Below are 57,671 nucleotides of genomic sequence, written 5' to 3'. Positions count from 1 at the left end.
AGGCCGTCATGGCTATGGTCGCGGTCGTCAAAGGCCTGTTTGGCGCGCAGGGTCTTGATCTCGGCGAGGGTAAAATCGCAGGTGAAGAAATCGGTTACCGTGATGCCGTCGAGCGTGCGGGTGCGTTTGCGGTCGGCGAATTCGGGGTGGTTGACGACGTCGGTGGTGACGGAGAGCAACGGTTCGTGGCGGACGATCAGGTGGCCGTCGGAGGTGGAGACGACGTCGGGTTCGATGAAATCGGCGCCCATCTTGATGGCCAGTTCGTAGCCGGGCTGGGTGTGTTCGGGCAGATAGCCGGGGGCACCGCGGTGGCCGGTGACGAGCGGCCGTTTGGTTTGGGCTGTGGCGGAGTTTGTCATGACGCAGGCGGCCGTTGCAAGGCCGGCTCCCAGGATGTGGCGGCGGTTCAGGGTCATGCTAGCTCCGGGAAGAAAGAAAGGCCAGCCGCCGTGGTGAGGGCGGCTGGTCAAGTTTTACGCACGGGGAAAGAGAAGTAAGACAGGCAAGGTAAGGAAGAGACCCCTCACCCGGCAGGCTGAAGCCTGCCACGGCACCGGCCGCCCGGCCTCTCCCCTTGAAAAGGGAGAGGGGATTTTGGATCGAAGCACGTCGTCCTTAGAAGGTCTTGCGGACCGCCAGGAAGAACTGACGCGGGGCGCCGGTCAGGATGGTTTGGTTGTTGTTCGAAGCGTCGCTGTTGACGAAGCCGTTGGAGCCGATGGTCGAGATATAACGCTCGTCCGTCAGGTTGGTGACGTTGAGCTGGACCGTCGTGCCGACCGAGGCGAAACGATAGCCGACGCTGAGGTCGCTGATCGTGCTGGACGGCACTTCACCACCGATATTGGTGTAGGTGTAGAAGCGCTTGTCGGTGTAGCTGGCACCGAGCGTCGCGAACAGGGCGCCGTTGTCGTAGCTCAGTTCCGTCTTGAGCAGGTTCTTCGGCGAGTTGACGACCGTCTTGTCGTGGGTCGGCGTGGTTTGCGGGTTGCCGGCGGCATCGACATAGTGGACGTCGTCTTCATACTTCGAGTCGTTGTAGCTATAGGCGGCATAGAGCTTCCAGGCCGACGAGAAGCGGTAGCTGCCGGCCAGTTCCAACCCTTGCGTCTTCACGCCGCCGACGTTCGATAGCACCGGGGCATTACCCTGGATGCCCGGGCCTTGCGTGACCGCCAAGATACGGTTGTCGAATTTGACGTTATAGACAGCCGCGACGCCCTGGAAGTTCGGGAAGTTGAAGCGCAGGCCGCCTTCGAGGGTCTGGGAGGTTTCCGGCTTCAGGTGATCGCGGACAAAGTCGATATTGGTTTGCGATTGCGAGCTGAAGGGGCCGCTGGTGGCGGCGGACACGTAGGCGTCCATGTTTTCGGCGTAGGAGCCGAACAGTTCGTAGTTGGAATTGATCTTATAGACGGCGCCGAGCTGGGGCAGGAAGGTGTCCTTTGAGGTCAATTTGGCGTCGATGGTGCCGCCGACCGTTTGATGGACCGTGTTCCTGGTTTCCAGCGACTTGAAGCCGAAGTTCAGCTTCAGGGCGTCGGTGACGGTCCAGACGTCCTGGACATAGGCCTGGGTCGTCCTGGTGTTGAAGGCGTATTCCCACTGGGTATAGAAGGGGTTCTTCTGGAAGCCCAGGCTGTCGCGATGCGGGGCGGCCAGGGTTTCGCCGTAGAAGCGGCGGGCCTGGTTGAAGTCGTTGTCTTCCAACCAGAAGCCGGCCGAGACCTGATGGGCGCCGAGATCGAAGGTCACGCCGCCGATGACGCCGGTACGGTTGATATCGTATTCGGTGGTGCGGATCGAGGTGTAGGCATTGTCCGACGACGGCGAGGCGGCGTTATAGAAGGGCGAATAGGAGACGCCCGGCGACGGCAGGTAGGGCGTCACCCACAGGCCCTGGCCTTCGTTCGTGTGGTGATAGACCTGGCCGCTGAAGCGGATCGTGTCCGAGACCGGCATGTCGAGCTTGATGCCGGACAGGGTGTCGTTACGGACGCCGGCGCCATAATAATAGGCGTCGTCGACTGAGGTGATGTTGCCGGGGAAAGGCAGGCCTTGCTGGTAATCCTTGGCGACGGCCTGGGCAGTCGCCCAATCCGGCTGGAAATTGTCCCAGTTATAGCCGAGGCGGTTGATCATCTCGAACGACATGTCCTGATAATCCTGCTCGCGGCGTTCGGAATGGTTGACGAAGGCCGACAGCGAACCCTCACCGATCGGCAACACGGCCTTGGCGTCGAGCTGCTGGGCGCGTTGTTCGCCGCCGCCCTTCCACTTGTCGGTCTTCATGTCGACGGCCGAGACATAGGCGCGCAGGCCGCCCAGGGCGTCGATCGAGCCGGTCTCAAAACGACCGTAGACGCGGTGCATGGCGTCGCTGCCCAGCGTGCCGTCCAGCTCGCCGCCCATGGTGGTCGACGGATCGCGCGAGATGAACTTCAAGGTGCCGCCCATGTTCGACGAAGTCGCCGAATCGAGCGAGCCGGCGCCTTGGGACAGGTCGGCGCGGGCAATGTCTTCGTTGATGATGGCGCGCGAGATGTGCAGGCCGTTATAGTTGCCATAGCTCATGTCGCCGAGCGTGACGCCGTCGAGCGTGAAGCCCATCTGGCTTTGGTTGAAACCACGGACCGAGATGCGGGTCGACCATTCATAGGCGCCGAACGGATCGGCCGATTGGAAGGAAACGCCCGGCAGTTTGTTGAGGACTTTCAGCGGGCTGGTGCCCGGTGCGGCGCGGGTGATGTCGTCGGCCTTGACGGCCTGAGTTTGGCGGCTCTGGCCGCGACCGAAGACGACGACTTCGGTAGGTTCGGCGGTATCGGCGGACACGTCGGTGGCCGGGGCCGCGGCGGGGGCCACGTCCTCTGCGTGGACGAGGCCGGCGGTCAGGAAGGCGGCCAGTGCGACGCCCGATAACAGTGCGAGTTTCATTTCATATCCCCAAGACGAAGCTCCAGTGCTTCATGGGTTGGGGCTGGTAACCGGCATTGATGACAGTTTGAGCAAGGTTTTCAGACGGGACTGTGTCGAAGCGAAAAAGCTTTTGCGACAAGGCGGAAAAGGTTGTGGGATAAGGGGTTGCGATGAGCGAACCTGTGGTTTTGTGATCACAGGTGAGGTGAAAGACGGAGGGTGGCGACGTTGGCACACCGATAGCGAGGATACCCACCACCGCATCTAGGGCGAGTTACTTTCAGATTGAATTCGGTGGCCTAAAGAAAAAACCCCTCACCCGGGCCTGCGGCCCACCCTCTCCCCTTAAAAGGGGCGAGGGGAAGTAAGTTGTGACCCAATAATATTATGCCGGGTCGGCGGCGGCGAAGTGGGCCATTTGGTCGGCGTGGGCCTTGACGAAGGCCGGGCGGGCCGTGGCGCGGGCGACATAGGCGCTGCAAGCGGGATAGGTTTTCAGGCCGCCGAAGCGATCGACGAGACGCAGCACGTCCGCCATGAGGATGTCGGCAATGGAGAAGGTCCCGACCAGCCATTCGCGGGCGGCGAGGACGGTCTCCATGTGCTTCAAGCGGGTTTCGAGGAAGCCGTCGAAAAACTTGCGCATCGGGTTTTCTGCCGTATCGCCGGAGAACATGAAGAAGGACCAGGGTTGGCTGGCGGCCTCGACGGAGGCGAGCGCTGCGAACAGCCACTCCTTGACGTCGCTGCGGCCGCGCGGATCGGCGGGCATCAGTTTGTCGCTCAGTTCGCCGAGGTGGAGCAGGATGGCGCCGCTCTCGAAGATCGACAGGTCGCCGTCGGTCAGCCACGGTATCTGGCCGAAGGGTTGGTGGGCGAGGTGCTCGGGGCCGCGATCGTGAAACGGTGTGCTTTGGACGCGATAGGGCAAGCCGGCCTCTTCCAGGGCCCAACGGACGCGCAGGTCGCGGACAAAGCCGCGCGGCATGTCGGGAACCCAGTCGTAGGTGGTGAGGACGATGTCGGTCATGCGGGATCTCCGAGGAAAGTATCGAGTTTGTCGAACCAGCCGCTCCAGCCCAGGTGGTGGCTTTCACGGGCGGCTTCGTCGGGAAGCTGTTCGTGGATCAGGGTCAGTTCGGTGCCGCCATCGAGCGGTCTGAGCAGGAAGGTGACGAGGGATTCGCGTTCCGCCGAGCCGGGCCATTCCCAGGTGAAGACGAGCTTCTTGTCCGGGGTCACTTCCCGATAGACACCGGTCGGGTTGTGCTAATCGCCGTTGAGCAGGCGGAACACGATGCTGAAGCGGCCACCCGGGCGGACATCGGCCTCGGCCTTGAGGGTCGGGCCGGCGTCGGGGCCCCACCATTGCAGCATAAGTTTGGGCTCGGTGATGGCGGCCCACACTCTGGCGGGGGCGGCCTTGATGCGGCGTACGATGGTGACGCTGGGCAGGGTCATGGTTGGTCGTCCTTTTCAACGAGGGCAACGAGGCGGTCGAGGCTGACCGTCCACAGGTTTTCATAGCGGCTGAGCCAGGCCATCGCTTCCTGCATGGGGCCGGTGGCGATATTGACCGAGACGGTGCGACCGGTCTTGGCGCGGGTGATCAGGCCGGCGTCGGACAGGACGTCGAGGTGTTTCATCAGGCCTGGGAGTTTGAGCGATAACGGCTGGGCGATGTCGGTGACGGACAGGCCGGGTTCATCCTTGAGGCGCAGGAGGATGGCCCGGCGCGTGGGATCGGCCAGGGCTGAGAATGTACGGTCGATGTCGGATAATTGATACTTCACCATGTAGTGAAGTATTGCGGAAAGCGTGGGCAGAGTCAAGAGGTTGGCTTCCCAGTGACTGAAGGAGCCATCGCAGCATGTTTTCAACCTGAATCGGTGGCCTTAATAAAGGACCCCTCACCCGGCAGGCTGAAGCCTGCCACCCTCTCCCCTTGAAAGGGGCGAGGGGAAGATAGAAGGGCTTTCGATAGCTTTAGTTTTGAGATTTCAGGCCGACGACGCGGCCGGGCATGCCGGCGGCGTCGAAATAAGTCTTGCCGGCGAAGGCTTGGGCTTCGAGGATGGTGACGAAGCCGTTGGCGGCCGGCTGCGAGCGTTTGGTGACGGGTTCGCTCTGGCCGGCGTCGCCGCCATCCTTCAGGGCTTCGGTGGCGATGCGGCCGGTGAGCGATCCTTGCGCCGGGAGGTCGAGGCCGAGGATGTGGGCCAAGGTTGGGGCCAGGTCGGCATTGGAGATCGGCGCGCTATCGACGAAGCCCGTCTTGAAGTCGGGACCGATGGCGGCCATGAAGTTGTGGCTTTCGGCGCGGCTCAAGGAACCGTGGGTCCCCTGCCCTTGCTGCTGGGCGCCGTCGGCGACGACCACGGCGCACAGTTCCGGATCGGCGCAGCCGGTCGAGAAGGTCTTGAAGCTGATATAGATGGCCGGGCGCGGCGTCTTGCTGGAGCCGGTCAGGCCGATGTCGGAGAATTTCAAAGCGCCCGGGATATCGCCTAGGCTGTCGTCGGCGAACAGGCCGCCGGTATAATCCTGTTGCGACAGAGCGGCGATGATCTTGGGCGCCAGGGTCGTGGCCTTCGCCTGGTCAAGATAGATGATGTCGGAGCCGCCGCCGCTGACGATCATCACGTCGGGATGTTTCGGGTCATTGCCGAGCAAGGCGCCGCCGTGTGGGTGATCGACCTTCAGATCGATTTCCAGGCCGTTGGCGTCCCAGATCTTCATGCCGAGCGTCTTGGCGATGTCGATGGCGACATAGCCCAACGGCAGATAGCCCGGGAGGGTATCGGCGGAGAAGTTCATCTTTGTCGCCGCGGCGGTCTTGGATTGCTTGGAGATGGTGGCGAAGCCGTGGTCGGCGGTGACGATAATGTCGGTCGTGTCGTAGAGGCCGAGCGATTTCAGCGTGTCGATCAAGGCCTGAAGATTGTCAGACGCATTGCGAATAGCAGACATACTGGTCGGTCCGTTAATGCCGGGCGTCAGTTCATTCAGGCTGTCGCCTTCATTATGCTGGGTGCCGTCAGGGTCGCGCGACCAGTAGACCAGGGCGAAGGGTTTGCCGTCGGCGGCGAATTTCGGCAACACGGCCTTGGTGGCGACGCCGACGAACCAATCCTGCTGCTGCTTGTTAGGCACCTGGACGCCCGGCATGTTGTAGGCGCCGCCCCAGCCGTTGAGGCCGCGGTCGGGGGTGCGGGCATCGAGGCCGGCCGCCGCGATGGCGGCCTTGACGTCGTCGCTGATCGGCACGTGGTTGGGCGATTTGGAGCCGGTTTCGTCGTCGATAATGATGGTCGATTTGCCGTCGCCGGCGGCCAGGTCCTGGATCAGGATGGGGCCTTCCTTGCCGATGGCGGCGGTGTTGTAGCCCTTGGCGCGCGCCGCGGCCAGCAGGCTTATTTCGTTGAGATAGTTGCCGCCCATCAGGCTGTTGTATTCGAGCAGGACGCCGTCGTCCTCCATGTCGCCGATCAGGCTGTTATAAGCGGACTTCAGCGGCGGCAGGCCGAGATACATGTTGTTGGAGAATTCACCGGTGTCGCCGATGCCGTGGCCGGTGGCGATCGCCGAGGCGTTGACCGTGGTGACAGTCGGATAGACCGAATGCGAATTGTGGAAGTCGACGCCGTCGCGGCGGATGGCGGCGAAGGTCGGGGCATTGTCGTCATTGACGATGCCGGAGCGCAGGCCGTCGGCGACGAAGATAATGACATTGTGCGGTTTGGCTTCCTGCGCCAGGACGGGTTGGGCAAGAAGGGCCGACAGGGCCAGCGCGGCAGGAGCGAATTTCATGGCAGTCTCCGGACAAGGATGGCGCCCTTCTAGGACCGCTCCATGACAGTGCTGTGACGAAGACGCACACAAACCGTGAAGGGAGATGGGGAATTAACACTTGATCCCGAGGTTCCTTATCCGTATGTGTCCGGCCGTTTGCGCGCAGGGTCGCGCCGAGTCTTTATTTCAGATTTTAGGAGCCGAACCATGACATCCGAATTGCTGCCAGGTTGCACGGGGGTACTGGTCCTGGCTGACGGGACCGTGTTTCAAGGCATAGGCTGCGGCGCCACCGGCGAGGCTCTGGGCGAGGTCTGTTTCAATACGGCCATGACCGGTTACCAGGAAATCCTCACCGATCCGTCCTATATGGAACAGATCGTCGCCTTCACATTTCCCCATATCGGCAATGTCGGAGTCAATGTTGACGACGTCGAGCAACTGGGCAATGACCCCAAGCGCGCCGCCAAGGGCGCCATCTTTCGCGACGTGCCAACACCGCCGGCCAATTGGCGTTCCGAGATGAGTTTCGAGGACTGGTTGAAGGCGCGCGGCATTGTCGCCCTGGCCGGGATCGATACGCGCGCCCTGACCAAGCGCATCCGCGACCACGGCATGCCGCACGGCGTTATCGCCCATTCGCCGACCGGTACATTCGATTTGGAAGCCTTGACGGCGCGGGCGAAGGCGTGGGCAGGATTGAACGGTCTGGATCTGGCTTTAGATGCGACCAGCGCGCAATCGGCCGATTATCGCACCGACCTGTGGCAATGGCCGCAAGGCTATGAAGACGGAAAGAAGCATGACTTCAAGGTCGTGGTCATCGATTACGGCGTCAAGCAGAACATCCTGCGCGCCATTGTCGATATTGGCGCCGATGTGAAAATCGTGCCGGCCAAGACTTCGGCCGCGGAGATTCTGGCCATGCGTCCGGACGGTGTCGTTTTGTCCAATGGTCCGGGCGATCCGGCGGCGACGGGCGAGTATGCCGTGCCGGAGATTCAACAGTTGATTAAAGCCGGCGTACCGATCTTCGGCATTTGCCTGGGGCACCAGATGCTGGCCCTGGCGGTCGGCGCCAAGACGATCAAGATGGCGCAAGGCCACCATGGCGCCAACCACCCGGTTCAGGACATCACCACCGACAAGGTCGAGATCGTGTCGATGAACCACGGCTTCGCTGTCGATCGTGACAGCCTGCCCGAGGGTGTCGTCGAGACCCACGTGTCGTTGTTCGATGGGTCTAACTGCGGGATCGCTTTGACAGGCAAGCCGGTGTTCAGCGTCCAGCACCACCCGGAAGCCTCGCCCGGTCCCGTCGATTCGCTGTACCTGTTCGAGCGCTTTGCCCAAAATATGCGCGAGGCCAAGGTGCCGGCATAGGATTCAGGCGGCGCTGTCCGCGGCTGTGCCGGGTTTCCGGCAAGTCCATGAAAAGACAGCGCCGATTCGTTAAAATTGAGGGTTGCGTCACGGGGCCATAGGCTCTAAAGCACCCGCTTAGCCATAAAACATGCAGAGCCGGAACGGCTCGTTTCCTAGCAGGACTGTGATTCACAGCCCGCATTTTGCTTGCGCCTGTCTCAGGCGCTTTTGTGTACGAAAGACGACGATGCCCAAACGCACAGATATCAAGTCCATCCTCATTATCGGCGCCGGGCCCATCGTGATTGGCCAAGCCTGTGAGTTCGACTATTCCGGCGTCCAGGCGTGCAAGGCGCTGCGTCAGGAAGGTTACCGGATCATCCTGGTCAATTCGAACCCGGCGACGATCATGACCGATCCCGATGTCGCCGACGCCACCTATATCGAGCCGATCACACCGGAATTCGTCGAGAAGATCATCGCCAAGGAACGCCCGGACGCGCTTTTGCCGACCATGGGCGGCCAGACGGCGCTCAATACGGCCCTGGCGCTGGACGCGTCGGGCGTGCTGAAGAAGTACAATGTCGAGATGATCGGCGCCAAGGCCGAGGTCATCGACAAGGCCGAGGACCGGCAGAAGTTCCGTGACGCCATGGATAAGCTGGGCCTGGAATCGCCGAAGTCGCGCGCCGTCCACACCATGGATGAAGCCCTGGAAGCCCAGCCGTTTATCGGCTTGCCGGCAGTTATCCGCCCGTCCTTTACCCTGGCCGGCACCGGCGGCGGTATCGCCTTCAACATGGAAGAGTTCCGCGAGATCGTAGAACGCGGTCTCGACCTGTCGCCGACCACCGAAGTGCTGATCGAAGAATCGGTGCTGGGGTGGAAGGAATACGAGATGGAGGTGGTGCGCGACACCGCCGACAATTGCATCATCGTCTGTTCGATCGAAAACATCGACCCGATGGGCGTCCACACGGGGGATTCGATCACCGTGGCGCCGGCTCTGACCCTGACCGACAAGGAATACCAGATCATGCGGACGGCCTCGATCGCCGTGCTGCGTGAAATCGGCGTCGAAACCGGCGGTTCCAATGTCCAGTTCGCCTTGAATCCCGCCGATGGCCGCATGGTCGTCATCGAAATGAACCCGCGCGTGTCGCGGTCGTCGGCTTTGGCGTCGAAGGCCACCGGCTTCCCGATCGCCAAGATCGCCGCCAAGCTGGCGGTTGGTTACACGCTGGATGAGTTGAGCAATGACATCACCCAGGTGACGCCGGCTTCGTTCGAACCGTCGATCGACTATATCGTCACCAAGATTCCGCGTTTCGCCTTTGAGAAATATCCCGGCAGCGAAGCCGTCCTGTCGACCTCGATGAAGAGCGTCGGCGAGGTCATGGCCATCGGACGGACCTTTGCCGAGTCGGTACAGAAGGCCCTGCGCGGGCTGGAAACCGGCCTGTCGGGCTTTGACGAGATCGATATTCCGGGCGTCAAGGACGTCGAGCCGTGGGCCGTGCGCGAAGCAGTGATCCGCCAGTTGGGCATTGCCACGCCCGACCGTTTGCGGGTCATCGCCCAGGCCTTCCGCCACGGTTTGACAGTCGAGGATATCCAGGCGGCGTCGAGCTATGAGCCGTGGTTCCTGCGCCAGATCGAAACCATCGTCTCGGAAGAAGCCAAGCTGAAGACCCTGGGCTTGCCGGCCTCGGCGCAAGCCTTGCGCGCGCTCAAAGCCATGGGTTTTTCGGACAAGCGTCTGAGCGTTCTCACCGGCACGCCGGAAAAAGAGGTGCGCAAAACGCGTCAGGAGGCCGGCGTCCGTCCGGTTTACAAGCGCATCGATACCTGCGCCGCGGAGTTCGCTTCGAACACCGCTTATATGTATTCGACCTATGAATCGGGCGCCTTGGGCCAGATCCCGGAATGCGAGGCCGAGCCGACGGGGCGGAAGAAGGCGATCATCCTGGGCGGCGGTCCCAACCGCATCGGCCAGGGCATCGAGTTCGACTATTGCTGCTGTCACGCTGCCTTTGCCTTCAAGGACATCGGCGTCGAGGCCATCATGGTCAACTGCAATCCCGAAACCGTGTCGACCGATTACGACACCTCTGACCGCCTGTATTTTGAGCCGTTGACGGCCGAAGACGTGCTGGAACTGATCCATGTCGAGATGTCGAAGGGCGAGTTGATTGGCGTGGTCGTGCAGTTCGGTGGCCAGACGCCATTGAAGCTGGCGCAAGCCCTGGAGGACGAAGGTATTCCGATTTTGGGCACCTCGCCTGATGCTATCGACCTGGCCGAGGACCGCGAGCGCTTCCAGCATCTGCTGCGCGACATCAACCTGACACAGCCGATCAATGCCATTGCGCGGACGCCGGAAGAGGCCTTCAAGGCGGCGCACGAGGTCGGCTATCCCATCGTTATCCGGCCGTCCTATGTCCTGGGCGGCCGGGCGATGGAAATCATCCGCGATGACGAGCAACTGACGCGTTATGTGCGCGAAGCCGTGCAGGTATCGGGCGACTCGCCGGTGCTGATCGACCAGTACCTGTCGGCGGCCATCGAGGTCGACGCCGACGCCCTGGCCGACGGCACGGACGTATTCGTGGCCGGCATCATGGAACATATCGAAGAGGCCGGCGTGCACTCGGGCGACTCGGCCTGTTCGCTGCCGCCGTTTTCGCTGAAGCCGGAGACGGTTAAGGAACTGGAACGCCAGACGGTCGAGCTGGCGCGGGCCTTGAAGGTGCGCGGGCTGATGAACGTGCAGTTCGCCATCCTCGAGCCGTATTCGGCAACGCCGGAAATCTTCGTATTGGAAGTCAATCCGCGGGCGTCGCGGACCGTGCCCTTCGTCGCCAAGACCCTGGGCCAGCCTCTGGCCGGGATCGCCGCCAAGGTGATGGCCGGCGTGCCGCTGGCCAGTTTCGGACTGAAGCCGCGCGATTATCGCCATGTCGCCGTCAAGGAAGCCGTCTTCCCGTTCGCGCGCTTTGCTAATGTCGACACGGTGCTGGGGCCTGAAATGCGGTCGACCGGCGAGGTCATGGGGCTGGATTGGGTGCGCGACGGCGAAGAGATGATCGATGCGTTTTCGCGTGCCTTCGCCAAGTCGCAACTGGGCGCCGGTGTGACCTTGCCGCAGTCGGGCACGGTGTTCGTCTCGGTCAAGGATGCCGACAAGCCGGTGATCGTCGAGCCGATCCGCACGCTGCTGGGCCTCGGTTTCCGCGTCGTGGCGACCGGCGGTACGTGCGACTATCTGGCGTCGCAGGGGCTCGGGGTAGAACGGATCAAGAAGGTGCTGGAAGGCCGTCCCAATATATTGGACGCCATCAAGAACGGTGAGATCGCGTTGGTGTTCAACACCACCGAAGGCAAGCAGTCGCTGGCCGACTCGTTCTCGATCCGCCGCACGACCCTGATGATGAAAATCCCTTATTACACGACGGCTTCGGGCGCCGTGGCGGCGGCACGCGCCATCGCCAGCGGTTCGAAGGAAGAGCTCGATGTGCGGGCCTTGCAGGCGTACGCGTAAGCCTTTATCCTTCCGCAAAACCGTGGGGGCATAAGGATGCGGGCATTAGCGCTTTTCCTGGCATTGGGAGGCATGGGCTGCGCCGCGACGGCGTCAGCTCTGCCGCTTTGTGACGACAAGGTAACGGATGGGCTGGCCAGCCCTTCCATGGAACGTAATGCGCACCGGCTGACGCCGCCGCCCGAATCCATCGTCTATGCTTTCGACACCCGGAAAGCCTTCGGCTTTAGCTATCGCTACGTAGTCGACGAACAGGGCCTGGTTTCCTGCGTGACGCCGGGCTCGAAATACGATGACACGGCCTTCGACATGACGCCGCAACGGCAGTCCTATTTCGACAGCATGGTGGACTGGCGCTTTACACCCTTTGTGGTCGATGGCTCGGCCAAACCGGTATTTTTCGAGGGATATAAAAACGAGGAAGAACGCCCGCCTTATCATGTCATGCCGCCCGAGGGAGATGTTTCACAGGCCGTCATTACGGTCGGTTGGCAACCTCACCTTATTCAGCCACCTGGATTCGATATGACTATCAAGGGCGACGGCACCGTCGTTTATGATGGTGGCTTTGGCTCTTTCTGGGGTCGACAGACCTATCATATCGACCGGCCAAGGTTGATGCCATGATACAAGCGGCCAAAGGTGCCGATTTCTGGTCGTTGCGGGATACCTATCCCTTGTCCGCTTACGTGGTTGATGGCCCTTCTTTCTCGACAGTCGGAATAACTTTAGGCGGGCGATCTAAATCACTGAATGACGACGGTGGAGAAGGTGTGCCACTCGCGGGTGCGCGTTTGTTTTGGAAGATTTACGACCTCTCCAACGCAAAAATATGGGCCGACACCAGTGAGGACACGGTCGCAGAGCTGGCAATGAGCGGTTTCGATTTCAGATCGCCCAAGGCCGCCGAGCTTTTGATGAATGTAATCGCCGATCCCAAGGCACCGGACAGCCTGGCGGCCGACCTGATGGCACGCGGCGCGCCGCAGGACCGTGTCGTCCGCGGTTATCCGTTCGACGCTTCGCTGCTGAACGCCGCCATCAGCGGACGACGCTTTGCCATGGCAAACGAGCTGATCGATGATGGTGCATTTCTTGACAACGGCAAGGTAGACCGTTCGCGCGTTACCCGAGCCCTGGCCCACGCCGTGCAGTCCGGATCGCCGGCCATGGTGGACCGCATTTTGGCTTTTAAACCGGCCTTGATCATTCGCCGCAACGATGCGACGCAGCAGGTAGACCCCATTATTACCTTCGTTCGCCCTTCAAGCCGGGCGGACGATCAGCAAGCCTTAATTGCAATTACACAAAGCCTGCTGAATGCCGGCGCCGATATCAACAGCCGCGATACTTTCGGTGACAGCGTTCTGAACCACGCCGCCAATTCGGCAGCTGACGACTGGCTACGCTGGCTGATCGCACACGGCGCCGAGGTAAATGGCAAGACAGACAATGCCTCGCCCGCGGTTGGTGTCTTCGGAGCCTATGATGAAGACACGATTGTCATTCTTCTGGAGGCCGGCGCCGATATCAGCGACCCGGAAACTCTGGCCTCTCTTGTCAATGCTGCGAAATTCGATCATCAGACAAAGGTGCGGGCCTGGCTCCAAGCCCATGGCAAGTGGCCGGCCGGCGAACCGTAGGCCTGCAGGAATATAAGGGCCTGGCTTACGCGTAATCCGTATTGAGACCGACCGCTTTCTCTGATAATTCCGTGGAACACAGTTCTGCGAGGTAAGATTATGCATCGGTCTTCGTTTGTTCATCGCCGCGCATTTCTGGCCGGCTCCGGTGCGGTTGTGGCAGGCGCCATGGTCGCTCCGGTCGTGGCCAGCCCAGCATTGGCCGTGCCGCAGGTCGACAGTGTCGCCATTCAAGTGGTTGTCGACGCGGCAACCTTCGGGCCGTTTCTCGACGATATAATCCGTCCGGGTCTGCACGTCGAGCGCCACACCGGCACGGCGCCGGTCACCGCGGACGGTCATATGTCGCGCAAGGCACTGTGGGGCGAGTTCGGCCTCTCGCTGCTGGCGGAATCGTCCATGGGCGGTCAGACGCGCCGGGTCTTGGTCGACTTCGGTTATACGCCGGAGGCCCTGGCCAATAACCTGGCTTTGCTGGGCATCGATCCGCATCAGATCGACGCGACGGTCCTTAGCCATGGCCACCTGGATCACTACGGCGGCTTTCCCGGGCTGTTTGCCAATGCCGTCAAGAAAGACCGCCACGTGCCGTTTATTGCCGGCGGCGAAGAAACCTTTTGCGAACGCCTGGCCATGATCGACAAGTCGCCACGCATCATGGGCGCACTCGACCGGTCGGAGTTGGCCAAGGCGGGATTCGATGTCGAAATTCGTCCAGAACCGTCCATTCTTGTCGATCAGGCTTTCACCACCGGTATCATCCCGCTTGAAACCACCGAGCGGACGGCCATTCCGACGCAGATGCGGCCAGGCATCGGTTGCGAAGCGCGATTGCTGTCGGCGGCCAAGCGGGATGTCGAACAATTGCCCGACGATGGCGAGCACGAACTGGCGACCTGTTACGCCGTAAAGGGCCTGGGCCTCGTGGTGATTGTGTCGTGCGGGCATCGTGGCGTACTGAATTCGATCAGACGCGCCCAGGCGATATCGGGGATCGACAAGGTGCACGCGGTCGTCGGCGGCTTCCATCTGGTCAAACCCAGGACCGAGGACGAAGCGCGGCAGACGGCCCAGGCCATGGTCGCAATCGACCCGACCTATATCATCCCGATGCATTGTACGGGCGAGGTGTTTATCGCTGAGGCTCAGCGCCTCATGCCCGACAAGGTGATCCGGCCCTATGTCGGTAACAGGATCACCTTCGCCGTTAGCTAACGCGGGACGCAGCACCCACCGTCGCGTCAGGGTGAACCGGCCCCGTCAAGCGTCAGTAACGGGACAAGGGAGCTCGCCCCCTTGTCGTAACAAAATGTCACTGGATCACGCTCTTGTGAAGTTGTGCAAATCAGCTATGATTGCGCCGCAATAAAGTGAGCCCTGCAGCTTGCCATAAAAGCGCCGTTACCTCCGGGCAAAAGGTCCGAAAATAAGCGGCGACCGGCGTAGTGGTACGAGCCATGCAGGTGCCTTGCGACAACAAGCCTCCGTCCGAGTTCGAAACACCATGCGTTTGCCCAACTGGCGCTCTCTGAGCCAGCCTCTTGCCATCCTGAAATCGCTGCCGGCGCCGGTGCAGAACGGCCTGTTCGCGGCGCTGTGCGTGCTGACGCCGGTGCTGCTGTTCACGGCCTTTTTCGACTGGAACGTCGTCAATCCGACGCGAATCGGCTGGTTGATGCAGGCCGATTGGGGGCAACATGTCCTGGGTTGGAACGCTTTCCGCCATGTGTCGTGGTCGTCGTTCAATCACGAAAGCCTCTTGGGCGCACCGGTCGGCAATACGATCGTGTCGACCGATTCCAATCCTTTATTCGCCTTTATTTTCAAGCCGTTCCGCGACTTTTTGCCGGCGGATTTCCAGTATATCGGGCCGTGGTTCCTGTTCTGCGTCTGCATGCACGTCATCTTTGCCTATAAGCTGATCCGGCCGCACGCGCCGGGCAAGTGGACGGCCCTGGGCGGCGCGGTTGCCCTGTCGGCCCTGCCGATGCTGTATTATCGCATGCGCCACGACACCCTGGTGGCGCAGTGGCTGATCCTGTGGGCGTTGCACCTGTTCATCAATGTCCGCGACGACGAACTGGCCGATCCCGAAGCTAAGGGCGTGTGGCGCCGGCTGGGCAGCTGGTTCGCCAGGGCGCCGAAGATGCGCGGCTATGCGGCGCTGCTGGGCATTACCGGCATGATCCACCCCTATATCCTGTTCATGGTGGCGGCGATCTGGGGCGGCGACGTGCTGAAGCGTTTCGTGCCGGCCGCCAAGGCGATGGACCGCAAGGTCATTTTCGACACGATCCTGCGCGCGCTGTTTGTGTTCATCTGGGCCGTCCTGGCGCTCTATATCGCCGGCAGTTTCACCAAGGGCATGAGTCCCGGCGCCGGCGGTTACGGCTTCTATTCCTTCCCGCTCGACGGCTGGTTCAATCCGGTCGAATCCAACTTCTCGTCGATCCTGCGCGCCTGGCCGCTGGATGCCGGTCAGTCGTTCGAGGGTTATCAATATCTCGGTTTCGGCCTGATCGTACTGATCGTGGCGGCGGTCGTGCTGTATGTCATGACGCCGGAAGCCAAACAGGCGAAGGGTTTTCTGATCGGCCTCAAGCCGCTAACCCTGCCCTTCGTCGCCTTGTTCATCATCGCCATGTCGAACCATCCGCAATTCTACGGCATGGACATCTTCAAGATCGGCGTGCCGGACTTCCTGGGCGGGCCGCTGGCCGTGTTGCGGGCGTCGGGGCGGCTTGTGTGGCCGATCACCTATTGCATGGTGTTGACGGCGCTCGTGGTGCTGTTCAAGAGCCGTCCGCGGACCATCGCCATCATGCTGCCGCTGGTTCTGGTGGTACAGGCCTACGATCTGCAGGGCTTTTCGGCCGCCATGCGCAAGGCGACCAGCCAGGCCGCCAGTTCGCAGGTGTTTTACAAGACGCCTTCGCCGGTGTGGGACGAGCTGGTCACGAAGGCGTCGGGGATCGACTTCTATCCGGCCAATGTCCATTTCGACGACAAGCTGTTCTACGAGCTGACCTGGCGCGCGACGTCGCAGACCAAGCCGGTCAACACCATGTATGCGGCGCGCGAAAACATTATTCAGATCGCCAATCAGGAAGCCGGCATGGACGCCTTCAAGCGCGGCGTCGTCAATGGCGACCACCTGTTCGTCTTCCTCAAGCAGTGCGACGCGCCGGCCAGCCTGCAGCCACGTCTGCGCATGCTGGACGGTGTCTGGATCATTCCGCCCGACGCCGCCAAGGATATCGACCTGCCGAAGCCCGTGTGGGCGCCGATCAAGTCGCAGGTCCGCTTCGGCTGGCTGGACCAGGGCACCTGCATGCTGGACAATAACTGGTCGCGTCCGGACACCAACGGCGTGTGGAGCGAAGGCCCGCAGGCCGACGTGGTCATTCCCATCAAGCATGTCACCTTCGACACGCCGCGGCCCAAAGCGCTGGATCTCAAGCTGCGCGCCATGAGCCACAAGCCGGTGACGGTCAATGTCCTGGTCAACGGTATCAAACTGTCGACGATCGATCTCAGCCACGCCGTGAGCGACAATGTCATCCACCTGCCGACGTCTGTCCTGCGCGGTGAAACCCTCAAGGTGCGCTTCGAAGTCGAGACGCCGAAGGGTGACGAGCCCGCCGTCAAGCCGGTCGCGAAGACCGGCCGTGGCGGGGCTTCGTCGTCAAGCGCGGCGCCCGAAATCGACAACGCGGCGTCTTACGGCATCAAGCTGATGAACATGACTTTGGTCGATCCGACGGCCATACCTGTGCCGGCCACAACAGTGGCCCTGAAAGGGTAAGTTGCCGGGCGGAAGGCGCCCAGCAACAAACTTCTTCCAAAATTGCAAAAATCAAATTATAAGGGCGCGGACCTTAATCTTGTGCACTGCGAAGCGCGCAGGGTTTCGAGTCTTTCATCGCTAAATCATTAGCCCGACCGGTTGTAGTCACCCTCAACCGCCGTTGGGTTTTTTTGTCATTCCTCAGGGTGGATAAAGATACTAATCGCACATGGAAAAAGTGCCGATGACCGTCGCGGGCTACCAGGTTCTCGACGATGAATTGAAGCGTTTGAAGTCGATTGAGCGGCCCAGCGTTATCGCTGCGATCAGCGAAGCGCGCCAGCATGGCGACCTCTCCGAAAACGCCGAATATCACGCTGCCAAAGAGCGTCAAGGTTGGGTCGAAGGCCAGATTGCCGACATCGAAGACCGGATCAGCCGTGCTCAGGTGATCGATGTCACCAAGCTGTCGGGCCGTAATGTCAAGTTCGGCGCCACGGTTACCGTGGTTGACGAGGACACCGACGAGGAAGGCCGTTATCAGGTCGTGGGCGACCACGAGGCCGACGTCAAGCTGGGCAAGATCTCGCTGTCGTCGCCGCTGTCGCGCGCCATGATCGGCAAGGAAGTCGGCGATGTCGTCGAGGTCCAGACCCCCGGCGGCGTCAAGGCCTACGAAATCCTCAAGGTCGAGTGGATCTGACGCAAACATGACGGCGCGCCCCATAACCATCTGGGCCGTGTCGGACGGGCGCGCGGGCATCCAAAATCAGGTATTGGGACTGGCGGAAGCCGTGGCGAGGATCGTTCCCGCCACGGTTTTGACGCGTCATATCCGCTACGCGCCTGCCTTTGCCTGGCTGCCGTCGGGGCTGAAGCTGTGGCCAGACGCCATGTTGGCCAAGGGCAGCGAACCCTTATGCGCGCCCTGGCCCGATATCTGGATCGCCGCGGGGCGGGCGACCATTCCGCACAGCGTACAGATGCGCGGGCGATCCGGCGGGCGGACAATGGTCGTTCAGCTGCAGGATCCGAAATGGGATGTCCACGCTTTTGATCTGGTCATCGCGCCGGAGCACGACCATGTCGAGGGCGGCAATGTCCTGTCCCTGATCGGATCGACCAACCGGATTTCAGCCGAGCGTTTGGCGCAGGATTATGCAACGTGGCGGGCGCGGATCGAAGCCCTGCCGCAGCCGCGCGTGGCCGCTTTGATCGGCGGCAAGTCGAAAGCCTTCGATCTCGACGCCGGGCGGGCCGGAATTATCGCTCATGAGATTCACGGCGCCATCAGCCAGAGTGGTGGCAGCCTGCTGCTGACCCTGTCGCGGCGGACGCCCGAGGAGGCGCGCGCCGTCTTTGCCGAGGTCTTGCGGGACGTGCCGGGGATCATCTGGGACGGCGACGGCGGCAACCCTTATTTCGCTTTCCTGCACGTCGCCGACCGTTTCCTGGTCACCGAGGATTCGGTCAATATGGCGACCGAGGCCGCGGCGACAGGCAAGCCGGTGCAGATCATCAGCCTGGAGCGGCGGTCGCTGTCGTCGGGCGAGAAATTCGAGGATTTTCATGAAGTGCTGCGGGCGCGCGGGGTATCGCATCCGTTCGATGGGACCTTGCGCGGGGAGGCCTATCCGCCGCTGCGCGAGACCGAACGGGCGGCGGAGCATGTCGTCGGTTTATGGCGCAAAAAAAGCGGCGAAGGCTGAGCCCTCGCCGCTTTCTAACAAGATTGTCTTCGCTTAGACGCGTCGACCGCTGAGCATACGTCCGACCGCGATCAGGATACAGGCGCCGACGATACCGGCGATGAGGTAACCCAGAATACCGCCGAAACCGATACCGATCATGGCGAAAAGAGCGTTGGCGACGATGGCGCCGACAATACCCATAATGATGTTCATCAGAAGCCCTTGATTGGACTTCATGATCTGTTCGGCGGCCCAACCGGCGACGGCGCCGACGATGATGGCCAGCAGCCATCCAACCTGTTGTTCGTGCATATTCGTACCCTTTATATTGACAGCCCGCAAAGTGCGGATCGAGAGCAAGATTACCGCAGGCAAAAAACTTTTGAGATACGGGGAGCCCGTCGAGGATGTAAGGTTTTCGAAAAGCAGCGTGCCCGCCGGGATTCATCGTGACAATCGCGGTGACAGTTCCTATCTAGAGGGCTGTTAACCTTTAGCGATTCCGAGAGTCCCATGTCAGCACCCCGCTCCGTTCGTTGCGCCATTATCGGCACCGGCCCTGCCGGCTGGACCGCCGCCATCTATGCGGCACGTGGCCTGTTGGCGCCGATCATCTTCACGGGCCCCCAGGACGGCGGACAGCTGACCATCACCACCGATGTCGAAAACTATCCGGGTTTCGCCGAGGTCGTGCAGGGCCCATGGCTGATGGACCAGATGCGCGACCAGGCCGTCCATATGGGCACGGAAGTCATCGGCGAGATCGTTACCAAGGCGGATCTGTCCAAGCGGCCGTTCCTGCTGGAAACCGAAAGCGGCGCGCAATTCCTGGCCGAGACCGTCATCATCGCCACCGGGGCCCAGGCCAAATGGCTGGGGATCGAGTCGGAAAAGACCTATCAGGGCTTCGGCGTCTCGGCGTGCGCGACCTGCGACGGCTTCTTCTATCGCAACAAGGTCGTGGCCGTGGTCGGCGGCGGTAATACAGCCGTCGAAGAGGCGCTGTTCCTGACCAAGTTCGCTTCCAAGGTTTATCTCTTCCATCGCCGCGATCAGCTGCGCGCGGAGAAAATCCTGATCGAGCGCATGATGCACGATCCGAAGATCGAGCCGATCTGGAACGTAGCGATCGATGAAATCCTTGGCGAAAGCAATGAATTCGGCGGTATGGGTGTCACCGGCGTCCGGTTGGAGAACGTCCAGACCGGCGAACATCGCGTCATCGATCTCGACGGCGTCTTCATCGCCATCGGCCACGCGCCGGCGTCCAGCCTGTTCGAAGGCCAGTTGGAAACCAAGACCGGCGGTTATCTGGTCGTCGAGCCCGGCACGCCGAAGACTTCGATCCCCGGCGTCTACGCCGCCGGCGACGTTACCGACGACGTCTATCGCCAGGCCGTCACAGCCGCCGGTATGGGCTGTCAAGCGGCCCTGGAGGCTGTGCGACTGCTGGCGGAGGAAGATCATCACCACGCGCTACTGACCGCGGCCGAGGTTGAGGAAGAATTTTCGCACCTGCCTCTTGAACGGCAAAAAGTCGCTACCAAATCATAAAGCGAAGGCGCCGACACCGGGTCTTCTGGTTGGCAGCGTTGCCCATATGGGGACGTGGATGTTCAACCAAATCAAACCTTTACGGGTTGCGATGACGCGCCTGTATTGCCTCGCTTCTTGAAGGAGAGCCCTATGCGTACTGCTATCGATTTTTCCCCCCTTTACCGTTCCGCCGTCGGCTTCGACCGCCTGGTCAACCTGCTCGACAGCGCCGCCCGCACGGAAGCCGCGCCGGGCTGGCCGCCGTACAATATCGAGCGCCTGGCTGCCGAAGGTGAAGGCGCCAACGACTCCTACCGCATCGAAGTGGCTGTCGCCGGCTTCAAGCCCGAACAGCTCAATATCGAAGTGAAGGAAAACGTCCTGACCGTCACCGGCAAGAAGGACGGCGATGAAGCCAATCGCACCTTCCTGCATCGTGGCCTAGCCGAACGTTCGTTCGAGCGTCGCTTCCAGTTGGCCGATCATATCCGCGTCACCGGCGCCGACCTGGCCAACGGCCTTCTGTCGATCGAACTGACGATCGAGATTCCGGAAGCCAAGAAGCCGAAGACGATCGCGATCAAGACTTCGGCGAACGACTCCGCGCCTGTGTTGCAGGCCGCCGAGTAATCTCTACCCCTTTCCCGGGATAGGCGTCCCGGGGAAGTTTCTACTTTCGTTTTTTCCCTGATCCCCCTGACCTCCGGCCCCTTCGATCGTCCCGCCCCTCCCCCGGCGACGTATCGGACGACAAGCCGGGGGTCTTTTTATTTGGGCGGCAGGGATGAAACGTAATCGCACGCCATGGCCATCAGCGAGGTGAAGGCCTCCGCCGGACAATCGTCTTCCAGGACGAAAAGAAAGCCCGGCATCCGGCGGTCGCCGTGGACCATGGGGCGGGTGCCGGTTATGGCCAGGGCCTTATCCTCATTGTCCTTGCCGACGCGGAACATGAACTGCTCCTGGCCGGTTTTGAGTGTCTTCAGTCCCATCAGCATATGGCCGGCGATCATGAAGATCACGCCGCCCATCATGCGCTTTTCGCTGGTCGTAACGCCGCCGGCCTGAAGGGCGTCGCGTATGCGCATGGCAGTAAGTTCGCTATAGGCCATGACCGTCTCCCATCGCTTCCCCAATCGTCGTGAAATCGGCGGCGCTGAGTTCCAGCACACCGAAGCGCAGACTGTAGCCCCAATTTTTGTCGCGTGTCAGGTCGAGTTTAGCGAGCAAGGGCTTGATCGGCTGTTCGTGGCCATCCAGCCAGGCGACGTCGCGGCGGAAGGGTTGGAAACCTTCCGACATGAAGCCCTGGTAAGGCTCCCCGTCCTTGATCGTACCGATGGCGGTAAAGCTCTGGAAACCGTCCTTGGCGCCCATCTTCTGCGACGGGGAATAATAGACGATGCCGTCGCCCGGCTTCATGCGTTTCAGTGGGCCTTGCTTGCCGTGATTGACCTGCATGAAGCCTTCGCTGCGCCCACGCCGGACGTGTTCGGCGCAGGCCACGGCCAGCCAGAATTTTACCACAGGTTCTTTCCGTCGAGGACGGTAACCGGAACCTGGCTGTAGTCGAAATCGTCGAACAGCCGGGCATTGACCGAAATATTGATATTGGCGAAGTCGGGCGAGCCGGTCGACCAGTCCGGCGAGCGGTTATAGGTCGTGCAGCCGCAGGTCGGGCAAAAATTATGTTCGACGATCATGCTTTGCCAGCGATAGGTCGCCGTCGATTTCGACGGCTCGAACGTGATCTGATCAGGCTTGTAATAGGCCCACAGACCGCCGCTTTTCGAGCAGATGCTGCAGGTGCATTGGGTCAGCGAAGTGGGCTCGGCCTCGACGGTAAATTTGGTGGCGCCGCAATGGCAACTGCCATGAATGGTCATGTTCATCTCCCATGGTTGTCAGGAGACAAGAATTACACGTCACTACTGCCAAAAAATGTCAGTATACTTTTTAATGCTCAAACGCCGCGAGGCTCGCCGCATAGGCGGCGGCGGGCAGTCGCCCTTGCCAAATGCTTCGCATTTGGAATGTCATTAGCTTGCTAATCGGCCGCGCAGACCGACGCAGGTGGCGTGTTCCAGCGCTTCAAGCTTCATCGAGGCGCCTTCGAGATTGGCGCGCGACAGATCGGCGCCTTCGAGCCGCGCCAGTTTCAGGTCGGCATCGGCCAGGTTGACACCGCGCATGCGGGCATCGCGCAGGTCCGCCGGCAATAAACGTGTTTCGTCGATCTTCAGCGCGCCAAGCTTGACGCCTTCGAGATTGGCGCCATCGAGCCGGGCCCGGGCCATGCGGACGCCGCGCAGGTCGGCGCCGGTCAGATTGCAGTTGCGCAGGTCGGCCTCTTCCAAGTGCGCGCCCTGGAGCTGGACATTGCGCATGTCGAGGCCGTAGAAGATGGCGCCCTTGGCCGACAGGGCGGTCAGGTTGAGGCCGCGGATCTGCCCCAGTGCGCGCAGATCGGCGCGATCGAAGGTCGAGGGCTTGCCCGATTTCCCGAGTGTGTCGACCCACAGGGCGTGGTCCTGCAGCATCTCACCATAGGGCAGGGATTTGACGTCGGTTCCGACGATCTTGTCGGTCAGGACGCCAGACATATCGGCCTGTTCGGTGCGCATCATGTCGGTCTTGGCGCCGATCATGACGGCGTCCTTCAGCGAGGCGCCGGTAAAGTCGGCGCCGGACAGGTCAGCGCCGGCCAAGTCGACATTGTCCATGATCGCCTGTTTCAGATTGGCACGGACCAGTTTGCACGACTTCATGGTGGCGTCGGTGAAGTCGGCCTTCATCGCCTGGATGCCGGACAGTTTCGAGCGTTCGAGATTGGCGCCGCGCAGATTGGCATAGGTCGCTTCGCTGGAGCGCATCGAGATTTCGACATAGGCCAGGCCGGCCTGTTTATCGGGCAGGGCCAGGGCGCCTTCGCGCAGGTCGGCTTCGTAGAGATCGCAGTTCGACAGGTTGGCGCCGCGCAGGCAGGCGCCGCGCAGGTCGACACGGCGCAGGCTGGCCCCGGTCAGGTTGGCCAGCTGCAAATCGGCGCAAAACAGGTTGGAGGTGTCGAGCACGCAGCCGCTCATATCGCAGTCGGACAGGATGGCGGCGGTGAAGTCGGCGTCCTTGATGACGCGGCCTTTCAGGCTGAGGCCCGACAGGTCGCACCAGGCGAAAACGGCGCGGCCGCCGCCCGGTTTCATGGTGACAAACCGCTCGTGCTTCAGGCAGATCTGATCGACCTGAGCCTGTGACAGCTTGGTATATCGGCCCTGGCCTGCCGTGGCGTTCATTACGGTTTGGCTTCCCACTCGTACTTCAAGAAGTTCCGTTTTGACACAAAAGTCTTAAAAAATTGGGCCTATTCAGTCAGGTAGCCCAGCTGGCGCAGGCGGGCGGCCAGCTCGGAGCCCGGTTCGACACGGAGGTGACGGTAACCTTTGGCGGCCCAGGCGGCCAGTTCGGCGGGGAGATCGTCGCTCATTGGGATGAAGTCGGCGTCGAAGCCGTCGGGTGTGGGGCTGGCTTCGACCAGGGGCCGGCCTGTGGTGTGGAAATAGGCGGTCGGTGCAATCAGATGCTTGGCCTGGTCAGCGAGAAGTCCGGATTCGATCGGGATGCCGGCCGATTTCAGGCGTTCGGGGCCGGCATGGGAGGCGAAAGGCGACGGGTCTTCGCATGCATAGACCACGCGGGCTATGCCGGCTTCAACGAGGCGTTGGGAGCAGGACGGAGCGCCGGTCGAGCGGCAGCCGCAGGGTTCGAGGGTGACATGGGCCGTTGCGCCTGTGGCATCGCCCGCTACGGTCAGGGCGATCTCCTCGGCATGGGGGCGCCCGCCGTCACCGGTCGTGCCTTCGGCGATGATAGCCCCGTCCCTGACGATGACGCAGCCGACGCTGGGGTTGGGCCAGGTTTTGCCGGGACGGGTCAGGGCTATGGCGCGACGCATGAAGGCGGTGTCGGAGTCGCTGAAAAGCCCCCTCGCTCCGTTTACCGAAGAAATGGAGTCGCCCGAGTCTGTCATGAGCTTTCCCTTATAGAATTGAAAATCACGTGAGTTAATATTTGTGGCCACGCGTCCATCTATAATAGCGATAGGAGTATCCACTACCTGTTCACAGCTTCCCTGTGCCTGGCCGCTTGGGAAGCGTGCTACCGACCACCCGCTGTTTGTCATAAAAGTATTTCGGGCAGAGTCTCTACGGCTTCCGATATGCCCGCTGCCATCCAATTCCACGACCAGATTAAGTCAATACAGGCAAAGTCGGCAATATAGGGCTTGATTGGAAATTCTCGACGAAACTTCCAATCGTCAATCTGCCGGTTGCGAATAACACGCCATAAACTGTCTTGCGCAGCGTTATTAACCTTGCGTAACGCTTTCGCCAGAGCCGTTAGCTTTGTCCGTCTGCGTCTGGGAGGCTTCATACTCGTGGCACCGTTAAGGAAGCTAAACGTTAGCCTTGTCCCCTCTCCCCACCTGAGGGGAGAAGGGATTGTTGCAGATCCTAGTTTAGATGGCGGGCAGCGGATTGGCGCGGGCTTCGTCGAGATAGCGGGCGCTGAGGGGCTTCAGTTGGGCGTCCAGTTCGACGACCAAAGGATTGCCGGTCGGGACTTCGACGTCGAGGATGGCCTCGTCGCTGAGGCTGAACAGGGACTTGATGATGGCGCGGATCGAGTTGCCGTGGGCGGCGACCAGGACGGTTTCGCCGCGCTTCAGGACCGGCACGATCGTTTCGTCCCAGAACGGCAGGACGCGGTCCAGGGTCGTCTTCAGGCTTTCGGTGTCCGGCAGGGTGGCGCCGGCATAGCGCGGATCGTTCTTGAAATCATAAGGGCTGTCGGCGGCGAGCGGCGGAGGCGGCACGTCGTAGGAACGGCGCCAGATCTTGACCTGTTCGTCGCCGTGGATGGCGGCGGTTTCGGCCTTGTCGAGACCGGTCAGGCCGCCATAGTGGCGCTCATTCAAGCGCCAGTCCTTGACCACCGGCACGTGAGACTCGCCGGCGGCCGCCAGAGCCAGCTCGCAGGTTCGCATGGCGCGGGTCAGGACTGAGGTAAAGGCGCGGTCGACATGGATGCCGTCGGCCTTCATCAGCTCGCCGCCGCGCGTCGCCTGGGCTTCGCCTTCCGCTGTCAGGTTGACGTCGACCCAACCGGTAAAGCGGTTTTCCAGGTTCCACTGGCTTTGGCCGTGACGGAGAAGGATAAGCTTGGGCATGGGGCACCTTTCGACATGTGGGGAGGATGCCATGGCTATAAAAGCCTGAGCCCCCAAGTCAAGTGCGCGATACGTGAAGCCGGTCGCCGGGACGCAGGGTTCCGCCCTTGACGATACGGGCATAGATGCCGCAATCGCGGTGGCCGTATTGCTCCCATAGTGACGTGCAGACGTCGATATCCTTCTCGGCGGTCTCAGGGTTCACATGGGTGGCGACGCAGCGGACGATCGGTTTGAGGATCTCGAACTCGGGCCCCTCCTCGCCGGCGCGGATATGGTGGCCGACCCAGGCGTGATCGTCGAAGGCGCGCCAGTCCTCGACCCAGATATTGGCGCGCAACCGCAGCGGATCGAGGTCCTTGCCGATGCGTTGGCCAAGATCGCGCACGGAGTTGAGATTGAGGAAGGAAACGAAGCCTCGACCGGAATCGGTGAAGCGGAAATGGCTGTGGATGTGGTCGTAATCGGGCGCGGTCAGCAGGTTCAGCGGCTGGGCGACCGGATCGTATTCTTCGTGGCGCGCCAGGACGGTCTCGATGTGACGGGCCAGGCTGTGGCGGCCGGCCTCGCTGGCCAGGTCGAAGGCCCACGACTTGCCGTCCTCATCGGTGATGTCGAGGCTGTCGTCATATTCGTTGTAGCGGGTGCGCAAGCGGGCGACCGCGGCGAAACGCGCCAGAACGGCGAACTTCATCTTGGAGATGGTTTTGGGATTTTGCGGATCGAAGCCGACCGGTCCGACCTCGAGAGCATAGAGCCGGTCGAACGGGAAGAAGTCGTCCGGGCACAGCATGGCCTCAGTCACCGGTTCTGGCGTGAAGCCCTTGATTGGGTGGCGCCACAGGGCGGAGATGAGACCTTCAGGGTTCATGGGCAGGCCTTTTCACGATGCCAGCTTTTCCGAAATTGGCCGTTTGCCCAAAACCATCCCATAGAGAAATAACATCAGGAAGATGATACAAAGAAGGTTAGCGAACACCAGGCACCAGTTGACTAGGGACAGGTGACGAAGCGTTTCCGTGGTGAGCGATTTGTCATGAAACTCCACCCAGGCCAGAATCGGAAAAATCAAACTGGCTGCGGTGGGTGACCATCTCCATGGCAGGGTGCTGACTGCCAGCATCGGCCAAATCCAGTACTCGCGCACAAAATCATCCCATGCTTGGTGATGCTGCAAGCCACTCCACAGCAGAAACGCAAACACCGACCAAACAAAAATGGATATGATGCCCTTTACCCAGGTTTCGTGTTTTTCTCTGACCGGATCGATCGCCATGACCTGCGCTACGCCTGACGCGGCTTGCGGTTGGTGATCAGGGCGCCCATCACGGTCGCGACGAAGGCCGCCGGCAGATACCAGCGATCCATGACCGCGCCCATAATGTCTTCGCCCTGCGCCTGGGCTTGGCCGACCATGAAGATCAGCCCCATCAGCACGCCGACCGCGGCGATTACAAAAATTCCATTGATCAATTTCAGCATGATAACCCCCTTATGTACGGGAGCACCATAACCTTAACCCAGCTCTTCCTCAAGCATGGCCAGACGTTCGGCCTGATCTTCGTTGATCAAAGCATTGATCATCTGGTCCATGTCGCCTTCCATAAAGGCCGGCAGGTTGTAAAGGGTCAGGTTGATGCGGTGATCCGACACCCGGCCCTGCGGATAATTATAGGTACGGATACGTTCGCTGCGGTCGCCGGAGCCGACCTGGCTCTTACGGGCGTCCGAACGCGCCGTGTCGAGCGCCGTGCGCTGCTGGTCGTACAGACGGGCCTTCAGATTGCGCATGGCGATGGCGCGGTTCATGTGCTGCGACTTTTCCGACGAGGTCACGACGATGCCCGACGGCATGTGGGTGATACGTACGGCGGAGTCCGTCTTGTTGACGTGCTGACCGCCGGAACCCGAGGCGCGGTAGGTGTCGATGCGGATATCCTTGTCGAGAATCTCGATCTCGACGTCCTCGGCTTCGGGCAGGACGGCGACCGTCGCCGCCGAGGTATGGATGCGGCCCTGGGTTTCGGTCGCCGGCACGCGCTGGACGCGGTGGACGCCGGACTCGAACTTCAGCTTGCCGAAGACGCCGTCGCCGGTGACCGAAGCGATGATTTCCTTGTAGCCGCCCATTTCGCCTTCACTGACCGAGTCGATTTCGACCTTCCAGCCCTGATTAGAGGCGTAGCGGCTGTACATGCGGAACAGGTCGCCCGCAAAGATGGCGGCTTCGTCGCCACCAGTGCCGGCGCGGACTTCGAGGATGGCCGAGGCATGGACGTCCTTGTCCTGAGGCGCCAGCAGCAGGGCGACGCCGTGTTCGAGCTCGGGTAACGTGACCTTAAGCTCGTCCAGTTCGTCCTGGGCCAGGGGCGACAGGTCGGGATCGTTCAGCGCCACCATCTCTTCCAGTTCGGGCACCTGATGGCGGGCCTTGTGCAGGCGGGCGACGGCGTCGAAGACCGGCTTGATCTCGGCGTGTTCTTTCGACAGCTTGACGATTTCCGTGCCGTCGGTGGCGGATTCCATCCGCGCCTCGATCATGCGGAAGCGATCCATGACCTGTTCAAGCTTGGCGTCGGGAAGGTGTATCACGGGTTGGTCTTTTCAGGGTTTTGGGTAAGTAGAAGGAATGCCCCTCCCACCGCCGTAAACGGCGCGGGCGAATGGAGGTTTTGTCGCTTCGCTCTATAACTATTTCGGGTAAGTGTCGATAAAGCTTTGGCGTTTTTCGAGTTCGGCTTGGAGGGCGGCAGTTTTCGGTGCCATGGCGCGCCAATCGATGTGTGGGTAGCGGAAGTCGGCATAGGTGGCGGCGATGGCCAGGGTGATGGTGCCGAGATTGAAAACGTTAGGGCCCGGGCAAATGGCTTCGGCGCGTTCGAAACCGCGGCGCAAGCCCTCCTCCCAGCGCTTGAGCCAGAAGGGCGAACGCTCGTTTTCCGGGCGGCGATATTCCAGCACCATCTTGACCGTCATTTCCAGGATAGCGGCCGCCACCACTTCCAGCCTGCGTATCGCCCAATAGGGGTCTCCCATGTCGGGCAGAAGACGCGGCCCCTCGCCCTCAACGTCCAGCCAGGCGGCGATCAATGCGCTGTCGGACCAGGCCGTGCCGTCGTCGTCGATCAGGGCGGGTATCTGGGCCACCGGATTTGCGCCGGTCAGGTCGGGGTGGCTTTCGACGGGTACGACATGGACCTCCTCGGTCCGTGCCAGCAGGCCTTTTTCGCGAATAACGACGCGCGCCTTGCGGGCAAAGGGGGACGCCGAATTGATAAACAGTTTCATGACAGCCTTTCGCACATTAACCATCGCCGGCAGGCTGCATGGCGCTCAATCCCTTTGCCGTCAAGGTTTAAACAGGTGTTGTCGTGAGAAATTCGCGGCACGCAAGTGTTAAGAAGTGTTTAAATGAAAATGACATGTGTTTGCCTTAATTTAAGACCTTTCGCTTATAGTTTCAAAGGTAAAATGATTATTACCTCAGAATGAGGCCTTGGTGAAACGCAATACAAGCGAACTAAAACTGCTCGCCCCTATGGCCTTGATTGTCATTGTGGCCGTCTGTGCTTTGGTGGGCAGTTTGTGGGTGTGGGCCGATCAGGCCGACGTCATGTCACGCACCCGCGAAGAGAGTCTCGTCCGGTTGGGCCTCAACCAGATGGCAGACGACCATTCGCAGCTGATGACTCCGATCACCATCTGGGACGAAGCCGTCGAGAGCACCGCTGTCAAGTATAAGGACAAGTGGGTCCGCGACAATATCGGCCGCTATTTCCAAAGCTTCCTCAATTTCGAATCCAATGTCCTGCTAGACGATAAGGGCCAGATTCGCTTCGCCTATCGCAACGGCCAGGAAGTCGATCATTCCGTCGTGGCCGGATTGGCCAAGGAAACCATGCCGCTGGTCGACAATTTGCGCGCACAATACAATGACCGCCGCAGTCGCGGCCTGTCCTATAATGCATCGAGCGACCATTCCGGCCGTTTGATGGCCATTGGCGGCCACATCTATATCGTCGGGGCCAGCCTGTTGCTGCCCGACAGCGCCGACCAGAAGCTTTTGAGCTATACGCCCTTCGTTGCCATCGGCACCCACGAACTGTCGAGCGACGAACTGATCGCCCTGTCGCAACGCTATATGGTGTCGGACATCCATCTGCTGCGTCCGGGCCAGGTTCGTCCGGAAGGTTCGGCCTCGGTGGCTTTCCGCGACGACAGCACGGGTAATGTCCTGGCTGAGCTGACCTGGATGCCGGATACGCCGGGCCGGACCCTGTTCGTGCGGACGCTTGGGCCCGTTCTGATGATTTCGCTCGGCCTCGGCCTGGTCGCTTTGGTCCTGCTGCACCAAAGCCAGAAGGCGGCGCGCGGCCTGATCGCCAGCGAAGCCAAGGCCAAGCATATGGCGCTGCACGACAGCCTGACCGGCCTGCCCAACCGCACCCTGTTCGCCGACCGCCTCAACCAGGCGTGCGAGCGGCTGGCGCGACAGGGCGGCAATGTCGCCGTCATGTGCATCGGCCTCGATCGCTTCAAGGACGTCAACGATACGCTGGGTCATCTGGCCGGCGACGAACTGATCCGTCACAATGCCGCGAAGATCGGCGCCATGATCCGTTCGTGCGACACGCTGGCCCGTTTGGGCGGCGACGAATTCGTCATTATCCAAACCGATACCGACGGCCTGAGCGCCGCGGCCCTGGCCAAGCGCGTCCTGGAAGGCCTGACCGGCACCGTGACGCTGGAAAGCGGCCAGGTCTTCTCGTCATGCTCGATTGGCGTCACCCTGCTGCACGACGGCGACATGGAGCCGGCCGAAGCGCTGCGCCAGGCCGATCTTGCGCTTTACCGCGCCAAGGATGCCGGCCGCGGCCAGTACGCCTTCTTCGAAGTCGAAATGGACGCGACGATCAAGCTGCGCAAGACGCTGGAAACCGGCCTGCGTGAAGCCATCCATGTCGAAGACATCGACGTCGTCTACCAGCCCCAGGTCGACCATTTCGGCAATATTGTCGGGGTCGAAGCCCTGTGCCGCTGGACGCACCCGACTCGCGGCCCGGTATCGCCGTCCTATTTCATTCCCCTGGCCGAAGAATGCGGTCTGATGCACGACCTCGGCGCCCTGGTCATGCGCCGCGCCATGACCGACGCCAAGCGCTGGCCGGGCCTGAAGGTCGCTGTCAACGTCTCGGCGACGCAACTGCGCAGTACCAGCTTCCTGAGCGAGATCAAGGCCTTGCTGATCGAAACCGCGACACCGGCCGAACAGATCGAGATCGAGATCACCGAAGGCGTCCTGCTCAATGACGACCACACCACCCAGATGATCCTGCGCGACCTGCGTCATATCGGCTTCTCGATCGCGCTCGACGATTTCGGCACCGGCTATTCGTCGCTCGGCTATCTCAGCCGCTATCCGGTCGACAAGATCAAGATCGACCGCTCGTTCGTGTCGAACCTGGGCGTCGATCCGGAAGCCGAAGCGGTCATCCGCGCCATCGTCAAGCTGGCCAAGGCGCTGAACCTCAACATCGTCGCCGAGGGCGTCGAGACGCGGGCCCAGAAGAATATCCTGCGCCAGACCGGCTGCAACATCATCCAGGGCTACATCTTCTCGAGGCCCGTCGCCCAGGCCGCGATCGACGACATGATGCGCCGCGACCGCAAGCTGACGATCAGCGAAGGCGATCTGGGCGAGATCCAGCGCGCTAGCTAACTACCACAGCCAACTAGCTACCACAGAATATGCGAGGCGATGTCCGGGTCGCCAGGCGTGGCGTTCTGGATGGTGATGGTGTTGCTGGCGCTGAGCGTAATGACCGCGTCGCCGCCGACATAGGTGATGACGGGTGCATTGGCCAGGTGCCAGGCGGTGACGTCGATCGTATCGCCTTCCGTGTCCGAGAAGTCGGTGATGATGTCGGCCCCGTTCCATAGTCCAAAGACGAAAGTGTCCGCGCCCGAACCACCGGTCAGGGTGTCGGCGCCGGCGTGGCCGTCGATGATATTGTCCTCGCCATTGCCGATAAGGGTATTGGCCAGGCCGTTGCCGGTCGCCGAAATCGCCGTGCCGGTCAGGGTCAGGTTTTCGACGAACTTGCCGAGGGCGAAATTGACCGAGGCCTCAACCGTGTCGGTACCACCGGCATCGACGCCGTATTGATATTCCGACACCTTGGTCGTGGTGTTGGCGACCACATAGGTGTCGTCGCCGGCTTCGCCATACAGGGTATCGCTGCCGCCCCCGCCGTCCAGGGTGTCGTTGCCGCCACCGCCGTGCAGGACATTGCTGCCGACATTACCGGTCAGGCTGTTGGCCGCACTGTTGCCCCAGCCGCTGAGGGCACTCGTCCCGGTCAGGACCAGGTCTTCGACAAAGCTGCCGAGATGGTAGCTGATGGAAGCCTGGACCGTATCGGTGCCGCCGGCGTCGCCGCCGTGCGACAGTTCCGAGACCACGTCGGTGATATCGTCGACGACATAGGTGTCGTCGCCGCCCTCGCCGTACATCGAATCGCCGCCGGTGCCGCCGTCCAGCGTGTCATTGCCGTCCTTGCCGTGCAGTTCGTTATTGTTGTCATTGCCGGTGATCGTGTTGTTCAGGTCGTTGCCCGTGCCCAACAGGGCGCTCAGGGTCAGGGTCAGGTTTTCGACATTGGCCGACAGTTTGTAATCGACCTCGGCCGTGACGGTGTCGGTGCCTTCGCCGATGTTTTCGCGGACAATGTCGTGATAGGAGTCGACGACGTAGATGTCGTCGCCGGCGCCGCCCTGCATCTGGTCGTCGCCAATCCAGCCGTCGAGGATATTGGCGTTGGCGTCGCCGACGAGAAGGTCGTTGAAGAAGCTGCCAGTGGCGTTTTCGATCGAGACCAGCGTGTCCGTGCCGCTGGTCGCTCCCGTGGCCTGGCCGATGTCGAGATAGACCAGGACGCGGGCACTTTCGAAGCTGTAATCGACCGTGTCGCTGCCCAGGCCGCCGTCGAGAACATTGTCGCCTTCATTGCCTTCGAGGACATTGTCGAGGTCATTGCCCGTGCCGTCGATATCGCCGGCGCCGTCGATCAGGAACAGGTTCTCGACATTGTCGGCCAGGGTAAAGCTGAACTCGGCGCCTTCCCAGTCGGTGCCTTCGCCGACATTTTCCTGAACGATGGTCGTCGCGTCGGCGAGATAATAGGTGTCGTCGCCCAGGCCGCCGATCAGGGTGTCGGTGCCGTAGAGGCTGTCGAGCGTGTCGTCGCCGTCGCCGCCGGTCAGGACATTGTCGCCGAAATTGTCGGCGATATAGTTGTCACCGCTATTGCCGGTACCGTCGATATTGTCGCTGCCATCGAGTTGCATGTTCTCGACATGATCGCTCAGCGTATAGGTGACATAGGTGTCGACAGTGTCGTCCGTGCCCTCACCGTCGTTTTCGACGATGACGGCGTCGGCATCATAGATGACGTAAAGATCGTCGCCGATGCCGCCATACAGCGTATCGTGACCGACCAGGCCGCTTAAGACGTCGTCGCCGCTGAGGCCCCAGATCGAATTGTCGCCCTGATTGCCGACCATGATATTGCTGCGGGTATTGCCGGTGGCGTCATTATTGTCGGAACTGCTGGTATCCATCTGCAGGTCTTCGACATTGGCCGTCAGGGTGTAGGTGACCAGGGCGATGACGCCGTCGATACCTTCATGCGCATTTTCATGGATCGTGGTCGTGGCATTGTCGACGATATAGGTGTCGTCGCCGTCGCCGCCATAGAGGTCGTCGGTACCGCCGCCGCCCCAGATATAGTCGTCGCCATCGTCGCCGAACAGCTGGTTGTCGCTGGCGTCGCCGGTCAGGAAATTGTCGAGCGCGTTGCCCTCGCCGCTGTCGTTATTGTTGCCGATCAGGGTCAGGTCGTCGACATTGGCGCCCAGGACATAGCTGATCGAGGACTCGACAAGGTCGTAGCCTTCGCCGGCATGTTCGACGATGGTGTCGCCGACGCTGTCGACTTCATAGGTGTCGTCGCCCGTGCCGCCGATCATGGTGTCGCCGCCGGTACCGCCGTCCAGCGTATCGTCGCCGGCATAGCCATGCAGGACATTGTCAGCGCTGTTGCCGATGAGAATATTGTCGAGGCTGTTGCCGTGGCCTTCGAGGGCGCCCGACAACAGGGTCAGGTTTTCGACATTGGCCGTTAAGGTATAGTCATCGACATGGGTCTGGACGGTGTCTGTGCCCTCTGCGTCCGCTTCGACAACGACGTCGCTGTGGCTGTCGACGATATAGATGTCGTCACCGGCGAGCCCGGCCAGATGCGCCTCGACGCCGGTGCCGTCTAGCGTATTGGCGGTGGCGTCTCCGGTTTGATCGACCGTGCCGGTGACGCCGTAGCGGACCGACTGGATGCCGGCGCCGCTGCCGTCATCGGTGGTCCAGGTAACAACATAGCCGCCGTCGGCCGTGCCGGTAATGGAGACGTCGAACTGGTCGTGGCTGTCGTCAGCGACCGCGGTCTCGGATCCAACGGCGGCGCCGGTGGCGTCGTAACGCTGCGAATAGATGGTATGGCCGTCGACATCGGGCGCTTGCCAGGCGATGACATAGCCGCCATCGGCCAGGCCGGTTACCGAGGGCCTTTCCTCAGGCCCGGCGATCGTCGTGCTGACATGCTGTTCCGTACCGACACTTGTGCCCGACGCATCATATTGTTGGGCATAGATACCCCAGTCGTCACCATCCTGGCCATGGCTCATCCAGGTGACGACATAGCCGCCGTCGCTTAAGGCCGCCACGACGGGGCGGCTCTGGTCGTCGGCGGTTTCCGTGCTGACATGAATTTCACCGCCGACCGTATTGCCGTCGGCATCATAGGCTTGCGCGTAGATACCATTGCCGCTGCCATCCTCGGCCGCGCCTTGCCAGGCGATGACATAGCCGCCGTCCAGCAAGGCCGTAACGACCGGCGCGGTCTGGTTATTGACGTGATAGGTATTGATTTGGGTCTCGCTGCCAACGGCCACGCCTTGATCGTCATAGCGCTGGGCAAAGATGCCCCAACCGCCGCCGTCCTGGCCGAAACTGGACCAGGTCACGACATAGCCGCCATCGTCGAGCCCGGCCACGCTCGGCAGGACCTGTTGGTTGGCGGTCGTGGTATTGACCTGAGTTTCCAGGCCGACAAACGCACCTTGATCGTCGAAGCGTTGCAGATAGATGCCGTTGCCGCTGCCGTCCTGCCCCAGGCTTTGCCATACGATGACGTAACCGCCGTCGTCGAGCGCGGTGATCGCCGGCGCGCCCTGATCGTGCAAGGTTTCGGTGTTGACCCAGGATTCGCTGCCGACCGGATTGCCGTCGGCGTCGTAGATCTGGCTGTAAACGCCGGCGCTGGTGCCATCGCTGGACGTCCAGGTGACGACATAGTAACCGCCTTTCAGGGCGGTTACGGCCGAACCGTACTGCCCCCCGGCCGTCGTCGTATTGACCAGGGCTTCACTCTCTTCACCCAACACTACAGTCATGGCTTCGCCTCCCATTCGCCCACATTGCGAGCGCCTGAGGCGAACCTAACATTGTTCAGGGCGGTTCAACAAGCCGAGCCGGTGGACCTATTACCAAACAATGTGGCTGAGGAAATCCGCATTGGTGGCGTTGGTATGCAGGACCGTGACCTGGTTGGTGCCATTGAAGCTGATCAGCGTATCGGCGCCAACCTGGGTGATGACGACTCCACCTCCATTGACCACGCCGTTACTGTAGGCATGCAGGTCGATCGTGTCGCCCTGGCTGGCCGAGAAATCGGTGATCGTGTCGGCGCCATTGCTGTGGCCGAAGACGAAGATATCGGCGTTGTAACCGCCCGTCAGCGTATCATTGCCGCCATTGCCCGTCAGCGTATCGTTGCCGGAGCCGCCGGTCAGTATATTGGCCTGGCCGTTGCCGGTGATGACGTTGTCGATACCATTGCCCGTTCCGTTGACGGCGCTAGTCCCGGTCAAGGTCAGGTTTTCGACGTTGGTCGTCAAGGTATAGGTCAGTGACGAACTGACCGAGTCGATGCCGGAATTGGAATATTCGATGACGATATCACCGACATTGTCGATGACATAGCTGTCGTTGCCCAGGCCGCCCTTCAGGGTATCCGCGCCCGCCCGCCCGTCGAGGACATTATTGCCGTCGTTGCCGACCAGGCTGTTGTCGAGCGTATTGCCGGTACCATTGATATTGGCCGTGCCGGTCTGGATCAGCTTTTCGACATTGGCGCCCAATACGAAGGTCGCCGAGCTGTAGACCAGGTCGTTGCCCTGACCGGTATATTCGGTGACAACGTCGCCCGTATTGTCGACATAGTAGACATCGTCACCCTTACCGCCCTTCATGATGTCGGTGAAGGTGCCGCCATCGAGCACGTCATTGCCTTCGTCGCCGACCAGGGTATCGGCCCCCGACAGGCCCAGCAGGGTATTGTTGCCGGTATTGCCGACGATCAGGTTGTCGCTGCCGTTGCCGGTGCCGTTGAGGTTGGCCGAGCCTGCCAGGTTCAGGCGTTCGACATTGACCACCAGGGTGTAGGTGACCGACGAGGTCACGCTGTCATAGCCTTGATCGGAATATTCGAAGACGGTGTCGCCGGCATTGTCGACAAAGTAGTTGTCGTCATCATCGCCGCCACGCATGGTATCGACACCGGCGCCGCCGACCAACCGGTCCTCGCCGGCGCCACCGACCAGGGTATTGTTGCCCGAATTACCGTTGATGATATTGTTGCTGGCATTGCCGGTGGCGTTGATATTGGCGGTGCCGGTCAGGGTGATGTATTCGACATTGCTGCTCAACGTATAGGTCGCCGAGCTGAACACGGCGTCATGGCCACCGCTTTCCAACTCGGTGATGACGTCGGCGGTGTTGTCGACATAGTAGGTGTCGTCGCCCGCACCGCCCTTCAGGGTGTCGATACCACTGCCGCCGTCGATAAAGTCGTTACCGGCGCCGGCAATCAGGATATCCGCGCCCGCCAGGCCCAGCAAGGTGTTGACGCCATCGGTGCCGGTGAGTGAGTTGTCCAGGCTGTTGCCGGTGCCGTTAAGATCGGCGGTTCCCGTCAAGATCAGGTTTTCCAGCGTACTGCCGAGGCTGTAGGTAAAGCCGGCATAGACGGTATCTGTGCCCTGGCCGGTATATTCGGTGATGAGGTCGGCGCTCGAGTCGAGATAGTAGGTGTCGTTGCCCAGCCCCCCCTTCAGGGTATCGTTGCCAAGGCCGCCATCGAGCGTATCATTGCCTTCGCCGCCCACCAGTTGGTTGACGCCGTCATTGCCGGTGATGACATTGTCGAGCGCATTGCCGGTGCCATTGCGGTTCGCCGTCCCGGTCAGGGTCAGGTTTTCAGTCTCGGCGGTCAGGGTATAGGTGATGGTGGCGAAAACGGTGTCGGTGCCCTGGCCAGCCAATTCCGTGACGATGTCGCCGGCATTTTCGACATAGTAGAGGTCGTTGCCGGCGCCGCCTTTCATGATGTCGGCACCCTTGCCGCCGTCCAGCGTATCATTGCCGGCATTTCCGCTCAGGGTATTGACGGCATCATTGCCGGTGATGATGTTGTTGAGTGTATTGCCGCTGCCGTCGATGGCGCTGGTGCCGCTCAGATTCAGGTTTTCGACATTGGCCGCCAGGGTGTAGCTGATCGACGTGAAGACCCGGTCGGTGCCCTGCAGATTTAATTCGCTGATGGAGTCGCCGGCATTGTCGACATAGTAGGTGTCGTCGCCGTAGCCGCCCTTGAGCACGTCGGCGCCACCGCCGCCGTTCAGGGTATCGTTGCCGGTACTGCCGACCAGTTGGTTGACGCCGCTGTTGCCGGTCAGGATATTGTCAAGAGCGTTGCCGGTGCCGTTGCGGTCGGCCGACCCCGTCAGGGTCAGATTCTCGATATTGGCGCCCAGATTGTAGGTCATGCTGGTCTGGACGGTGTCATTGCCTTCGCCGGCCTGTTCGACGACCGTATCGCCGACATTGTCGACAACATAGGTGTCGTTGCCGAGGCCGCCGGTCATGGCGTCGGCGCCCAGGCCGCCGTCCAGCTTGTCGTCATCGGTCAGGACCGGCCCGTTGCCGGCCAGGGAGATGTTGAGCTCATAGGACATGCCCGTCTCGATGACGGCCTGGTCATAATTGGCGACCTCGATGTAGTAGGTGCCGGCGGCCAGGAAGGTATAGGTCAACAGCGAGTCGTAGTTGACGGTGCTGCCGCCCGCGCCGTCGGTCGTCAGCGAGTCGTCGCCGAACGTGATCAGTTGGCCGTCCGGCCCGTAGAGGCGCACGACCGTGTCGAGACCGCCCGTCGTCGCATCGATATCGAAGGACCCGATAACGCCCGCCGCTGTGACATCGAAGCTGTAGACGTGATAGCGGTTGTCACCGGTAGCCTGGACCGTGGCGTGAGCCACGGTGGTAGCGTCCGCGACATCGGTATCGGCGTTGAGCGAAAAGGCCGAGCGGTCGATCTTCAGGGCGGAATCGACAGTATCGTGGGCCGGCAGGCCCGAGTCGACGACGACAGCGCCGAGGCCGGTACCACCGCCGTTAATGACGTCGTTGCCGTCACCGCCGGTGAGGATGTTGTTGGCGGTGTTGCCGGTGATGATATTGACGCCGGCATTGCCGGTGGCATTGACGGCGGCAAAACCGATCAGGGTCAGGTTTTCGAGATTGTTGTCCAGGGTGAAGGTCACGCTTGAGTCAACCAGGTCCGTACCCTGGCCGGCCAGTTCGGTGACGATGTCGCCGCTGTTGTTAACAACATAGGTATCGTTGCCGAGCCCGCCGGTCAGATGGTTGATGCCCGTATTGCCGACCAGCATATTGTCCTGGTCGTTGCCGGTGCCGTCGATATTGGCGCTGCCGGTGAGGACCAGGTTTTCGAGGGCCGTTCCGTTAATGCTATAGGTCACCGACGCCATGACGGTGTCGTTCGTGCCCTCGCCGGCCAGTTCGGTGACGGTATCACCGGCCGAGTCGACGACATAGGTATCATTACCGGTGCCACCAACCAGGGTGTCGTTGCCGAGGCCGCCATCGAGATAGTCGTCGCCGGCATTGCCGGTCAGCACATTGGCGACCTGGTTGCCGATAATGGTGTCGTTGCCGGAACCGCCGCTGGCGTTTTCGATCAGGGAGCGCAGGTCGCCTTGATACAGCAGGGCATTAGCGACATTGCCCGGCGCGAAATTGATGTCGCCGGTATAGGCACGGTTATTGGCCAGTTGATCGCTGTTGAAGGTCGACCAGCCGCCGGCGCGCAGGTCAATGCTCTCATTGCCGGTGAAGTTACTGAAATCGTAAGTGTCGGTGCCGTTGCCATCCCAGACCGTCCGCAGCACGACACTGCTGGTCGGCACGCCCTGGCTGACGCCGTTGATGAACATCTCGCCGGTCGTGGCGCTGAAGGTATAGACCGAGTTGCCGCTATTGGTGTCGAAATTGGCGCCGTACATATATTGCAGGGCGGCTATGTCGTCCTGCATGTAGGTCTGGGCCTGGTTGAACTGGTCGCCTTCGAAAGTGTCGGGACTATTACCTGGGTCCGAGCGGTAGGTCATGACCGACCAGGCCTGGCCGTCGTGGCTCGACGGCAGGGCGGCGGAGCCGTAACGCGGCCCGGTGACGCCGAGATAGGTCGACATATCCGAAGTGGTATAATCCTCGTTGCCGTGCTTCAGCCCCATGGCGTGGCCGATCTCGTGCAGGATCGTCGTTTGCCCCCAGTTGCCGATTTCCGGATCGTCGTAGAAGGGCTGGCCGGTCGTCCCGAGCCAAACATCGCCGGCGCTGCTCAGGTCGGACGGGAAATTGCCCTCGGCCGACTGCTCGTTCGTACTCGCGGTTTGGGACAGACGGATATTGGCGTGGGTGCCGCTGGTTTCGGTAATTTCAGTGAAATGCAGGTTGGTAAAGGCGGAAATCTGACCGAGAGCGTAGCGCGCGGCTGCCTGCTGCGCGGCATTGAAAGGCACCTGATTATCGGGATAGGTCTGATCGTAATAGGTGTGACCGTAATAGAGCCCCGTGGTCGGGAAGCTGAAGGTCAGGGTGGTCGGTTCCCACTTGGCGCCGATCAGGACGCCGTCAATGTCGGCATTGCCGCTGAATTCCCAGTGCCCGGTGCCGGAATTGAAGGTCTGTGTCAGCAGCGAACTGAGGCCGGTAGCGCTGCCGCTGGTCGGCGAAAACGACGCCGTCGCCGTGCCTCCGGGGGCCGCAGTGGGCTGGGATAAGGTTTCGGAATGTGTTGTTTCGCCGGTAGACTGAACGTTCAGATTGGACAGCGTGCGCATGTGTCATCACCCCGGTTGGATCATCGAAGATCATCGTCAAATCGCAACGACCAGGCGCAGTTATCCCCAGGCCCGGATTCAGCCTTACACCCAAAATCTTAATTGCAAAAGACACCCAAAGGTTAATGACAAAATAAATGTCGATTTTTGCCATGCATAGTTAATGCATTGTAAATAAACAGTTATTTTTACATTAACGCCTATACCTCACCAGACGATGTGGCTGGTCAGGCCCGGATCGTCGGAAGTAGCGTTGAGTACGGTCACGACGTTTCCACCACCCAAATCTATGACCGTATCGGTGCCCAACTGGGTGAAGATCGCCGTATCCTGCGCGTGGTAGGCCTGGAGGTCGATCGTGTCGCCATCGGTCGCGGAGAAGTCGGCAATGGTATCGGCGCCGCTGCTCAAACCAAAGACGAAAGTATCGGCGCCCACGCCGCCGGTCAGGACATCGTGACCGCGCCCGCCGTCCAGGCTGTTGTCGCCGTCATTGCCGGTCAGGAAATTGTCGCGGGTATTGCCGGTTCCGTTGAGATTGGCGGCCCCGGTCAGGGTCAGGTTCTCAACATTGTTGCCAAGGATGAAGCTCACCGAGCTGAACACACTGTCGACGCCCTGGCCACTATATTCCGTGACCGTGTCACCGATATTGTCGACATAGAAACTGTCGTCTCCCATCCCGCCACGCATGGTGTCGGCCCCCTTGCCGCCATCGATGACGTCATTGCCGTCGGCGCCGCCCAAGGTGTTGTTGCCGACATTGCCGGTCAGGTGATTATCGAGCGTATTGCCTGTACCGAAACGAACGCCGGAGCCGGTGAGGATCAGGTTCTCGATGTTGGCGCCCAAGGTATAGGTACCATTGATCGCGATCGTATCATTGCCGGAATTGCCGTATTCGGTGACGACATCGAGCTTGTTGTCGACATAGTAGCGGTCGTCGCCCTGGCCACCCTTCATGGTGTCGCCGCCCTTGCCGCCGTCGAGCGTATCATTACCCAGGCCGCCGCCCAGATTGTCATTGCCCTCGCCGCCGATCAGCTTGTTGTTGCCGTCATTGCCGATAATGGTGTTGTTCAGGGTGTTGCCGGTGCCGGCGGTATTGCCGGTGCCGGTCAAGGTCAGTTTTTCGACAAAGGCGCCAATAGTATATGACACCGAGCTGATGACGATGTCATTACCGCCCCCGCTTTGCTCGACCGCGGTGTCGGCCTTGTTGTCGACATAGTAGGTGTCGTTACCCGACCCGCCGTTCATGGCGTCGCCACCCTTGCCACCATCGAGGGTGTCATTCCCCGCCATGCCGAACAACCTGTTTCCCGAAGCATTGCCAGTCAGGACATTGTTCAGCGCGTTGCCGGTGCCGCTGCGTCCGCCGGTCAGCAGGGTCAGGTTTTCGACAGTGTCGCCAAGGGTAAAATCGATGGCGGCAAAAACAGCGTCCGCGGCGCTGTCGGCGCTGCCGGTTTCAACAATCAGATCATTCGCATTATCGACATAGTAGCTGTCGCTGCCGTCGCCACCGGTCATGGTGTCGGCGCCCAGCCCGCCATCGAGCACGTCGTCACCGACACTGCCGGTCAGGCTGTTATTGCCCGAATTGCCGGTGAGCGTGTCGGCAAAGGCCGAACCGACCAGGTTCTCGACACTGACCAGGACGTCGCCTTCAGCATCGCTGCCCGCGCCCGTGCCGGCGCCGAGATCGACATGCACGCCCGCCGCCGCCGACAGGTATGTGGCCGTATCGCTGCCGGCACCGCCATCGAGCTGGTCGGCACCCACGCCGCCCAGCAAGGTGTCACCGCCGTCGCCGCCCGACAGCGAATTGCTCGAATCGTTGCCGATCAGCAAATCATTGCCGGCGCCGCCGATGGCGTCTTCAATGACCGCGCCCTGGGCAACGGACACGTTGCCGACGGAATTGCCGATGCTCGAGAAATGACCCTGACGCAGATCGATCAGCGCATCCGAGCTGTAGAGTGAAAAATCGAAAGTGTCGTGGCCGCCTGCGTCCCAGACGCAGAAGACCAGATCGGAATTGGTGGTATCGTGGGCAATATACCAGGGTTGATCGGCATTGCTGTTGAAACCATAGACCGTGTCGCCGGTCCGCGTCGTCATATTGGCGCCATAGAGGCGTTGCGCCGCGGCGATGTCGTCCATCATCGGCACGGACGAGAAGAACAGGAAGGCGGCCCCGGTATTGACGCCGCCGAAATAGCTCATGACGCTATATTGGCGCGAGTCCTCGAAATATTGCGCCGAATTGGCATAGGTCGGGTCGGTGGTGTCGCTGGCGTCGTAATCGCTGGGGTGGGACAGGCCGAGCGTATGGCCGATCTCGTGGACCAGGACTTGCTGCCCATACTCACCCACGACCGGATTGGCGTTATAGTCGAGCGTATTATTGACCCACAGGTCGCTGTCGGTGCTGCCGGCAGAGTTATCGCCGGGATAATAGGCAAAGGCGGCCGCCGAGTCTTCGCCGGTGGAATAGTTGCCGAACAAGAGGGTTGCGGCATTGGAAAAGGCTTGCGGGCCGGACGTGCCGGAACCGACACGTACAAAGGTGACATTGGCGACATCCGACCAGGTCGACAGCGCCAGTTCCGCCGCGGCGATCTGGGCAGGGCTGAAAACCGAAAAGCCGCCGGTGTCCTCAGGCATGGTAAAGGCCGAGACGCGGAAAGCATAGGTCACGGTCGCCGGTGTGTTCAGAACCCCCTCGCCGTTCTGGCTCAAACCCGTACGCGTCAACTGTACCGCAGCTTCATCGATGGTGAAGGACGGCTTGCCGTTGGGCTGGTTGCCGGTGCCGCGCTCATGCCATGGGTCGATGGTATGGCTGGGCCCCAGGGTGCCGGCCGCCGCCGCGCCGGATCCGTTATCCACTGACTGGGCCRTATGATCGAAAGTCTGCGGATCAAGATTCAGGCTCATGTCATATCCTTTGGAATTTAAGTCTCTAGGGCGCAGGACTCTTCGGGGCCGCTGTGACGACGGGCACGATAAATCTAACCGCTTTTGGCCGCGTCCGAAATCATTTTATTGTCAGACAAAGCCTACAGGTTCAAAACTGAGGACAAAAAAGCACGGCCGCGATCGGGTGATCGCGGCCGTGCTGCCGTATTGGAAGGGCTTCTTCGTTTTAGCCGAAGATGAAGTCCGACGTCGTCGGCGTCGCGCCGTTGTCGAGCGTGACGATGGCTGTCACGCCGCCGGCGACCGAGCCGTTGCTGTCCCACGACAGGACGTGGGTCGTCGTGTCGTAGATGAACTGGGCCGAACTGCCGACCGCCGTCGAACCGATGGTCAGTTCGCTCGCCTGCAGGTTATGACCGGAGGAGAAGCCGTAATCGGCGCCAGTGAACATCAGGTGGTCGACGCCGCTCTGGAAGTCCGTAACGTGATCCTGGCCGTTAGCGACACCGAACTGTGCGAAGACGAAGGTGTCCGCGCCCAGGCCGCCGGTCAGGGTGTCGTTGCCGGCCCCACCGGTCAGCTTGTTGTTGCCGCTGTTGCCGGTCAGGCTGTTGCCGAGGCCGTTGCCGGTGCCGTCGATATTGCCGGTGCCGGTCTGGATCAGATTTTCGACATTGGCGCCCAGGGTGTAGGTGATCGAGGCCGAGACCTGATCGGTGCCTTCACCGCTGTTTTCGTGGACCAGGTCGGTGGCGCTGGCGACGATATACTTATCGCTGCCGAGGCCGCCGTACAGGTCGTTGGTGCCGCCGGCGCCGTTCAGCGTATCGTTGCCGTCCATGCCGTACAGACTGTTATTACCGGAATTGCCGATCAGCGAGTTGGCCAGGCTGTTACCCGTGCCATTGATGCCGGAAGTGCCCAGCAAGGTCAGGTTTTCGACATCGGAGGTCAAAGTGTAGGTGATGGTCGAAGCGACCAGATCCGTACCCTCGCCGCTGTTTTCATGAACGATGTCGGTGACGCTGACGACATTGTAACGATCGTCGCCGAGGCCGCCGTACAGCTGGTCGGTACCGCCACCGCCGTTCAGCGTGTCGTTGCCACCCATGCCATACAGGTTGTTGTTACCCGTATTGCCGGTCAGGGTGTTGGCGGTGTCGTTGCCGGTGCCATCAAGCGCCGCGGAACCCGTCAAGGTCAGGGTCTCGATAAAGGCGCCGAGCGTGAACGTCGCCGAGGCGAAGACACGGTCGAGACCGCCATCGTCGATACCCACGCCGGTCGACTGTTCGTTGACGACGTCGCTGGTGTTGTCGACATAGTAGATGTCGTTACCCGCGCCGCCCTTGAGGACGTCGGCGCCGGCGCCACCATCCAGCGTATTCGCACCGCTGTTGCCGGTCAGGGTATTGGCCAGGCCGTTGCCGGTGCCGGTCAGATCGCCCGTGCCCGTCAGGACCAGGTTTTCCACATTGGCGCCCAGCGTAGAGTTGAAGCCGACATAGACCGTATCCGTACCGGCCGCCGACTGTTCGGTCACGACATCACCGGCATCGTCGACATAGTAGCTGTCATTGCCCGTGCCGCCGGCCATGGTGTCGGCGCCCACTCCGCCATCGAGGGCGTTGTTGCCGCTGTTACCCGTCAGGACGTTGACCAGGTCGTTACCGGTGGCGCTGAGATCGGCCGAGCCGGTAAGGGTCAGGTTTTCGACATCGACACTCAGGGTATAGCTGATCGAAGCTTCGACCGTATCCGTGCCCTGAGAGATGTTTTCGATGATGACGTCATTGATATTGTCGACGACATAGGTGTCGTTGCCATCGGCGCCCAGCATGGTATCGGCGCCGGCGCCGCCATCGATGCGGTTGGTGCCGTCATTGGCGGTGATCGTGTTGTCGAGCGCGTTGCCGGTACCGTTGGTATCGCCCGTGCCCGTCAGGATCAGGCTTTCGATAAAGGCCCCCAGGGTGAAGGTCACCGAGGAGCGGACTTCATCCGTACCGGCGCCGGTCAATTCCGTCGCCGTATCACCGGCATTGTCGACGATATAGACATCGTTGCCCAAGCCGCCCGCCATGGTATCCGCGCCGGCGGCGCCGTCGAGGGTATTGTTGCCGGTATTGCCGGTTATGACGTTGTCGCCGGCATTACCCGTGCCCTTGACGTTGGAAGCGCCGATCAGGGTGAGGTTTTCCAGGTTGGTGCCCAGGGTGTAGTTGAGCACTGACTGAACCGTATCGGTGCCTTCGTCCGCCAGTTCGACAACAGTGTCGCTGGCATTGTCGATGACATAGATGTCGTTGCCCGTGCCGCCGGTCATGGTGTCAGCGCCGGTGCCGCCGTCCAGCTTGTTGGCGTTACTGTTGCCAATCAGGATGTTGGCGAGGCTGTTGCCGGTGCCGTCGATGGCATTGCCGCCCGTCAAGGTCAGGTTTTCGACGTTGGCGCTCAGGGTATAGGTCACAGAGGCCTCGACCGCGTCGGTGCCGGCCGCGCTGGCCTCGGTAACGACGTCGCCGGCATTGTCGACGACATAGGTGTCGTTGCCGAGCCCACCGATCATGGTGTCGGCGCCCGCTTGACCGTCAAGCCGGTTGTTGCCGCTATTGCCGGTCAGGACGTTGACCAGTGCGTTGCCGGTGCCATTGACGTCCGAGGATCCTGTCAAGGTCAGGTTTTCGACATTGGCGCCCAATGTGTAGGACAAGACGGTCTCGACCGTGTCGGTACCGGCGCTGGCGCCTTCAGTCACAACATCCGACACGTTGTCGACGACATAGGTGTCGTTGCCCAGACCACCGGCCATAGTATCCGCGCCAGACTGGCCGTTCAGACGGTTATTGCCGCTGTTGCCGGTCAGGACGTTGACGCCGCTGTTGCCGCCACCATTGATGTCGCCCGAACCCGTAAGGGTCAGGTTCTCAACATTCGCTACCAGGGTATAGGAGATCGACGACTGGACCGTATCGGTGCCGGCACCCGAGCCTTCCGTCACCGCGTCCGACGCGTTGTCGACGACATAGGTGTCGTTACCCGTGCCGCCGGCCATGGCGTCGCCGCCGGCGCCGCCATCCAGCGTGTTATCGCCACTGTTGCCGGCCAGGGTGTTGACGCCGCTGTTGCCGGTGCCGTTGATATTGCCCGACCCGGTCAGGGTCAGGTTTTCGACATTGGCGCTAAGGGTGTAGGTGATGGCAGCGCGGATTTCGTCGGTGCCCTCGCCACTGTTTTCATTGACCGCGTCAGCGACGTCATCGACGAAATAGATGTCGTTGCCGGCGCCGCCGGTCAGGCTGTCGATACCGGTGCCTCCGTCCAGGCTGTTGTTGCCGGCGTTACCGATGATCGTATTGGCAAGACCGTTGCCGGTGCCGTCGATATTGCCAGAACCCGTTAGGGTCAAGTTTTCGACATTGGCGCCCAATGTATAGGTGATCGAGGATTCGACCGTGTCGGTACCGGCGCTGGAGCTTTCCGTTACTGTATCCGACCCGTTGTCGACGACATAGGTATCGTTACCGAGACCACCCGCCATGGTGTCGGCACCCACGAGGCCGTCAAGGCGGTTGTTGCCGGCGTTGCCGGTGAGCGTGTTGTCGAGGGCATTACCGGTGCCGTCGATATTCGCGCCGGTGACCAGCGTGTTGACCAAGCCGCCGACAATGGCCCCCGGAGCGGAGTTGTTGAGCAGGGTCAGGTTTTCGACATTGGCGGTCAGGGTATAGGTGATCGAGGATTCGACCGTGTCGGTGCCTTCTGTAACATTTTCGGTGACCGTATCGGCAACATTGTCGACGACATAGGTGTCATCGCCCTCATGTCCTGCCATGATGTCCGCGCCGGCCTTACCGTCAAGGCGGTTATTACCGCTGTTGCCGGTCAGGGTGTTGGCGAGGCTGTTGCCGTTGCCGCTCAGATTACCGCTTCCGGCAAGGGTCAGGTTTTCAAGGTTGGTGTCCAGGGTGACACCGGAAACGCTGGCGATGACGGTATCCGTCCCGGCGTCCGAGGCTTCGTAGGTAATGTCGGACAGGCTGTCGACATAGTAGGTGTCGTTACCCAGTCCGCCGCGCAGCATGTCCTGGCCCGCGCCGCCGTCCAGGCTGTCATTGCCGTCGCCGCCGACCAGGGTGTTGCCCAGGCCGTTGCCGGTGCCGGTAAAGTTGCCGGATCCGGTGTAGGTCAGGTATTCGACATTGGCGCCCAGGGTATAGGACGACAGGGTGGTCCTGACTGTGTCATTGCCTTCGTCGAGCAATTCGGTGACGCTGTCGCCGACATTGTCGACGATATAGATGTCGTTACCCTCATGACCCGCCATGGTGTCGGCGCCGGTGCCGCCGTCCAGGGTGTTGTTGCCGCTGTTGCCGGTCAGGACGTTTTCGCCGCTGTTACCAGTGGCGTCGAGATTGGCCGAACCGGTCAGGGTCAGGTTTTCGACATTGGCGCTGAGGGTGTAGGCGACCGAGGTCTGGATGGTGTCATTGCCTTGGTCGGCAAATTCCAAAACCGAGTCGCTGACATTGTCGACGACGTAGATGTCATTGCCCGCCGCGCCGGCCATGGCGTCGGCGCCAAGCCCGCCGTCCAGCGTGTTATTGCCGGAGTTCCCGTTGATGGTGTTGTTGTCGCTATTGCCGGTGGCGTTAATGTTGCCACCCGCATTGATAAGCGTCAAAGACTCGACATTTGACGTCAAGGTATAGCTTACCCAGGCGGAGACGGAGTCTGAACCTGCGCCCACACCCTCCGTAACGACGTCGCTGGCATTGTCGACATAGTAGGTGTCGTTGCCCGTGCCGCCGGCCATCGTATCGGCGCCCATTCCACCGTCGAGCAGGTTGTCGCCGCTGTTGCCGGTCAGCGTATTGTCGAGGGCATTACCGGTGGCGAAAATACCGCCCGAACCGGTCAAGGTCAGATTTTCGACATTGGCAGTCAGGGCATAGGTGATCGAAGATTGGACCGCGTCGGTGCCTTCGCCGGTCAATTCCGTCACGATATCGTCGGCATTATCGACGATATAGGTGTCGTTGCCCGCGCCGCCCGTCATCGCGTCACCGCCCGCACCACCGTCGATGCGGTTATTGGCGGTATTACCGATGATGGTGTTGTTGAGCGTGTTGCCGGTGCCGTTGATCGTGCTGCTGCCGGCCAGGGTCAGGTTTTCGACATTGGCGCCCAGGGTGTAGGTGATCAGGCTGCGGACGAGATCCGTACCTTGACCCGACAGTTCGGTGACGCTGTCACCGGCATTGTCGACGATGTAGGTGTCGTTGCCCAGGCCGCCGGTCATGGAATCCGCGCCGGCCTTGCCGTCCAGGGTATTGTTGCCGCTGTTGCCGATCAGGATATTGACCGCGCTGTTGCCGGTGCCGTTGATATTTCCAGAACCCGTCAAGGTCAGGTTTTCGATATTGGCGCCCAGTGTATAGGTGATCGAGGATTCGACCGTATCCGTACCCGCACTGGGGTTCTCGGTAACCGAGTCGGCGGCATTGTCGACGACATAGGTGTCGTCGCCGAGACCGCCCGCCATGATGTCGGCGCCGACGCCGCCATCGAGACGGTTGTTACCGTCATTGCCGGTCAGGGTGTTGACCAGGCTGTTGCCCGTCGCGTCGATATTGCCCGAGCCCGTCAATGTCAGGTTTTCGACATTGCCGCCCAGGCTGAAGGTGGCCGATGCCAGGACGGAGTCCGTTCCCTGGCCAGCCGCTTCGGCCACGACGTCGCTGGTATTGTCAACGATGTAGGTGTCGTTGCCTTCGCGGCCGGACATGGTGTCGGCACCGGTGCCGCCGTCGAGCCGGTTGTCGCCGGTATTGCCGAAGATGTCGTTAGCGAGGCTGTTGCCGGTGCCGTCGATATTGCCGCTGCCCGTCAGGATCAGGCGTTCGATATTGGCGCCGATGGTGTAGGTCACCGAGGCGCGAACGTCGTCATTGCCTTCATCCGCCAGTTCGGTGACCACATCACCCGTATTGTCGACGATATAGTCGTCGCTGCCGGCGCCGCCGGACATGGTGTCCATGCCCACGCCGCCGTCGATATTGTTGTTAGCGCTGTTGCCGATGATGATGTTGTTGAGCGCATTGCCGGTACCGTCGACGCTGTTGACACCGGTCAGGGTCAGGTTTTCGACATTGTCGCCCAGGACATAGGTGATGGAGGATTCCACCCGGTCCGTACCCTCATTTTCCAACTCAACCACGACATCGCCGCTGTGTTGGACGACATAGACGTCGTCGCCCAGTCCGCCGGTCATGGTGTCGGCGCCGGTACCACCATCGAGGCGGTTATTGCCGGCATTACCGGTCAGGGTATTGCCCAGGCTGTTGCCGGTGCCGTCGATATTGTCCGTGCCCGTCAGGATCAGGGTTTCGATATTGTCGCTAAGGGTAAAAGTGACCGAAGAATGCACCTGGTCGGTGCCCTGCCCCAGCAGTTCGGTGACCGTATCGTCGACATTGTCGACGATATAGGTGTCGTTGCCGATGCCGCCGCTCATCTCGTCGGCGCCAAGGCCGCCATCGATAATATTGGCGCCATTATTGCCGGCCAGGCTGTTGTCGAGGTCGTTGCCGGTTGCGTTGATGCAGCCATTGCCGGTCAGGGCGAGGTTTTCGACATTGTCGCCCAGCGTGTAGCTGATGGCGGATTCGACGGTATCCGTGCCTTCCTCTTCATCTTCGGTGACGATGTCGGAGACGCTGTCGACAACATATGTGTCGTCGCCACGGCCGCCCGCCATTGTGTCGGCCCCCGCGCCGCCGTCGAGGCGGTTGGCCGCGCTGTTGCCGACGAGGTCGTTGTCGGCGCTATTGCCGGTACCGTCGATACTGTCGCTGCCCTCCAGGATCAGCTGCTCGACATTGGCACCCAGGGTGAAGGTGACCGATGAAACAACCGAGTCGTAACCTTTCTCGACGTCTTCACTGACGGTGTCGCCGGCATCGTCGACAAAATAGATGTCGTCGCCGTCACCACCTGTCATGGTGTCGGCCCCCGCGAGACCGTCCAGCCAGTTGTCGCCGGAATTGCCGATCAGGATATTGGCATAGCTATTGCCGATGCCGGCGATATCGTCGCTGCCGGTCAGGGTCAGATTTTCGGTGAAGGTGACGAGCTGATAGGTGACCGAGGACTCGACCGTGTCGGTGCCCTGGCCAGCCAGTTCGAAGGCAAGATCGTCCTCATCGTCGACGATGTAGGTGTCGTCGCCAGCGCCGCCGTACATCTGGTCATAGCCAGCTCCGCCATCGATGACGTTGTCGCCGCTGTTACCCATGATGGCGTTGCTGTCATCATTGCCGGTGCCGTCGATATTGCCGCTACCCGTCAGGATCAAGGTTTCGACATTGTCGGTCAGGGTATAGGTTACCGACGCTTCGACCATGTCGTAGCCGCCGTCTTCACCGTCGCTTTCGACGACCGTGTCGCCGGCATCGTCGACGATATAGATGTCGTCGCCATCACCGCCCGTCAGGGTATCGGCGCCCAGGCCACCGTCGAGGGTGTTGTCGCCGCTGTTGCCGACGATCGCATTGGCCAGCGCGTTGCCTGTACCGTTAAGATCGTGGCTGCCGGTCAGGGTCATGTTTTCGACATTGGCCGACAGGGTGTAGCTGACCGAAGCGTAAACCGAATCCATGCCTGCGGCAGAGCCTTCGGTGACGGTGTCGAGGACATTGTCGACCATGTAGGTGTCGTTACCCAGGCCGCCGGCCATGGTGTCGGCGCCCGCCTTGCCGTCCAGAATGTTGTTACCGTTGTTGCCGGTCAGGATGTTGACCAGGCTGTTGCCCGTGGCATTGGTATCGTTAAGGTCGGAAGGCGGTAAATTGGTGAGCCCGCCGGTCATAGCCAAACCGACCGAGATATTGGTCAGGGTCAGGTTTTCGAGATTGGCGCCCAGGGTATAGCTGATCGAGGATTCGACCGTGTCCGTGCCCTGGCCGAAGACTTCCGTGATGTGGTCGCCGGCATTGTCGACGACATAGGTGTCGTTGCCGACCCCGCCGATCATGGTGTCGGCGCCGACGCCGCCATCGAGGCGATTGGCGCCGCTATTGCCGTTGAGAACGTTGTCCAGGGCGTTGCCGGTGGCATTGATACTGCCGCTGCCCGCGATGAGCGTCAGGTTCTCGACATTGGCGGTCAGTGTATAGCTGATCGAGGTGCGAACCTCGTCCGTGCCCTGGCTGGGGTCTTCGATGACCAGGTCTGAGGCGTTGTCGACGATGTAGATGTCGTCGCCGAAACCACCGACGAGGATATCGGCGCCGGTGCCGCCGTTCAGAATGTTGTTGTGACTGTTGCCGGTGAGGCGGTTGGCCAGGCTGTTGCCAGTGCCGTCGATATCGACATCGCTGCCCAGGACCAGGTTTTCGATATTGGCGCTCAGGGTGTAGCTGACCGAAGCATAGACGATGTCCGTCCCTTCTTCGACATTTTCCGTGATGGTATCGCCGGTATTATCAACATAGTAGGTGTCGTTGCCCGTGCCGCCGATCATGTTGTCGGCGCCTGCGCCTCCGTCCAGCACATTGGCGCCGCTGTTGCCGGTGATGCTGTTGACGACCGAATTGCCGGTGCCGTTGAAATCGCCGGTGCCGGTCAGGACGAGGTTTTCCAGATTGGCAGCCAGGACATAGGAGGCGGCGATACGAACCGTGTCCGTACCTTCGCCGGTCAGTTCGACGATCGTGTCGGTGGCGTCGACATTGTAGGTGTCGTTACCGGCGCCGCCCGTCAGGACGTTTTGACCGCTGTTGCCGGTCAGGATGTTGTCGAGACCGTTGCCGGTGCCGTTGATATTGGCTGATCCCGTCAGGGTCAGGTTTTCGACATTGGCGGTCAGCGTATAGGTGATCGACGCCTCGACCGTGTCGGTGCCTTCGCTGGCGTTTTCAGTGACGATGTCGCCCGCGTCATCCACCACATAGGTGTCATCGCCGAGACCACCCGTCAGACTGTCGGCGCCCGCCAGACCGTCAAGACGGTTATTCCCGTCGTTGCCGATCAGGCTGTTCGCCAGCCCGTTGCCGGTACCATAGAGATTATTGTCGGGGAGGACATTGTTGATGCCGCCGACCATGGCTGTGGCGATCGGAACATTGGTCAGGGTCAGATTTTCGACATTGGCGCCCAGGGTGTAGGAGATCGACGATTCGACCTTGTCGGTGCCTGCGCTCGAACCTTCCGTGACGGAGTCCAATATATTGTCGACGACATAGGTATCATTGCCCAGGCCGCCGACCATGGTATCGGCGCCATAGCTGCCGTCGAGGCGATTATTGCCGTCATTGCCGGTGAGGACGTTGGCCCAGCCGTTACCAGTACCATTCAGATTGCCGCTGCCGGTGAGGGTCAGGTTCTCGACATAGTTGGTGAGGGTATAGGAGATCGAAGATTCGACCGTATCGATGTCCGATGGAATATTTTGCGATACCATCGAGGCGCCAGGAGCCGTTTCGGTAACGACATCGCCGACATTGTCGACGACATAGGTGTCGTTGCCGGCGCCGCCGATCATGGTGTCAGCGCCCGTGCTGCCGTCGAGACGGTTATTGCCGCTGGTGCCGGTCAGTCTGTTGTCCAGGTTATTACCGGTGCCGTCGATATTGGCGTAGGCAGGGGGCGAGTTATTAACGCCGAAGGCGGTGATGAGCGAGTTGTTGTTGAGGATCAGGTTTTCGACATTGGCAGTCAGCGTGTATGTGACTGCGGATTCGACCGTGTCGGTACCCCCTGCACTGCCTTCGGTCACCGCATCGCTGGCATTGTCGACGACATAGGTGTCATTGCCTGCGCCACCGCTCATGGAATCGGCACCCGTGCTGCCGTCGAGACGGTTGTTGCCGCTATTGCCGGTCAGCGTGTTGGCCAGGCCGTTGCCGGTGCCGTTGATATTGCCGGAACCCGTCAGGGTTAGGTTTTCGACATTGGCGGTCAGGGTGTAGGTGATCGAGGACTCGACCGTGTCGGTACCGGCACTGGCGCCTTCGGTTACCGAATCGCTGGCGTCGACGACATAGGTGTCGTTGCCCGCGCCACCGGCCATGGAGTCGGCGCCGGCGCCGCCGTCGAGACGGTTGTTGCCGTCATTGCCGGTCAGGGTGTTGGCCAAGTCATTGCCGGTACCATTAATATTGCCGGACCCGGTCAGGGTCAGGTTTTCGACATTGGCCGTCAGGGTATAGGTGACCGAGGACTCGACCGCGTCAGTGCCCGCGTCGGCAGCTTCAGTGACCACATCTTCGGCGGCGTCGACGACATAGGTGTCATCGCCCGCGCCACCGGTCATGCTGTCGGCGCCCACGAGGCCGTCGAGGCGGTTATTGCCGCTGTTGCCCGTCAGGCTGTTGTCGAGCGCGTTGCCGGTGCCGTCGGTATTGTTGGCGGGCTCAGGCGAATTATTGATACCGATGGCAACCATCGGCGAAGCCTCGGTCAGGATCAGGTTTTCGACATTGGCGCCGAGCGTATAGGTGATCGCGGATTGGACCGTATCGTCGCCGCCATCCAGACCTTCGGTGACCGTGTCGTCTTCATTATCGACGACGTAGTTATCATTGCCGTCGCCGCCGGTCATGTCGTCGGCGCCAAGGCCGCCGTTCAGGGTATTGTTGCCACTGTTGCCGATGATGATGTTGTCGAGCGCGTTACCCGTGCCATCGATATTGATGTCGATGTCGTTATGAGTGATTCCGAAGGCACCATCGAGCGACGGTTCAGTCAGGGTCAGGTTTTCGACGTTGCCACCAAGGACATAGCTGACCGAGGCCTCGACCAGGTCGGTGCCGGCGCTGGAGCCTTCGGTGACGACGTCGCCGTCATTGTCGACGATATAGGTATCGTCGCCGGCACCGCCGGCCATGGTGTCGGCGCCCCTGCCGCCGTCCAGTGTATTATTGCCGTCGTTGCCCGTCAGGCTGTTGACGAGGTCATTGCCGGTGCCGTCGATATGGCCGGACCCGGTCAGGGTCAGGTTTTCGACATTGGCAGTCAAAGTGTAGGTAATTGAGGCTTCGACCGTATCCGTGCCGCCGTCGGCAGCTTCCACGACAACGTCGTCGGCATCGTCGACGACATAGGTGTCATCGCCGGCGCCACCGGTCATGGTGTCGGCACCCAGACCGCCATCGAGGCGATTATTCCCGATGTTGCCGGTCAGGTTATTGGCCAGGTCGTTGCCGGTGCCGTCGATATTGTTGTCAGGCTCGAGCGAATGATTGACGCCCATGGACGTAATGATCGATACTTCGGTCAGGGTCAGGTTTTCGACATTGGCGCCGAGCGTATAGGTGATCGAGGATCGGACAGCATCGTCGCCGCCATCCAAACCTTCGGTGACTGAGTCGCCCGAATCGTCGACGATATAGATGTCGCTACCCGCGCCGCCGCTCATGTCGTCGCCGCCCAGGCCGCCGTCCAGGGTGTTATTGCCGCTGTTGCCGCTGATGATGTTGTCGAGCGCATTACCCGTGCCATCGATATTGTTGGCGATGGGGTCATGGGTGATGCCGAAGGCACTAATGAGCGACGGTTCAGTCAGAGTCAGGTTTTCGACATTGCCGCCAAGGACATAGCTGACCGAGGCCTCGACCAGGTCGGTGCCGGCGCTGGAGCCTTCAGTGACGACGTCGCCGTCATTGTCAACGATATAGGTATCGTCACCGGCACCGCCGGCCATGGTGTCGGCGCCCCAGCCGCCATCGAGGGTGTTGTTGCCGCTGTTGCCGGTCAGGCTGTTGACCAGGTCATTGCCGGTGCCGTCGATATGGCCGGATCCGGTCAGAGTCAGGTTTTCGACATTGGCGGTCAGGGTGTAGGTAATTGAGGCTTCGACCGTGTCGGTGCCGCCGTCGGCAGCTTCCACGACAATGTCGTTGGCGTCGTCGACGACATAGGTGTCATCGCCGGCACCACCGGTCATACTGTCGGCAGCCAGGCCGCCATCCAGTCGGTTGTTACCATTATTGCCGGTCAGGATATTGGCGAGACCGTTACCGGTTCCGTCGATATTGTCGTCGGCGACGGAACCATGATTGATACCGATACTCCCGATCAGGGAGACTTCGGTCAGGGTCAGGTTTTCGACATTGGCGCCGAGCGTGTAAGTGACCGAAGATTGGACCGTGTCGGTGCCGGCATCCGAGCCTTCGTTGGCCGTGTCGTCTTCGTTGTCAACGACATAGGTGTCATTTCCTGTACCACCGCTCATGTCATCAGCGCCCAGGCCGCCGTCCAGCGTGTTGGCGCCGCTGTTGCCGATGATGGTGTTGTCGAGCGCGTTGCCCGTGCCATCGGTATCGATGTCGATATCGATGTGATTGATACCGAGGGAACCGTTGAGTGGCACTTCTGTCAGGGTCAGGTTTTCAACATTGCTGCCAAGGACATAGCTCACCGAGGATTCGACAAGGTCAGCGCCTTCGTCGGAGAGTTCGGTGACAACGTCATGGGTATCGTTGACGATATAGGTGTCGTTGCCCGCGCCGCCGATCATCGCGTCCCAGCCGCCACCACCGTCGATCGTGTCGCCGGCCGTGGTGCCGGTCAAGCTGTTGTCGTTGCCATTGCCAATGATGTTCGCCCCTTGCAGGACGTCGTGAGACACTCCTTGCGCGTCAATGCGTGTGTCCGTCACGTTCAGGATCACACTGTTGAACTCGCTGATCGTGTTGTGCGAACTGCCGATATCGAAGTCGCCGGTTTCCAGATTGATGTAAATGGCGCCCGTGGCACTGGCGACAAGTTGCTCAACTCCGTCGGCATAGCTGGTATTACTGAGATTCAATTCCAAGGTGGTGTAGCCGGCGCCCGTGAAGGCGTTGCCACTGAAGGTCAGCGATGTCGTGCCGTCCTCACCGTTCAGGCCACTGACGCCCGTCGTACCGGACTGACCGCTGCGCGTCCCCGCGGCGCCGCCCGCACCACCGAGCCCGCCGCTTCCCGCTTCAAGAGTCAGGTCGAGGGCGAGAGTGTCACCGTTATATTCGACCGTATTGTCGTGGAAATCGATAGCGGCCGCGCCACCGGCGCCGGCCGCGCCACCCACTCCGGCAGTTCCGAAATTGACGGTGTGACTATCCATCGGCCCTTCAGGGCTCCAGTTGGAAGAGTAACTGTCGCTGTAAGCCCCGGCGCCGCCGGCGCCGCCGGCGCCACCCGAACCCGCGATGGCCGAAACCGTAATCGCGGCGACATTCGAGATTTCGCTGTTTGAAACCGTTGACGTCGCGTCGCCGCCATTGCCGCCGACACCACCCGCGCCGCCGCTTCCGATCGTGCTGCCTGCGCCGCCCGCGCCACCCGCACCGCCGACACCGCCATCGGCGCCCGTGCTTGCTAGGTTGAACGTGTAGTTGCCAGCCGTCAGGAGGTCGAATGTCGCTTCCGCGGCGCCGGCATTGCCGCCCGCGCCGCCGACGCCACCGTTGCCGCCGGCGCCACTGCTGAAGCTGTTGGAAAAGGCAGGGTTATTCATGGACGAATTGGTATTTCCGCTGCCGTCGGTCGAAGCGGCTCCCGCGCCACCGTGGGAACCGCTGCCGCCGGCGCCACCGGTCACTGTGACGTCGAACACGCCGGTTGTGATTTCGCTGCCACTGGTCGACGCCGCGCCGCCGGCGCCACCGGCAGCGCCCGCGCCGCCGTTGCCACTCGCGGCCTTCGTCGTGGCAGTATTCATCATGCCATAATAAGAGCTGGAACCGCCACTACCGCCCGCACCACCCGTGCCGCCGATACCGCCGTCGCCGCCACTGATACTGGCATCCAGGCTGCTATAAACGGTCGTCACAACATCGTCGGACGTCAAGGTAATTGCGACCACCTCGCCGTCTCCGCCGACCGTGCCGCCGAGACCGTCATGCCCCGCTTCGCCGGGCGTTTGCATGACGTCACTGTACATATTGCCGTCTTGACCATTGGCGCCGTCGGGACCGGCCGCGCCGTTGGCGCCGTCCCCGCCGTCGGAGCCCACATAGACGCCGTCGGTCAGTGTCTGATCCGACATAATGTTACCGGAATTGATGGATTTGGTCATTGAGGCTGCTCCCTGCGGCACTTTATGCATGCCGGCAGGACGCTTAGAATCACGCGCCTACCGGGCATTTTGTTGCGCAGGAAGGCACGCGAGAAGTTAATGAACAGTCAACTCTTTCGCGAAATGTGGCCGAATTGTGCGTATAAAAAAAGGACTCAATCTGCAGAAATACACCGAAACGATTGTTCTTAAAGGCAATCGTTTGCGCTCTACCGGTAATATAGTTTTTATGATTTTTTTATGGCAGCTTGTCGGCGTGAGCTTCGACCAATTCGACAATATGTTCGATCATGTCCGCATTGCTCAGCTTGTGATCAGGCTTGCCACCGAGATAGACCATGCCGGCCCCTGCCCCACCACCGGTGAAGCCGACATCGGTGTAAAGCGCCTCGCCCGGACCGTTGACGACGCAGCCGATAATCGACAGGGACATCGGCTTGGAGATGTGGGCCAGGCGCTCTTCCAGCTTGGCTACGGTGTCGATGACGTTGAAGCCCTGACGGGCGCATGACGGGCATGCAATAATGTTAACGCCACGGTGGCGCAAGCCCAGCGACTTCAGCAGATCGAAGCCGACCTTGATTTCTTCCACCGGGTCGGCGGCTAGGCTGACGCGCACCGTGTCGCCGATACCGGCCCACAGCAGGTTGCCCAGCCCGATCGCCGACTTGATCGTGCCGTTACGCAATGGGCCGGCTTCGGTGACGCCGATATGCAGCGGGCAATCGATGACATCGGCCAGTTGCTGATAGGCGGCGACGGTGAGGAAGACGTCGGACGCCTTGACCGAGATCTTGAACTCGTGGAAGTCATGGTCGCGCAGGATGTTGGCGTGATAGAGCGCACTTTCGACCATGGCCT

Annotated in this window: 33 protein-coding genes and 3 pseudogenes (2 of these 36 cut by a window edge); 11 read left to right on the top strand and 25 right to left on the bottom strand. The window is 60.9% G+C overall.

Annotation, left to right across the window (positions count from 1 at the left end; all coding sequences use genetic code 11):
- From AC1DX3_RS11015 to AC1DX3_RS10990, 6 genes and pseudogenes are all read right to left on the bottom strand, one after another.
- Positions 1-419: the 5' portion of a glycerophosphodiester phosphodiesterase gene (locus tag AC1DX3_RS11015; protein WP_476989326.1), read on the bottom strand. It extends 661 nt beyond the left edge of the window; the window shows 419 of its 1,080 coding nt (coding positions 1-419); the start codon lies at positions 417-419; the stop codon falls past the left edge of the window.
- A gap of 199 nt (positions 420-618) precedes the next feature.
- The gene (locus AC1DX3_RS11010; protein ID WP_476989325.1) at positions 619-2,940 is read right to left on the bottom strand and encodes a TonB-dependent receptor; all 2,322 of its coding nucleotides are present in this window, start codon (positions 2,938-2,940) and stop codon (positions 619-621) included.
- A 367-nt stretch (positions 2,941-3,307) separates the two neighbouring features.
- A complete protein-coding gene (locus tag AC1DX3_RS11005) occupies positions 3,308-3,952 on the bottom strand; it encodes a glutathione S-transferase family protein (RefSeq protein WP_476989324.1) in 645 nt (214 codons plus the stop codon).
- Positions 3,949-4,383, bottom strand: a pseudogene (locus AC1DX3_RS11000) (SRPBCC family protein). The gene AC1DX3_RS11005 and the pseudogene AC1DX3_RS11000 overlap by 4 nt, the downstream one beginning before the upstream one ends.
- The gene (locus tag AC1DX3_RS10995; RefSeq protein WP_476989323.1) at positions 4,380-4,718 is read right to left on the bottom strand and encodes an ArsR/SmtB family transcription factor; all 339 of its coding nucleotides are present in this window, start codon (positions 4,716-4,718) and stop codon (positions 4,380-4,382) included. Before AC1DX3_RS10995 ends, AC1DX3_RS11000 begins: the two are co-directional and overlap by 4 nt.
- Before the next feature lie 190 nt (positions 4,719-4,908).
- Complete coding sequence (locus tag AC1DX3_RS10990) at positions 4,909-6,732, bottom strand: alkaline phosphatase family protein (RefSeq protein ID WP_476989322.1); 1,824 nt, start codon at positions 6,730-6,732, stop codon at positions 4,909-4,911.
- A gap of 189 nt (positions 6,733-6,921) precedes the next feature.
- Here AC1DX3_RS10990 and carA point away from each other — a divergent pair, with 189 nt between their 5' ends.
- The 8 genes from carA (at position 6,922) to AC1DX3_RS10950 (ending at position 18,759) form a co-directional block, all read left to right on the top strand.
- Positions 6,922-8,097 carry a glutamine-hydrolyzing carbamoyl-phosphate synthase small subunit gene (gene carA, locus AC1DX3_RS10985; protein ID WP_476989321.1) on the top strand — a complete coding sequence of 392 codons (1,176 nt, stop codon included), beginning with the start codon at positions 6,922-6,924 and terminating at the stop codon, positions 8,095-8,097.
- Between the two features lie 229 nt (positions 8,098-8,326).
- A complete protein-coding gene (carB, locus tag AC1DX3_RS10980) occupies positions 8,327-11,620 on the top strand; it encodes a carbamoyl-phosphate synthase large subunit (RefSeq protein WP_476989320.1) in 3,294 nt (1,097 codons plus the stop codon).
- 36 nt (positions 11,621-11,656) lie between these two features.
- Positions 11,657-12,247, top strand: a complete 591-nt coding sequence (locus AC1DX3_RS10975; protein WP_476989319.1) for a hypothetical protein — start codon at positions 11,657-11,659, stop codon at positions 12,245-12,247.
- A complete protein-coding gene (locus AC1DX3_RS10970; RefSeq protein ID WP_476989318.1) occupies positions 12,244-13,263 on the top strand; it encodes a hypothetical protein in 1,020 nt (339 codons plus the stop codon). Before AC1DX3_RS10975 ends, AC1DX3_RS10970 begins: the two co-directional genes overlap by 4 nt.
- Positions 13,264-13,362: 99 nt before the next feature.
- The gene (locus AC1DX3_RS10965; protein WP_476989317.1) at positions 13,363-14,478 is read left to right on the top strand and encodes an MBL fold metallo-hydrolase; all 1,116 of its coding nucleotides are present in this window, start codon (positions 13,363-13,365) and stop codon (positions 14,476-14,478) included.
- Positions 14,479-14,767: 289 nt separating this feature from the next.
- Positions 14,768-17,068, top strand: coding sequence for a DUF6311 domain-containing protein (locus tag AC1DX3_RS10960; RefSeq protein ID WP_476989316.1), 2,301 nt, complete (start codon positions 14,768-14,770; stop codon positions 17,066-17,068).
- A gap of 211 nt (positions 17,069-17,279) precedes the next feature.
- Positions 17,280-17,753: a transcription elongation factor GreA gene (gene greA / locus AC1DX3_RS10955; protein ID WP_476989315.1), complete on the top strand. Its 474-nt coding sequence runs from the start codon at positions 17,280-17,282 to the stop codon at positions 17,751-17,753.
- Positions 17,754-17,760: 7 nt separating this feature from the next.
- Positions 17,761-18,759, top strand: coding sequence for a mitochondrial fission ELM1 family protein (locus tag AC1DX3_RS10950; protein ID WP_476989314.1), 999 nt, complete (start codon positions 17,761-17,763; stop codon positions 18,757-18,759).
- A 33-nt stretch (positions 18,760-18,792) separates the two neighbouring features.
- On the opposite strand, the gene AC1DX3_RS10945 is transcribed toward AC1DX3_RS10950, so the two are convergent.
- Positions 18,793-19,053: a GlsB/YeaQ/YmgE family stress response membrane protein gene (locus AC1DX3_RS10945; RefSeq protein ID WP_476989313.1), complete on the bottom strand. Its 261-nt coding sequence runs from the start codon at positions 19,051-19,053 to the stop codon at positions 18,793-18,795.
- A gap of 201 nt (positions 19,054-19,254) precedes the next feature.
- Between AC1DX3_RS10945 and trxB the strand changes: the two genes are divergently transcribed.
- Both trxB and AC1DX3_RS10935 read left to right on the top strand, forming a co-directional pair.
- A complete protein-coding gene (trxB, locus tag AC1DX3_RS10940) occupies positions 19,255-20,295 on the top strand; it encodes a thioredoxin-disulfide reductase (protein WP_476989312.1) in 1,041 nt (346 codons plus the stop codon).
- 132 nt (positions 20,296-20,427) lie between these two features.
- Positions 20,428-20,907 carry an Hsp20 family protein gene (locus AC1DX3_RS10935; RefSeq protein WP_476989311.1) on the top strand — a complete coding sequence of 160 codons (480 nt, stop codon included), beginning with the start codon at positions 20,428-20,430 and terminating at the stop codon, positions 20,905-20,907.
- Between the two features lie 137 nt (positions 20,908-21,044).
- Here the strand turns inward: AC1DX3_RS10935 and AC1DX3_RS10930 are convergent, their stop codons facing one another.
- The 13 genes and pseudogenes from AC1DX3_RS10930 to AC1DX3_RS10870 form a co-directional block, all read right to left on the bottom strand.
- Positions 21,045-21,389, bottom strand: coding sequence for a hypothetical protein (locus AC1DX3_RS10930; RefSeq protein WP_476989310.1), 345 nt, complete (start codon positions 21,387-21,389; stop codon positions 21,045-21,047).
- Complete coding sequence (locus tag AC1DX3_RS10925) at positions 21,379-21,804, bottom strand: EVE domain-containing protein (RefSeq protein ID WP_476989309.1); 426 nt, start codon at positions 21,802-21,804, stop codon at positions 21,379-21,381. The genes AC1DX3_RS10930 and AC1DX3_RS10925 overlap by 11 nt, the downstream gene beginning before the upstream one ends.
- Entirely contained in the window at positions 21,798-22,163 is a 366-nt protein-coding gene (locus AC1DX3_RS10920) for a GFA family protein (protein ID WP_476989308.1), read from the bottom strand. Before AC1DX3_RS10920 ends, AC1DX3_RS10925 begins: the two co-directional genes overlap by 7 nt.
- Before the next feature lie 153 nt (positions 22,164-22,316).
- Positions 22,317-23,570, bottom strand: coding sequence for a pentapeptide repeat-containing protein (locus AC1DX3_RS10915; protein ID WP_476989307.1), 1,254 nt, complete (start codon positions 23,568-23,570; stop codon positions 22,317-22,319).
- A 68-nt stretch (positions 23,571-23,638) separates the two neighbouring features.
- Complete coding sequence (locus AC1DX3_RS10910) at positions 23,639-24,304, bottom strand: bifunctional diaminohydroxyphosphoribosylaminopyrimidine deaminase/5-amino-6-(5-phosphoribosylamino)uracil reductase RibD (RefSeq protein ID WP_476989505.1); 666 nt, start codon at positions 24,302-24,304, stop codon at positions 23,639-23,641.
- Positions 24,305-24,391: 87 nt separating this feature from the next.
- Positions 24,392-24,517: pseudogene (locus AC1DX3_RS10905) on the bottom strand (DUF559 domain-containing protein); the annotation flags it as partial.
- A 23-nt stretch (positions 24,518-24,540) separates the two neighbouring features.
- Positions 24,541-24,708, bottom strand: a pseudogene (locus AC1DX3_RS10900) (DUF559 domain-containing protein); the annotation flags it as partial.
- 85 nt (positions 24,709-24,793) lie between these two features.
- Positions 24,794-25,504, bottom strand: coding sequence for a 2,3-diphosphoglycerate-dependent phosphoglycerate mutase (gpmA, locus tag AC1DX3_RS10895; protein ID WP_476989306.1), 711 nt, complete (start codon positions 25,502-25,504; stop codon positions 24,794-24,796).
- 58 nt (positions 25,505-25,562) lie between these two features.
- The gene (locus tag AC1DX3_RS10890) at positions 25,563-26,375 is read right to left on the bottom strand and encodes an MOSC domain-containing protein (protein WP_476989305.1); all 813 of its coding nucleotides are present in this window, start codon (positions 26,373-26,375) and stop codon (positions 25,563-25,565) included.
- Between the two features lie 12 nt (positions 26,376-26,387).
- Complete coding sequence (locus AC1DX3_RS10885) at positions 26,388-26,780, bottom strand: hypothetical protein (protein ID WP_476989304.1); 393 nt, start codon at positions 26,778-26,780, stop codon at positions 26,388-26,390.
- An 8-nt stretch (positions 26,781-26,788) separates the two neighbouring features.
- On the bottom strand, positions 26,789-26,986 hold the full coding sequence (locus tag AC1DX3_RS10880) for a hypothetical protein (protein WP_476989303.1): 198 nt from the start codon (positions 26,984-26,986) through the stop codon (positions 26,789-26,791).
- Between the two features lie 33 nt (positions 26,987-27,019).
- On the bottom strand, positions 27,020-28,093 hold the full coding sequence (gene prfA, locus AC1DX3_RS10875; protein WP_476989504.1) for a peptide chain release factor 1: 1,074 nt from the start codon (positions 28,091-28,093) through the stop codon (positions 27,020-27,022).
- A gap of 102 nt (positions 28,094-28,195) precedes the next feature.
- Positions 28,196-28,792, bottom strand: coding sequence for a glutathione S-transferase N-terminal domain-containing protein (locus AC1DX3_RS10870; protein ID WP_476989302.1), 597 nt, complete (start codon positions 28,790-28,792; stop codon positions 28,196-28,198).
- 211 nt (positions 28,793-29,003) lie between these two features.
- Here AC1DX3_RS10870 and AC1DX3_RS10865 point away from each other — a divergent pair, with 211 nt between their 5' ends.
- Positions 29,004-31,223, top strand: coding sequence for a bifunctional diguanylate cyclase/phosphodiesterase (locus tag AC1DX3_RS10865; protein WP_476989301.1), 2,220 nt, complete (start codon positions 29,004-29,006; stop codon positions 31,221-31,223).
- A gap of 17 nt (positions 31,224-31,240) precedes the next feature.
- Here the strand turns inward: AC1DX3_RS10865 and AC1DX3_RS10860 are convergent, their stop codons facing one another.
- The 5 genes from AC1DX3_RS10860 to ispG all read right to left on the bottom strand — a co-directional run.
- Positions 31,241-35,011 carry a beta strand repeat-containing protein gene (locus AC1DX3_RS10860; RefSeq protein ID WP_476989300.1) on the bottom strand — a complete coding sequence of 1,257 codons (3,771 nt, stop codon included), beginning with the start codon at positions 35,009-35,011 and terminating at the stop codon, positions 31,241-31,243.
- A 90-nt stretch (positions 35,012-35,101) separates the two neighbouring features.
- Positions 35,102-39,823: a M10 family metallopeptidase C-terminal domain-containing protein gene (locus AC1DX3_RS10855; RefSeq protein ID WP_476989299.1), complete on the bottom strand. Its 4,722-nt coding sequence runs from the start codon at positions 39,821-39,823 to the stop codon at positions 35,102-35,104.
- A gap of 207 nt (positions 39,824-40,030) precedes the next feature.
- Complete coding sequence (locus tag AC1DX3_RS10850) at positions 40,031-42,766, bottom strand: M10 family metallopeptidase C-terminal domain-containing protein (protein ID WP_476989298.1); 2,736 nt, start codon at positions 42,764-42,766, stop codon at positions 40,031-40,033.
- 208 nt (positions 42,767-42,974) lie between these two features.
- Complete coding sequence (locus AC1DX3_RS10845) at positions 42,975-56,810, bottom strand: beta strand repeat-containing protein (RefSeq protein ID WP_476989297.1); 13,836 nt, start codon at positions 56,808-56,810, stop codon at positions 42,975-42,977.
- 238 nt (positions 56,811-57,048) lie between these two features.
- A protein-coding gene (gene ispG / locus AC1DX3_RS10840) for a flavodoxin-dependent (E)-4-hydroxy-3-methylbut-2-enyl-diphosphate synthase (protein WP_476989296.1) crosses the window boundary here: on the bottom strand, positions 57,049-57,671 show its 3' portion. 514 nt of this gene lie beyond the right edge of the window; only the last 623 of its 1,137 coding nucleotides appear in the window; its start codon lies off the right edge, out of view; the stop codon is at positions 57,049-57,051.

Source organism: Asticcacaulis sp. P2_B1, assembly GCF_056404915.1.
The sequence above is the reverse complement of the archived record's forward strand: the minus strand, read 5'-3'. Positions and strand labels throughout refer to the sequence as shown.

Bases quoted from the DNA above. Each gene is read 5' to 3' on its own strand.
- AC1DX3_RS11010 (WP_476989325.1), bottom strand. From the start codon at position 2,940: ATGAAACTCGCACTGTTATCGGGCGTCGCACTGGCCGCCTTCCTGACC.
- AC1DX3_RS11005 (WP_476989324.1), bottom strand. From the start codon at position 3,952: ATGACCGACATCGTCCTCACCACCTACGACTGGGTTCCCGACATGCCG.
- AC1DX3_RS10995 (WP_476989323.1), bottom strand. From the start codon at position 4,718: ATGGTGAAGTATCAATTATCCGACATCGACCGTACATTCTCAGCCCTG.
- AC1DX3_RS10990 (WP_476989322.1), bottom strand. From the start codon at position 6,732: ATGAAATTCGCTCCTGCCGCGCTGGCCCTGTCGGCCCTTCTTGCCCAA.
- carA (WP_476989321.1), top strand. From the start codon at position 6,922: ATGACATCCGAATTGCTGCCAGGTTGCACGGGGGTACTGGTCCTGGCT.
- carB (WP_476989320.1), top strand. From the start codon at position 8,327: ATGCCCAAACGCACAGATATCAAGTCCATCCTCATTATCGGCGCCGGG.
- AC1DX3_RS10975 (WP_476989319.1), top strand. From the start codon at position 11,657: ATGCGGGCATTAGCGCTTTTCCTGGCATTGGGAGGCATGGGCTGCGCC.
- AC1DX3_RS10970 (WP_476989318.1), top strand. From the start codon at position 12,244: ATGATACAAGCGGCCAAAGGTGCCGATTTCTGGTCGTTGCGGGATACC.
- AC1DX3_RS10965 (WP_476989317.1), top strand. From the start codon at position 13,363: ATGCATCGGTCTTCGTTTGTTCATCGCCGCGCATTTCTGGCCGGCTCC.
- AC1DX3_RS10960 (WP_476989316.1), top strand. From the start codon at position 14,768: ATGCGTTTGCCCAACTGGCGCTCTCTGAGCCAGCCTCTTGCCATCCTG.
- greA (WP_476989315.1), top strand. From the start codon at position 17,280: ATGGAAAAAGTGCCGATGACCGTCGCGGGCTACCAGGTTCTCGACGAT.
- AC1DX3_RS10950 (WP_476989314.1), top strand. From the start codon at position 17,761: ATGACGGCGCGCCCCATAACCATCTGGGCCGTGTCGGACGGGCGCGCG.
- AC1DX3_RS10945 (WP_476989313.1), bottom strand. From the start codon at position 19,053: ATGCACGAACAACAGGTTGGATGGCTGCTGGCCATCATCGTCGGCGCC.
- trxB (WP_476989312.1), top strand. From the start codon at position 19,255: ATGTCAGCACCCCGCTCCGTTCGTTGCGCCATTATCGGCACCGGCCCT.
- AC1DX3_RS10935 (WP_476989311.1), top strand. From the start codon at position 20,428: ATGCGTACTGCTATCGATTTTTCCCCCCTTTACCGTTCCGCCGTCGGC.
- AC1DX3_RS10930 (WP_476989310.1), bottom strand. From the start codon at position 21,389: ATGGCCTATAGCGAACTTACTGCCATGCGCATACGCGACGCCCTTCAG.
- AC1DX3_RS10920 (WP_476989308.1), bottom strand. From the start codon at position 22,163: ATGACCATTCATGGCAGTTGCCATTGCGGCGCCACCAAATTTACCGTC.
- AC1DX3_RS10915 (WP_476989307.1), bottom strand. From the start codon at position 23,570: ATGAACGCCACGGCAGGCCAGGGCCGATATACCAAGCTGTCACAGGCT.
- AC1DX3_RS10910 (WP_476989505.1), bottom strand. From the start codon at position 24,304: ATGACAGACTCGGGCGACTCCATTTCTTCGGTAAACGGAGCGAGGGGG.
- gpmA (WP_476989306.1), bottom strand. From the start codon at position 25,504: ATGCCCAAGCTTATCCTTCTCCGTCACGGCCAAAGCCAGTGGAACCTG.
- AC1DX3_RS10890 (WP_476989305.1), bottom strand. From the start codon at position 26,375: ATGAACCCTGAAGGTCTCATCTCCGCCCTGTGGCGCCACCCAATCAAG.
- AC1DX3_RS10885 (WP_476989304.1), bottom strand. From the start codon at position 26,780: ATGGCGATCGATCCGGTCAGAGAAAAACACGAAACCTGGGTAAAGGGC.
- AC1DX3_RS10880 (WP_476989303.1), bottom strand. From the start codon at position 26,986: ATGCTGAAATTGATCAATGGAATTTTTGTAATCGCCGCGGTCGGCGTG.
- AC1DX3_RS10870 (WP_476989302.1), bottom strand. From the start codon at position 28,792: ATGAAACTGTTTATCAATTCGGCGTCCCCCTTTGCCCGCAAGGCGCGC.
- AC1DX3_RS10860 (WP_476989300.1), bottom strand. From the start codon at position 35,011: ATGACTGTAGTGTTGGGTGAAGAGAGTGAAGCCCTGGTCAATACGACG.
- AC1DX3_RS10855 (WP_476989299.1), bottom strand. From the start codon at position 39,823: ATGCGCACGCTGTCCAATCTGAACGTTCAGTCTACCGGCGAAACAACA.
- AC1DX3_RS10845 (WP_476989297.1), bottom strand. From the start codon at position 56,810: ATGACCAAATCCATCAATTCCGGTAACATTATGTCGGATCAGACACTG.